At 57.3% G+C, this 57,671-nt stretch carries 47 protein-coding genes (1 of these 47 only partly in view); 24 read left to right on the top strand and 23 right to left on the bottom strand.

Going from position 1 to position 57,671, the window contains the following annotated elements; translation table 11 throughout:
- Nucleotides 1-127: 127 nt before the first annotated feature.
- The gene (locus PVT68_RS09065; RefSeq protein WP_280322419.1) at nt 128-2,236 is read left to right on the top strand and encodes a M3 family metallopeptidase; all 2,109 of its coding nucleotides are present in this window, start codon (nt 128-130) and stop codon (nt 2,234-2,236) included.
- Nucleotides 2,237-2,393: 157 nt separating this feature from the next.
- Here the strand turns inward: PVT68_RS09065 and PVT68_RS09060 are convergent, their stop codons facing one another.
- A complete protein-coding gene (locus PVT68_RS09060; protein ID WP_280322418.1) occupies nt 2,394-3,233 on the bottom strand; it encodes a universal stress protein in 840 nt (279 codons plus the stop codon).
- A gap of 278 nt (nt 3,234-3,511) precedes the next feature.
- On the opposite strand from PVT68_RS09060, the gene PVT68_RS09055 reads away from it, so the two are divergent.
- Nucleotides 3,512-5,260 (top strand): alpha-amylase family glycosyl hydrolase, encoded by a 1,749-nt coding sequence (locus PVT68_RS09055; RefSeq protein ID WP_280322417.1) that lies wholly within the window; start codon nt 3,512-3,514, stop codon nt 5,258-5,260.
- A 150-nt stretch (nt 5,261-5,410) separates the two neighbouring features.
- On the opposite strand, the gene PVT68_RS09050 is transcribed toward PVT68_RS09055, so the two are convergent.
- Nucleotides 5,411-8,515 carry a hypothetical protein gene (locus tag PVT68_RS09050; protein WP_280322416.1) on the bottom strand — a complete coding sequence of 1,035 codons (3,105 nt, stop codon included), beginning with the start codon at nt 8,513-8,515 and terminating at the stop codon, nt 5,411-5,413.
- 352 nt (nt 8,516-8,867) lie between these two features.
- On the opposite strand from PVT68_RS09050, the gene PVT68_RS09045 reads away from it, so the two are divergent.
- The 10 genes from PVT68_RS09045 to PVT68_RS09000 are packed head-to-tail and all read left to right on the top strand — an operon-like array spanning nt 8,868 to nt 17,364.
- Nucleotides 8,868-9,656, top strand: a complete 789-nt coding sequence (locus tag PVT68_RS09045) for a thermostable hemolysin (RefSeq protein WP_280322415.1) — start codon at nt 8,868-8,870, stop codon at nt 9,654-9,656.
- Nucleotides 9,653-11,248: an AMP-binding protein gene (locus PVT68_RS09040; protein WP_280322414.1), complete on the top strand. Its 1,596-nt coding sequence runs from the start codon at nt 9,653-9,655 to the stop codon at nt 11,246-11,248. The genes PVT68_RS09045 and PVT68_RS09040 overlap by 4 nt, the downstream gene beginning before the upstream one ends.
- The gene (locus tag PVT68_RS09035; protein ID WP_280322413.1) at nt 11,245-11,916 is read left to right on the top strand and encodes a TenA family transcriptional regulator; all 672 of its coding nucleotides are present in this window, start codon (nt 11,245-11,247) and stop codon (nt 11,914-11,916) included. Before PVT68_RS09040 ends, PVT68_RS09035 begins: the two co-directional genes overlap by 4 nt.
- Nucleotides 11,917-11,918: 2 nt before the next feature.
- Nucleotides 11,919-12,731 carry an SDR family oxidoreductase gene (locus PVT68_RS09030; RefSeq protein WP_280322412.1) on the top strand — a complete coding sequence of 271 codons (813 nt, stop codon included), beginning with the start codon at nt 11,919-11,921 and terminating at the stop codon, nt 12,729-12,731.
- Nucleotides 12,732-12,742: 11 nt separating this feature from the next.
- A complete protein-coding gene (locus tag PVT68_RS09025; protein ID WP_280322411.1) occupies nt 12,743-13,432 on the top strand; it encodes a tetratricopeptide repeat protein in 690 nt (229 codons plus the stop codon).
- 27 nt (nt 13,433-13,459) lie between these two features.
- Nucleotides 13,460-14,122, top strand: a complete 663-nt coding sequence (locus PVT68_RS09020; protein ID WP_280322410.1) for a response regulator transcription factor — start codon at nt 13,460-13,462, stop codon at nt 14,120-14,122.
- Nucleotides 14,119-15,507, top strand: coding sequence for an ATP-binding protein (locus PVT68_RS09015; RefSeq protein ID WP_280322408.1), 1,389 nt, complete (start codon nt 14,119-14,121; stop codon nt 15,505-15,507). The genes PVT68_RS09020 and PVT68_RS09015 overlap by 4 nt, the downstream gene beginning before the upstream one ends.
- Nucleotides 15,479-15,838, top strand: coding sequence for a cupredoxin domain-containing protein (locus PVT68_RS09010; protein ID WP_407666137.1), 360 nt, complete (start codon nt 15,479-15,481; stop codon nt 15,836-15,838). Before PVT68_RS09015 ends, PVT68_RS09010 begins: the two co-directional genes overlap by 29 nt.
- Nucleotides 15,839-15,857: 19 nt before the next feature.
- Complete coding sequence (locus tag PVT68_RS09005) at nt 15,858-16,667, top strand: FTR1 family protein (protein ID WP_280322407.1); 810 nt, start codon at nt 15,858-15,860, stop codon at nt 16,665-16,667.
- Entirely contained in the window at nt 16,654-17,364 is a 711-nt protein-coding gene (locus PVT68_RS09000; protein WP_280322406.1) for a hypothetical protein, read from the top strand. The genes PVT68_RS09005 and PVT68_RS09000 overlap by 14 nt, the downstream gene beginning before the upstream one ends.
- Nucleotides 17,365-17,423: 59 nt before the next feature.
- Here the strand turns inward: PVT68_RS09000 and PVT68_RS08995 are convergent, their stop codons facing one another.
- The 7 genes from PVT68_RS08995 to PVT68_RS08970 form a co-directional block, all read right to left on the bottom strand.
- Nucleotides 17,424-18,263 (bottom strand): DUF3014 domain-containing protein, encoded by an 840-nt coding sequence (locus tag PVT68_RS08995; protein ID WP_280322405.1) that lies wholly within the window; start codon nt 18,261-18,263, stop codon nt 17,424-17,426.
- Between the two features lie 131 nt (nt 18,264-18,394).
- Nucleotides 18,395-20,287: an alpha-amylase family glycosyl hydrolase gene (locus tag PVT68_RS08990; RefSeq protein ID WP_280322404.1), complete on the bottom strand. Its 1,893-nt coding sequence runs from the start codon at nt 20,285-20,287 to the stop codon at nt 18,395-18,397.
- A 113-nt stretch (nt 20,288-20,400) separates the two neighbouring features.
- On the bottom strand, nt 20,401-22,872 hold the full coding sequence (locus tag PVT68_RS08985) for a glycoside hydrolase family 31 protein (RefSeq protein WP_280322402.1): 2,472 nt from the start codon (nt 22,870-22,872) through the stop codon (nt 20,401-20,403).
- A gap of 203 nt (nt 22,873-23,075) precedes the next feature.
- On the bottom strand, nt 23,076-23,183 hold the full coding sequence (locus tag PVT68_RS18370; RefSeq protein WP_407666146.1) for a hypothetical protein: 108 nt from the start codon (nt 23,181-23,183) through the stop codon (nt 23,076-23,078).
- A 41-nt stretch (nt 23,184-23,224) separates the two neighbouring features.
- Entirely contained in the window at nt 23,225-23,611 is a 387-nt protein-coding gene (locus PVT68_RS08980; protein WP_280322400.1) for a DUF6632 domain-containing protein, read from the bottom strand.
- Between the two features lie 30 nt (nt 23,612-23,641).
- Nucleotides 23,642-23,890 (bottom strand): DUF2164 domain-containing protein, encoded by a 249-nt coding sequence (locus PVT68_RS08975; RefSeq protein WP_407666136.1) that lies wholly within the window; start codon nt 23,888-23,890, stop codon nt 23,642-23,644.
- An 89-nt stretch (nt 23,891-23,979) separates the two neighbouring features.
- Nucleotides 23,980-24,120 (bottom strand): DUF2986 domain-containing protein, encoded by a 141-nt coding sequence (locus PVT68_RS08970; RefSeq protein ID WP_280322399.1) that lies wholly within the window; start codon nt 24,118-24,120, stop codon nt 23,980-23,982.
- A gap of 148 nt (nt 24,121-24,268) precedes the next feature.
- Here PVT68_RS08970 and PVT68_RS08965 point away from each other — a divergent pair, with 148 nt between their 5' ends.
- Entirely contained in the window at nt 24,269-24,961 is a 693-nt protein-coding gene (locus PVT68_RS08965) for a spermine/spermidine synthase domain-containing protein (protein WP_280322397.1), read from the top strand.
- Here the strand turns inward: PVT68_RS08965 and PVT68_RS08960 are convergent.
- The 9 genes from PVT68_RS08960 to PVT68_RS08920 all read right to left on the bottom strand — a co-directional run bounded on the left by PVT68_RS08960 (nt 24,958) and on the right by PVT68_RS08920 (nt 30,664).
- Nucleotides 24,958-25,461 (bottom strand): hypothetical protein, encoded by a 504-nt coding sequence (locus PVT68_RS08960; protein ID WP_280322396.1) that lies wholly within the window; start codon nt 25,459-25,461, stop codon nt 24,958-24,960. The genes PVT68_RS08965 and PVT68_RS08960 overlap by 4 nt on opposite strands.
- An 89-nt stretch (nt 25,462-25,550) precedes the next feature.
- The gene (locus PVT68_RS08955) at nt 25,551-25,829 is read right to left on the bottom strand and encodes an energy transducer TonB family protein (protein WP_280322395.1); all 279 of its coding nucleotides are present in this window, start codon (nt 25,827-25,829) and stop codon (nt 25,551-25,553) included.
- 278 nt (nt 25,830-26,107) lie between these two features.
- Nucleotides 26,108-26,413, bottom strand: coding sequence for a hypothetical protein (locus PVT68_RS08950; RefSeq protein WP_280322394.1), 306 nt, complete (start codon nt 26,411-26,413; stop codon nt 26,108-26,110).
- A gap of 298 nt (nt 26,414-26,711) precedes the next feature.
- Nucleotides 26,712-27,275 (bottom strand): hypothetical protein, encoded by a 564-nt coding sequence (locus PVT68_RS08945; RefSeq protein ID WP_280322393.1) that lies wholly within the window; start codon nt 27,273-27,275, stop codon nt 26,712-26,714.
- A 46-nt stretch (nt 27,276-27,321) separates the two neighbouring features.
- A complete protein-coding gene (locus tag PVT68_RS08940) occupies nt 27,322-27,630 on the bottom strand; it encodes a hypothetical protein (RefSeq protein WP_280322392.1) in 309 nt (102 codons plus the stop codon).
- Between the two features lie 49 nt (nt 27,631-27,679).
- Entirely contained in the window at nt 27,680-28,336 is a 657-nt protein-coding gene (locus tag PVT68_RS08935) for a hypothetical protein (RefSeq protein ID WP_280322391.1), read from the bottom strand.
- A gap of 83 nt (nt 28,337-28,419) precedes the next feature.
- On the bottom strand, nt 28,420-28,851 hold the full coding sequence (locus PVT68_RS08930) for a GFA family protein (protein WP_280322390.1): 432 nt from the start codon (nt 28,849-28,851) through the stop codon (nt 28,420-28,422).
- A gap of 113 nt (nt 28,852-28,964) precedes the next feature.
- Complete coding sequence (locus PVT68_RS08925; RefSeq protein ID WP_280322389.1) at nt 28,965-30,311, bottom strand: type II toxin-antitoxin system HipA family toxin; 1,347 nt, start codon at nt 30,309-30,311, stop codon at nt 28,965-28,967.
- A complete protein-coding gene (locus tag PVT68_RS08920; protein WP_280322388.1) occupies nt 30,305-30,664 on the bottom strand; it encodes a helix-turn-helix transcriptional regulator in 360 nt (119 codons plus the stop codon). Before PVT68_RS08920 ends, PVT68_RS08925 begins: the two co-directional genes overlap by 7 nt.
- Nucleotides 30,665-31,006: 342 nt before the next feature.
- Here PVT68_RS08920 and PVT68_RS08915 point away from each other — a divergent pair, with 342 nt between their 5' ends.
- From PVT68_RS08915 to PVT68_RS08885, 7 genes are all read left to right on the top strand, one after another.
- On the top strand, nt 31,007-32,494 hold the full coding sequence (locus PVT68_RS08915; RefSeq protein ID WP_280322387.1) for an MFS transporter: 1,488 nt from the start codon (nt 31,007-31,009) through the stop codon (nt 32,492-32,494).
- A gap of 266 nt (nt 32,495-32,760) precedes the next feature.
- Entirely contained in the window at nt 32,761-34,230 is a 1,470-nt protein-coding gene (locus tag PVT68_RS08910) for a sugar porter family MFS transporter (RefSeq protein ID WP_280322386.1), read from the top strand.
- Nucleotides 34,231-34,480: 250 nt separating this feature from the next.
- On the top strand, nt 34,481-37,669 hold the full coding sequence (locus PVT68_RS08905; protein ID WP_280322385.1) for a glycoside hydrolase family 3 N-terminal domain-containing protein: 3,189 nt from the start codon (nt 34,481-34,483) through the stop codon (nt 37,667-37,669).
- A gap of 32 nt (nt 37,670-37,701) precedes the next feature.
- On the top strand, nt 37,702-39,369 hold the full coding sequence (locus PVT68_RS08900; RefSeq protein WP_280322384.1) for a family 43 glycosylhydrolase: 1,668 nt from the start codon (nt 37,702-37,704) through the stop codon (nt 39,367-39,369).
- 446 nt (nt 39,370-39,815) lie between these two features.
- A complete protein-coding gene (locus PVT68_RS08895) occupies nt 39,816-41,291 on the top strand; it encodes a cellulase family glycosylhydrolase (RefSeq protein ID WP_280322383.1) in 1,476 nt (491 codons plus the stop codon).
- A gap of 96 nt (nt 41,292-41,387) precedes the next feature.
- Entirely contained in the window at nt 41,388-44,603 is a 3,216-nt protein-coding gene (locus PVT68_RS08890; RefSeq protein WP_280322382.1) for a PKD domain-containing protein, read from the top strand.
- A 233-nt stretch (nt 44,604-44,836) separates the two neighbouring features.
- A complete protein-coding gene (locus PVT68_RS08885) occupies nt 44,837-46,828 on the top strand; it encodes an alpha/beta hydrolase family protein (RefSeq protein ID WP_280322381.1) in 1,992 nt (663 codons plus the stop codon).
- Nucleotides 46,829-46,978: 150 nt separating this feature from the next.
- Here the strand turns inward: PVT68_RS08885 and PVT68_RS08880 are convergent, their stop codons facing one another.
- The 3 genes from PVT68_RS08880 to PVT68_RS08870 form a co-directional block, all read right to left on the bottom strand.
- Complete coding sequence (locus tag PVT68_RS08880; protein WP_280322380.1) at nt 46,979-48,301, bottom strand: MFS transporter; 1,323 nt, start codon at nt 48,299-48,301, stop codon at nt 46,979-46,981.
- Between the two features lie 127 nt (nt 48,302-48,428).
- Nucleotides 48,429-49,526 (bottom strand): sugar phosphate isomerase/epimerase family protein, encoded by a 1,098-nt coding sequence (locus PVT68_RS08875; RefSeq protein WP_280322379.1) that lies wholly within the window; start codon nt 49,524-49,526, stop codon nt 48,429-48,431.
- On the bottom strand, nt 49,523-50,698 hold the full coding sequence (locus PVT68_RS08870) for a Gfo/Idh/MocA family protein (protein WP_280322378.1): 1,176 nt from the start codon (nt 50,696-50,698) through the stop codon (nt 49,523-49,525). The genes PVT68_RS08875 and PVT68_RS08870 overlap by 4 nt, the downstream gene beginning before the upstream one ends.
- 356 nt (nt 50,699-51,054) lie before the next feature.
- Here PVT68_RS08870 and PVT68_RS08865 point away from each other — a divergent pair, with 356 nt between their 5' ends.
- From PVT68_RS08865 to PVT68_RS08850, 4 genes are all read left to right on the top strand, one after another.
- Nucleotides 51,055-52,110: a LacI family DNA-binding transcriptional regulator gene (locus PVT68_RS08865; RefSeq protein WP_280322377.1), complete on the top strand. Its 1,056-nt coding sequence runs from the start codon at nt 51,055-51,057 to the stop codon at nt 52,108-52,110.
- A 515-nt stretch (nt 52,111-52,625) separates the two neighbouring features.
- Nucleotides 52,626-53,465: a sugar phosphate isomerase/epimerase family protein gene (locus tag PVT68_RS08860; RefSeq protein WP_280322376.1), complete on the top strand. Its 840-nt coding sequence runs from the start codon at nt 52,626-52,628 to the stop codon at nt 53,463-53,465.
- 66 nt (nt 53,466-53,531) lie between these two features.
- Nucleotides 53,532-54,128, top strand: coding sequence for a gluconate 2-dehydrogenase subunit 3 family protein (locus tag PVT68_RS08855; protein WP_280322375.1), 597 nt, complete (start codon nt 53,532-53,534; stop codon nt 54,126-54,128).
- Nucleotides 54,121-55,821 (top strand): GMC family oxidoreductase, encoded by a 1,701-nt coding sequence (locus PVT68_RS08850; RefSeq protein ID WP_280322374.1) that lies wholly within the window; start codon nt 54,121-54,123, stop codon nt 55,819-55,821. Before PVT68_RS08855 ends, PVT68_RS08850 begins: the two co-directional genes overlap by 8 nt.
- Before the next feature lie 222 nt (nt 55,822-56,043).
- On the opposite strand, the gene PVT68_RS08845 is transcribed toward PVT68_RS08850, so the two are convergent.
- Entirely contained in the window at nt 56,044-56,724 is a 681-nt protein-coding gene (locus PVT68_RS08845; RefSeq protein ID WP_280322373.1) for a putative glycoside hydrolase, read from the bottom strand.
- 14 nt (nt 56,725-56,738) lie between these two features.
- Nucleotides 56,739-57,671, bottom strand: the 3' portion of a protein-coding gene (locus PVT68_RS08840; RefSeq protein ID WP_280322372.1) for a sialate O-acetylesterase. The gene runs 975 nt beyond the window's last position; 933 of the gene's 1,908 nt are visible here — the last part of the coding sequence; the start codon falls outside the window, past its right edge; its stop codon occupies nt 56,739-56,741.

Below are 57,671 nucleotides of genomic sequence, written 5' to 3'. Positions count from 1 at the left end.
TTCAGCGATTGGTATTCCTCAACACAAATTTGCCACCGGGATGCTTCTGTCTGCGCCTTATCCTGGCTGGCGACCTCTGACCCGTTGTATTCAGGGAAAGAACCTATCTGACCACGGGAGAATGCTCATGTTGTCTATGTTTCGCGGAATCATGTCGATTTTCGGGGTTTCGCTCTGCCTGCTTGTGGTGTCCGGATGCGAGCGGCATAAGGCGGATACCGACGCGGCAACGGCTGCTGATACCTTAGCGCCGCAGCTGTCAGAAGATCAGCCTTCCACAAAGGGAATGACCTATTTCCTTGGCAGCCAGGCAACAGCGGACGACCTGGCCGAACACTGCGCAGCGAAGGAAAAGGAGCTGGATGCGGCGCTGGACGCCCTTGAAGCGGAGGAGGGGCCCTACACCGAAGATGGGTTCCTTAACCGCTTCAGCCGGCTCGAAATGCAGATTAGCGATGAGTACGGGCGCAGTTCGACACTTTCTTCACTGCATCCCGATGCGGATTTGCGCGCAACGGCGGAAGAGTGCGTCAGTGGCTTTAACCGCATCGCCACGGATGCACAGATGTCGCGCCCACTGTACGAACGACTGGAGGCCCTGGGGAAGAAAACGCTGGCCGCCGACAGCCGGCACTATGTGAATAAAACCTTGCAGGCGCTGCGTCTAAATGGCGTCGACAAAAATGAAGAAACGCGCGCGCGATTGAAGCAGCTGAGCGAAGAGATTGTGCAGACTGGTCAGGAATTCGGGCGCAATATCCGCGAGGATGTCCGCTCCGTGCAGGCGGAACCGGAGCAGCTGGCCGGGTTGCCTGAGGACTTTATCGATTCGCACCCCGCCGATGACAATGGCCTGGTCAATATCACCACCCGCTACCCGGATTTAATGCCGGTGCTGCAATACGCGGATAACGACCAGTTGCGGCTCGAGCTAATGCAGGCGTTCAGAAGTCGGGCATACCCGCAGAACAAGGCGGTGCTGGCAAAGCTATTGGGTTTGCGCCATGAACAGGCCCAGCTGCTGGGCTTCGACAAATTTGTTGACCTGAACACGGTCGACAAGATGGCGGGCAGCGGTGAAGTGGTGGAGCAGTTTATCCACCGGCTCGATGGGGAGATCCGAGCAGGAGTAAGCGCAGATTACCTGCGTCTGCTTAGCCAGCTGCAGCAGCAGAATCCGGATGCGCAGAGCGTGAAGAGCTGGCAAGTCAGTTACCTGAAGGAGAAGGTCCGCCAGCAGGATTATCAGGTCGATGCCCGCGAAATGAGGCAGTATTTCGCCTATGGCAGGGTGCGCGACGGCATTCTGGGGCTGGTGAGCGACCTGTTTGAGGTGGAGTTCAAGCCCTGGCAAACCGATGTCTGGCACCCGAGTGTCGAGGCCTACGAAATGTGGTCGGGAGAGCAACTGGTGGGGCGCTTTTTCCTGGATATGCATCCGCGGGAAGGCAAATTCCAGCACGCTGCGGCTTTCCCGATCCAGACCGGCATTCGCGACCAGCAGCCGCCGGTGCTCGCGCTGGGCTGCAACTTCCCGGGGGAGGGGGACCCCCAGGCCTTGATGGAGTTTTCCCAGGTCGAGACCTTCCTGCACGAGTTCGGGCACCTGATCCACGGGATGTTCGCCGGGCACCAGCGCTGGGCAGGTATCAGCGGTATCAAAACCGAGTGGGATTTTGTCGAGGCGCCCTCGCAGATGCTGGAAGAATGGGTGTGGGATCCGGAAACCCTGCGCACCTTTGCCATCAACAGCGAGGGTGAGCCCCTGCCCGATACGCTGTTCGAACGCATGTACGCGGCGCGGGATTTCGGACTCTCCACTGACACGGCGCGGCAACTTGGCTTTGCGGCACTTTCCTATGCCCTGTACCAGTCCGACCCGGCGGAATTTGACCTGGATACCCGCACCGCGGAAGTCGAGCGCAAGTACGCGGTCTTCGAGCCGGTGCCGGATGCGCACATGTATGCGAGTTTCGGACATCTCGACGGCTACGCTTCCAACTACTACACCTATCAATGGTCACTGGCCATCGCCTCCGACATGTTCAGCCGCTTCGAACAGGAAGGCCTGCGCAACAAAAAAGTGGCAGCGGAATACCGCGACCTGGTGCTGGCCGCCGGTGGCTCCAAGCCCGCCGCTGAACTGGTGCGGGATTTCCTCGGTAGGGACTACACCATCGACGCCTATGTACAGCGATTGCAACTGGCGAGTGCCTCAGACGTGGTGCGAAAGTGAGTGAAGTCGATTCCTGTTATATCTACAGGTGGCAAATTCAAACTACATGTGCAATAGCTTGAGTAGTAGTGAAATTTATTTCTTGGAGCCCGTTGATCGGGCACAAAAACGCGGCATTGAGCCGCGTTTTTTATTGGTCGGCAAAGCGGCGTCTTCGTTACTTGGTAACAGTAAACGCGTTACATACCATCACATCGGTTTCCACGGAGCCGATCACCCGCTCGGCGGTGTTGCCACGCAGCAGTGAGCCGGTTTCGCCGTGCTGGTTCAGGGTGCCCATCACTACGACATCCGCATCAACTTCTTTGGCGATTTCTGCCACCACTTCGTTGGTGTAGCCCTGCTTCACATGAATGCGGTCGGTGGGTACGCCGGTTTTATCCGCGAGCTTGGCCAGCGCGCCGCGATCGGGGTAGCGCATGGAGTCGAGGAAGGCATTGACCAGGTGCAGCTCGGCGCCGTACACGCTGGCAATATAGCTGGCGCGCTCGGTAATCTGGCGGTTGAGCTGGCGCTGCTGGGTGGTCTGGGCCTGGTAATTCACGGTGGCCAGTACCACTTTGCGGCGGGCCTTGGCGCCGGGACGGATCAGAACCACCGGACATTTGGCCTGCTTCAGCACCTGCCACTTGGATTCGGCGAAGGTGAAGCGGCTGCTGCTTCTGGCGTGCACCGGCAGGTAGATCATTTCCGCGTTATAGCGTTTGGATTCCTGAATGATGGCGCCTTGCCAGTCGCTGGACCAGCAGACGTTGATCTCGAACTCCACGCCGGCCTCTTCGATCGGCTGGCGAATCTGGTCGCGGAACCAGAATTCGTCGCGGAACAGGTGATCGTTCACCGCACGGGTGTCTACCGCTTCACCGTCGACAGCCACGAAAACCGCCAGCTTGGGTTGCGGATTGCGCTCTTTGGCAGTGGTGAGGGCGCGTTCGAGGGCTACGTGCTGATCATCATTGGGGTCGACAACGACGAATACGATGGGTTTTTCCTGCATGGTCACTCCTTAATGTGGAATCGAATCCCTGGGTTTTCTCTCTGAACGTTGGTCTGTCCCGGGTGCCACCCCTGTTGTTATTGCCCGGAGGCTATGGGGGAGGCCCCAAGACTGGGTGGTCAAGGTTATCACTGGACGCCGCTTTTTTCACTCGCGCAGCACCTCCCTCTACACCGATGCGGGCGGGTCTACGCCCCGCGTGGGGTTGAGGAAACTTTGCGTCAGGTGCGTAAATTAGCCAGCAGTGATGACCGTTGGATAACGAGCGAGAGACGATAATGAAAAAAATTGCCGGCCTGACTAGCGTGCTTTCCGCAGCGGCTCTGGCCCTGGCTGCCTGCTCCGACAACAACACCGCCGAGCAGGGCGTGCCGCATTCGGACGCATCTTCTACTAGCTTGGCCGAAGCGCCCTTGACCCAGGTCAAGGAGGCGACCGCAGATCCATTCTGGCGTAACGCCACGGTCTATTTCATGCTCCCGGACCGCTTCCACAACGGTAACCCGGGCAATGATCTCTCCTACGGACGCCAGGCCGATGCGGCTTATATGCGGGGATTTCATGGCGGCGACCTGCGCGGGGTTATCCAGAAGCTGGATGAGGGCTACTTCACCGATCTGGGTGTCGATGCCATCTGGATGTCGCCGGTGGTGGAAAATGTGCACGGCTTTGATGAGGGCGACAAACGCACCTATGCCTTCCACGGCTACTGGCCCAAAGACTGGACCGCGGTAGACGCCAACTTGGGTAGCGAGGCGGACCTGGCAGAATTGATTGATGTCGCCCACAAAAAGGGCGTGCGGGTTCTGATGGACGTGATCATCAACCATACCGGCCCGGTGACCAGTGAAGACCCCCTGTGGCCGTCAGACTGGGTACGTACCAACCCCCAGTGCGACTGGAGCAGCTTTGCCCAGAATGTGCAGTGCGCCCTGACCAACAACCTGCCGGATATCCTCACCGAGAGTGAGGAGCCTGTAGCACTGCCACCGCAGCTGACGGAAAAGTGGCAGCGCGAGGGCCGCCTGGAACAGGAAGTCGCCGAACTGGACGCCTTCTTCGCGCGCACCGGCTATCCGCGCGCGCCGAAATATTACATCGTCAAATGGCTCACCGACTGGGTGCGCGAGTACGGCGTGGATGGCTTCCGCGTGGATACGGTGAAACACACCGAGCCGGAAATCTGGGCAGTGTTGAAGAAAGAAGCCAGCCTCGCCCTCGCCGAGTGGAAGGCGGCTCATGCCAGTGAGAAGCTCGACGACCGCGAATTCTTTATGGTCGGCGAGGTGTATCACTATGGCATCAACAATTTCGCCAACAGCGAGGGCCGTTTCTACGATTACGGCGACCGCAAGGTGGATTTCTTCAATTATGGATTCGACAGCCTGATCAATATGGGCTTCGCTGCCCATGCGGCTCAGGACATGGAGACCATTTTCAGTCAGTACTCCGGCACCCTGCATGAGGGTGAACTGCAGGGCGTTTCCGTACTGAACTACCTGGGTTCCCACGACGATCACCACTCTTTTGACCGCGAGCGCAAGCAGGTCAAAAGTGCCGCACTGAAACTCATGCTCGCCCCCGGCGCCGCACAGATTTACTACGGCGACGAAGTGGCACGGCCGATGATCGATGAACAGGCCTATGGCGATGCGTCGATGCGCGTGCCGATGGACTGGGCAAGCCTGCAGCAGACACAGACCCAGGAAATTCTCAGCCACTGGCAGAAGCTGGGCCAGTTCCGCCGCGCGCACTTTGCCGTGGGTGCCGGTGTGCACCAGAAGCTGAGTGACACGCCGTACGTTTTCTCCCGCACACTTGAGGACGATCGTGTGATGGTGGCACTGGATCTGCCGGCGGGTCGCAAAACCCTTTCCGCGGAAGGTGTCTTTGCCGAAGGCGCTCTGGTGAAGGACTACTACTCCGGTGCTGAAGCCAGAGTTGAAAACGGGATGCTGGCGTTTGATACCCAGTTTGACATTCTGCTGCTGGGATCCCCCGCCAACCAGCAAATGAGCGCGCGCTAAGCGCTATGGATTCTATGAATTTGGATGTTGGTTTACATCTGAATACTGCGGTAATCATCGACCGCATGTGACCCTTCTCTTTCTTCGTCGAAAGATTCGCCGGTATCAGCTATGGCCTGATACCGGCTTTTTTTTGTTTCGAAATCGCAGTCAACGTGTCACGTTCATTGATTGGTATGTGCTGTAGCTCAGCTCGGGAATGCCATCATTATTTGTATCGACAAACTGCATACCATGATGCCTTATCGTAAGGGGAAGGTAAGGTGACTTGGATACCTCTGTGAATGAGTCCGGCGCGATTTCCAGAATCTGGCTATGTGTGTAGTTGAGGAGGTCGGTACTGCTGCTGATCAGTAAATTTCGGCGGCCAGTCCCATAATTCTGTACTTGCACATTTCCTATGTCCCCATAAAACCGGTATGCAGTGCGCGGCGACAAGTCGTGGTTGAGAACCACTAGCCAGGTGTATTCGGGGAAATAGGTGGCGGTAAAAACCAGTTCTTGCTTGCCGTCACCTTCCAGATCGCCCGTGGTGAGGGTATTGATATAGGACTCCTGCAGATCGCCGACATATTCTGGCTCCGCCAGTGCTGGTGCAATATTCTCCATGGTCTGTTGTTGCACCAGTGTAAGGCTGCCATCGACCAATAGGTATCGAGAGATAATCTGATTACTTGTGGTAATGATTTCGCCGGTCCGGTCGCCGTCCAAATCAGCTATCAGGATGTTTTTGCCGGCTTCGCCAGCAACCTCAGACAGGAGAGTCTGACCTCCTGAAGCATAGACACGTATGTCGCCGCGTTCTGAAAGAAACGCCAATACATCTTCATGATCGTCGTCGAGCCTTCCCTTGGCGACGCCTTGGCCATACTCGGATCTGCTCCACACAATGGAATTGGAAAAGAAGTCGTATAGAGAAAGGGTCTGATCACTCAGAACATAGAGTTCTGGATTTCCGTCCACTCCGAGGTCGACCAGCTCACTATCAGAATAGCTGGAAAGCCAGTTAGCCAGTGGAGTGGACCATTCAAGTCCCCCGCCCTGAGGATCCATCTGAATAGCTCTGACCCCTAGCATTGTTTCCGTTTCCGTGCTGGATCTCGCTTCGGCAAAGAAGACCAGCCGATTTCCTTTTCCGTTGAATTGCATCTGCTCTCCCCCGCGAAAGGAACGGGCGATTTTGTAGAGGTGCGCGTTTTGCCATTCAACCTCTATTTCTGGGTTTTCTCCCGCGACGGTCAGGAGAGAGTCATCGCTATCAATCATGACGTACTCATACTTCCCGTCGCCATCCAGTTCGGCGATCAGTCCCCTGTTTGCTCCGCGTGGGATACTCAGTTCCCAATTGATAGAAAAACCTGATGTGGTATTTGTATCGAACGAATAGAGCGTCGACTTGTATGCACTGTATGGAATGGCAAGTATTTCCGAGCGGTTATCGCCATCCACATCGGAAGCTGCGAAATCCGAATATTTTCCCGATATCTGTCCTTTTATCGATTTGTTGACGGCGTCGTAAACGATCAGGCCAGGACTGGAGCTACTATTGGAATTTCCCACAATTTCATCGATTTGATCACCATCTATATCTGTCGTTTTTACCTGGTAACCAAATCCATCCCCATACAACCATTCATTGGCAAACTGGCTGCCGTTGAAACCGAAAACATACCCTCCCGGTAACACCAGTTCGTTTATCTCATCGCCATCGATATCACCTACCGCAATGTCTTGCTGTTCCGCAAGCGCGGAAGACCGCCACAACACACCAAAGTCTGCTGAATTGCGAACCTCCACTCTGTGTTCATCGTCGCCATAAAGATCGATTCTGACCAGAGAAATAATTTCTTTTTGATCATCATTGTTGACGTCGGCAATACGAATGGCGGTGACCAGGGATGCCTGGATATCGATGGTGTCGCGCACACGGCGACTTTTACCGTCGAGAATCAGTATCCTGGTGCTGTCTTCATTGCCAAAGTTTTGTGAATTGTTGATGCCGACAAAAATTTCATCAATCTGGTCATTATCGATATCGCCGCTCGTAACGCAGCTGATTTTTCCACCCTGTTCGAGAATGAATGGATACATCCAGTTTTGCTGGTATCCGCTGCCATCGAACGCAATGGTATACAGACTTTGGGCGTTATCCGCGACGAGCAATTCCCGGCTCCCATTTCCGGAAAAGTCACCAGCCGCGAAGCTCTGCCAGCTCGTATTTTCAAAGACAAGACCACTACGTGAAATCGGGGGAAGGCGGTCCTCATCGACAACGGTGATGGTGCCGGTGAAGAACTCTGAAACACCATACTGCTCCAGGGACATTTTCCAGTACACATCCTGTCGCGTATCAAACATGGGCCCGGTGGGTGTCCAGGTGACGATGCCGTCCTCATCGACATTCATTCCGTTCGGGCCGGCAATAAATTCAAACGCTACTTCTTCACCGTCCGGGTCTTCCGCGCCGACGGTGAAAGTCACCGGAACCCCATATTCTGCTGTGTCCGGAGCGCCAGAAATATAAAAGGACGGCGGGGCATCGCTGATGGTCAGTGCAAGGGTTTCACTTGCCGATAGCTGCCCATCGCTGACTTCAACCTGAACACTGACGTTGTCTCCTTTAACGAAGTACTCGGCGGGCAGGGTTGCGCCGTCAAAGCCATCAACAGCCACATCGTTAACGGACCAGTGATAGGTTGTGGTCAGTTCCTGTTGATCGGGGTCGATGGCGGACAATACCAGACTCAATGGCGTGTTGGTGTAGGCGGGATTTGGTGAAAGGGAGGCGATGCTGATCGTGGGCGGGGAGTTCTTGATTACCGTGGTCGCTTCACGCTCGGCGGATAAACCGCCCGGGTCGGTAACCGTTGCCTTTACCCGGAGTTGATCGCTGTACGAGAAATACTGGCTATTCAAATGCCGGCTATGTTCGTCTTCCAGTAGTTCGCCGTTGAGATACCAGGCGTAGCTTTCTATTAACGTGTCCCCATCGGGATCGCTGGCGGAAAGCTGTGCGGTCAGGTGGGTGTTTGCATAGGCGTCGACCGGATCAAGGACGAGGCTGCTGATACTGGGGGCGCTATTACCTCCGGAACTGCTGCCTCCAGAGCTGCTGCCACCGGAACTGCTCCCTGTGCTGTTGCCACCTCCGGAGCTACCGCCTCCACAGGCAGTGAGGAGCGTCGAGACTAGTGCGGAAATGCAAAATGTATATCCGAGTTTAAATCTGAAGGTACCGCTTGGTAATTTCCCCATCAGTAGCTTTCCCTGGGCTGATGTAGAGTTATTTTGCGTGGCGCCTGTTTTTAGATTTCTTTTTTATATTGCTGATCGCCAGAACGGTCATGTCCCGGACGTAACCAGACGATGGTCTGCGATATTTGGTAGGTACGCAAGGAATTTTGCCCTGGCTGATATGGGGAATTGATGAAGTAAAAGCCTGAAAAGTATGGATTTTTCGTTTGCAGACAAATGACACCCGTTTGCGTGGTGCATTGCCGCGCCGTAATTCACCCGTGACATCTTGCGCCAGGTTGGAAGTCTTAAGTTTGCCTTAATTTAGCCCCCGTAGACTGCCTGTATCCGATTTCTATCAGGAGAAAGGGAAATGGCAGTGGATATCCGCACGCCGTATGCATTTGAGCTCCGGGGACTGGCCGGCGGTTACGCTGGCCGCACAGAGGTTTTGGGTGGTGAACCCGTGGCGCGCCAGCCTTATGCCGCTAGTGGCGACAGGGCAGAGGACAGCGAGACCAGCCCACCGCTAACATTTCAGTTCAGTGGTGATGAGGACGCTGCGCGCACAACGGTAGAAACCTATATTGCCCGGCAGTTCCAGCAGGTCTATGGCGCCAGGCTGCAGCACTTTATGCCCTGGCTGCTTTCTTACGGTCATGGCCAGCAGATAGATGGGGTACTGGGGCTGCGCCAGGCGGCCCGCGAGCCGCTGTTCCTGGAACAGTATTTCGACGAGCCGTTGGAATCCCTGCTGGAGGCCTGCGCGGGGGTTCCGGTAGACCGCGCCGATATCGTCGAAATCGGCAATCTGGTGGCGACCGCGCGCGGTGGCAGCCGCCTGCTGTTCCTGATGCTGGCGGAATTATTTGCGGCGGCAGACCTCACCTGGGCCATCTTCACCGCTACGCCGGAAGTGCAGCACCTGCTGCAGAAACTGACCGACAACCAGTTGTTTCTGTGTCGCGCGGACGGCTCCCGGCTTGGGGCCGAGCTGGCAGACTGGGGCAGTTACTACAATACGCGCCCGGCGGTGGTTGCGATCAACGTGAAAGCCGAGCGCGAGCGGCGCCTGGAGCGCCCGCTGATCAGCGAGCTGCTGGCGGTGTGCCGTCCCCAGGCAACGGCGTTCGCCCGCCAGTGGATGGAGGCCGGTGTATGACGGATAACCCGCATGCCCATTCCCCGCTGTTGCAGAGCCTGCGCGCTACGGCCGAAACCTATCCCGGGCGCGCGGCACTGCTTGGCGACCACGAGGGATTTACCTACGGCGAATTGATGCAGGAAGTGACGGCTATTGCCGAAGCGATAACTCGCCGTGACCTGCAAGTGGTCGGCCTGTTCGCCAACAACGGTCCCCGCTGGCTGTTGGTGGATCTCGCCTGCCAGTTGGCGGGAGTGACCCTGGTTCCGCTGCCCGGATTCTTCTCGCCACAACAGCTTCTGCACACTCTCGTTACCAGCGGCTTGCAGGCGCTGCTGACCGACATGCCCGATTATTTTGCCGACGCGCCGGGATTTGGCCCGGCCGAGGCGTTCGCCGGCATGACCCTGCTGCCGTGCAGTCAGGTCCAGCCGGCAAAACTGCCAGCGGAAACTGCCAAGATCACCTTCACCTCTGGCTCCACCGGGACCCCGAGGGGGGTGTGTCTCTCCAATGCGACCCAGTTCGCCACCGCCGAAGCACTGGCGGAGTGTCTCGCGCCCCTGCGCTGCGCCACCCATATGTGCCTGCTGCCGCTGGCGACCCTGCTGGAAAACGTTGCCGGCGCCTACACCTGCTGGCTGCTGGGCGGTACCGCGCTGGTGCCGGGTCTGGAGCGACTGGGTTTCTCCGGCAGCTCGCAACTGGATATGCCGCGCCTGTGCGCCTGTATCGACGAGCACCAGCCGGACAGCCTGATCCTGTTGCCACAGATCCTGAAGTCGCTGCTGGAGCAGGTGGATAACTCCGGTTGGCAACCACCTGTCTCGTTGCGCTTCGTGGCTGTGGGTGGTGGCAAGGTATCCGCCGAGCTGCTGCGGGAAGCGACCCTCATGGGGTTGCCGGTGTACGAGGGCTACGGTCTTTCCGAATGCGGTTCGGTGGTGGCGCTGAATCTGCCCGGTGCCGTGCGCGAGGGTACCGCGGGCAAACCGCTGCCGCACTGCGAGATCTCGTTGCGAAATGGCGAGGTGGTGGTGCGGGGCCCGCGTTACCTCGGATACCTGGGCACGCAGCCTGACAGCGCCGAAGGTGGTGGCAGTGACGACGGTGATGGCTGCGAAGATGGATGGCTGGCCACGGGCGACCTGGGATCCCGGGATAGCGATGGCTTCCTGCACATTACCGGGCGCAAGAAAAATATCCTGATCAGTACCTATGGCCGCAACATTTCGCCGGAGTGGATCGAGAGCGAATTACTGCGTTCACAGCAGATCCTGCAGTGTGTGGTGGTCGGGGATGCTCGTCCTTATTGCAGTGCGCTGCTGTTCGTTCGCCCCGATACCGATATACGGCAAATCGACGACTGGATCGCAACGGTCAACGGTGGGCTGCCGGATTACGCCCGTATCCAGCACTGGGCGTTGTTGCCTGAGCCGCTCACATTTTCCGGTGGCCTGCTTACCGCCAATGGTCGCCCACGTCGCGATCCTATTGCCAGGCGCTATGCGCAGATCATCGAAAACCTCTATCGAATCCCGCCGAAAACCAGTTCCCCTTCGTCACCCGCCCTCGCTGCTGGTGCGCCAAATCCAGGAGTTACCCAATGAATTTCTTCGACCAGTTACAGCGTGAGACCGAACCCGAGCGACAGCAGCTGCTCAGCCTGCCGGTGATCCAGCGGGGTGCCCGTGGCGAAATCACGCTCGAGGAATATGTCGGATTTCTGTCTCAGGCCTATCACCACGTCAAACATACCGTCCCGCTGATGATGGCTTGTGGCAGCCGCCTTACGGACCGGCAGGAGTGGTTGCGAGTGGCACTCGCGGAATATATCGAGGAAGAAACCGGCCATCAGGAGTGGGTTCTGAATGACATCGCTGCCTGTGGTGCGGATGCGGAAGCGGTGCGGCGCAGCAAACCAAATTTCAGTACCGAATTGATGGTGGCCTATGCCTACGACACCATCGCCCGCGGTAACCCCCTCGGTTTTTTCGGCATGGTGCATGTACTCGAGGGCACCAGCATAAAGCTCGCGGATCTGGCGGCGGGCGCGATTCAGAAATCACTGGATTTACCGAGTAGCGCGTTCAGCTACCTGCGCTCCCACGGCGCCCTGGATGTAGGGCACGTGGAATTTTTCCAGGGGCTGATGAACAAGATTGACGATGCAGAAGACCAGCGCGCGATTGTGCATGGTGCGCGGGCCATTTATCGCCTGTATGCAGGCATATTCCGCGAAGTCGCCGCGGTCAGTGCGATCGCCGAGGTCGCCTGATCATGGAGAACACCGATAAAACACGCACTATTTTACTGACCGGTGCCAGCGGCGGCATCGGCAATGCCCTGGCCCACAGTCTTGCCGTACGCGGACACAGTTTGCTGCTGCAGGGCCGTAGCGAGCGTGTACTTGAACAATTGCGCAGCGAACTACCCGAAGCTCACCGGCACCTGGTGTTACCGGCGGACCTGTGCGATGCGCAACAGCGCTGTGAATTGATTCGCACCTGTCATTCGCTTTCCAGTGGTGTGGACGTGCTGATCAATAACGCTGGTGTTGCCCGCTTTGCACTGCTCGCCGACACCGACGATACCGCCATGCGCGCGATACTGGAAACCAATTTACTGGCACCCATGGCACTGACCCGCGACCTGTTGCCACTGTTGCTGCGCAGTCCACGGGGTGCGGTGATCAATATTGGCTCGGCGTTTGGGCATATCGGTCACCCGGGTTTCAGCATCTACGGGGCCAGCAAGTCTGGCCTGCACGGGTTTACCGAAGCGCTGCGCCGTGAGCTCGGAGACAGCCGGGTCAAGGTCCACTATCTCGCGCCCCGCGCCGTGGACACATCCCTGAATACCGACGCGGTGGTAGAGCTCAACCGTGCGCTGGGCAACCGTTCGGACTCCCCAACACTGGTCGCCAAACAATGTCTGGCACTGCTCGAGGGCGGACGCAGCGCGCGCCGCTTTATGGGCTGGCCTGAGCGCCTGTTTATCAAGATCAATGCCGTATTACCGTCGCTGGTCGACAGTGCACTGGTAAAGAAAATGCCGGTGATTCGCCGCTTCGCCGAGCAAAACCATCCATAGGGAGAAACTTGATGAATACTCTGTCCACTGCAATCCAAGGAAAGGCCAGCACCCATCTGCGCAGCCTGCTGTTGTGTCTGTTCTTTTGGATCAGTGCGCTGGCGATGCCGTCCTTTGCGCAGACTGCCGAGCAGGACCTACACGATCTGCAGCGCGATTGGGCGCAGATCCAGTACCTGACACCGGAAAAACAGCGTGCGGAAAAGCTAGGGGTATTGTCGGAAAAAGCCCGCGCATTGACGGTGCGCTATCCCGACAATGCCGCGGTGTGGACCTGGAGTGGCATCGTTCACGCCTCCCATGCCGGTGCCAAAGGCGGGTTGGGGGCGCTGCCTATCGTGAAAGCGGCCAAGGCCGACCTGGAGCATGCCATTGCACTGGACGGCAGCGTACTGGACGGCGCGGCCTATACCAGCCTCGGTTCGCTGTATTACCAGGTGCCCGGCTGGCCGATTGGTTTCGGTGATGATAAAAAGGCACAGACCTTCCTGTTAAAGGGGCTGGAATACGGCGCCGATGACATGGATGCCAATTATTTTTATGCCGATTATCTGTTTCAGCAGAAGCAGTATACCGAGGCGCTTACCTTTGCCGATCGCGCCGAGCATGGTCCCGAAGACATGAACCGCCCGGTGGCCAGTGAAGGACGCCTTGGCCAGATCAAGCAACTGCAGGCGAAAATTCGGCAGAAACTCCACTGAGCCGGTGGAGTAAACCGGCGGGGAAGTATGCGGATACTGTTGATTGAAGACGACCAGTCCCTGGCAGAAGGGATTGCCACGGCATTGCGCCACGCCGGCTATGCCGTCGATCACACCCCGTCTGGCAGTAAGGGCGTTGCGCTTGCCGTGGCCGCGCAGCCGGACCTTCTGGTGCTCGACCTGGGCCTGCCGGACATGGACGGACTCGGGGTACTCAAGGCCCTGCGCGGGCGCCAGATAAAAACGCCGGTGCTTATCCTGACTGCTCGCGACGACCTGCCGTCAAAAGTGCAGGGGCTGGATGCCGGTGCCGATGATTACCTCACCAAGCCGTTTGCGGTGGACGAGCTGCTGGCGCGCTTGCGCGCGCTGGAACGCCGCGGCGCCAGTGGCGGTTCTGCCGAAGTCATCATCGGTGACGTGGTCATCAATCTGGCGACGCACACCGTTCATTACGCGGGAAATCCGGTGCGGCTTTCGCGCCGGGAATTCAGCCTGTTGCGCGCACTGGCGGAGCGCCCCGGACATATCCTCAGCCGCGAACAGCTTGAGGACAAGCTGTACAGCTGGGGCGAGTCGGTTGCGAGCAATACCGTGGATGTGCACATTCACAACCTGCGTAAAAAAATCAGTACCGATTTGATTCAGACTATCCGTGGCGTCGGCTACAAGCTGGGGCCGGCGCGTTGAAGTCAATCCGAATATTCCTGCTGATTGCGCTGCTATCCACCATCACCCTGGTGAACTTTGTCGCCGCACTGCACGGTTATCGCGCGAGTATGGCGGAGGCGGAGCGTCTGTTCGATCGCCAGATTCTCGGTACTGCCAGATTGCTGGCGGCGATGCCGGTCAATCGGGCTGCGTCACTGGTGGTGAATGAAAACGACCTGCAGGCGTTTCAGGTCTGGTCCCGTGACGGCAAGATACTGATGCGCTCGGACAATGCCCCCGTGACGCCCATCGGTGAAGGGAAGGCGGGATTCAGCGAGGAAAATTTTTCCGGGTTTCGCTGGCGGGTATATCGGCACACCGGTGACGACGGCCGCTCGATCCGTGTGGCGGAACGGGTCGACCTGCGCTTTCGCCTGGCGGATGAGGTGGTGCTGCAGTCGGTAGTGCCGATCCTGTTGGGACTGCCGGTTGCCGGCTTGTTGATCTGGCTGGTGGTGGGCCGCGGCCTGAACAGCCTGCGACAGCTGGCGGACGAGTTACGTCGCAAGCGCGCTGAGGATCTGACGCCGCTGGCCCTGTCATCGCCGCCGGAAGAACTGTTGCCACTGGTGCGCTCCACCAATGCGCTGCTCGAACGCCTGCAGGCCTCCTTTGACCGGGAGCGACGCTTCTCCGCTGACGCCGCCCACGAACTGCGCACGCCCATTGCTGCGATACAGGTACATGCGGACAATCTGGCCAACTTGTTAGCGAAAAATAGTGGGGAAACCCAGCAGTCCCTGCTGCAACTGCAGAACAGCATCGCGCGTATGTCGCATCTGGTAGAACAGATGCTCAACCTGTTCCGTATGACGCCGGAGCATTACCCGGCGCGCTTTGAACCCATCGATCTGCACCGCCTGGCACGGGATGTCATTGCAGACTCGTATCCGACATTTGCCCGCCGCGCGCAGGAAATTGAATTGGGTGGGGAGGCTGCTTATATCCTTGGCGACCAGTTCGCGCTGGTGTTGCTGCTGCAGAACCTGCTCAACAATGCCGGTAAATATACCCCCGAAAGTGGCCGGATCGCGGTCGATGTGCGTGTGCTGGAAAATGCTGTGGTGTTACAGGTGGCGGATTCCGGCCCGGGTATTTCCACCGCGGAGCGCGAGCGGGTTTTTGAGCGGTTTTACCGCGTGGGTGGCGACCGCCATGAAAGTCGGGTGTCCGGTTGTGGGCTGGGACTTTCCATCGTGCACCATATTGCCGAACTGCATCAGGCGCAGATCACTCTTGGACCTTCTCCCCTTGGCCGTGCGCAGGCACCGGGACTGTTGGTCGTGGTGCGCTTCCCTTCACTGGAAAGAACAACGCGTGAAATAACCAATGAGAATGTCGAAGATGAACGCGCGCTTTCGTAACCGTTTGATCGCCAGTATTACCGGGGTTGTTTCCGTGTGGATGCCGGCGCTGCCGGCCAGCGCTGCGCATCCGGAAATACAACTCGAGATCCGCGACCACCTGTTTTACCCGTCGGTGCTCAAGGTGCCCGCGAATACCAAGATAAAACTGATTGTAATTAACCGCGATGCCACACCCGAAGAATTCGAAAGTTATGAACTCAATCGCGAGAAAGTCATTATGGGGGGGCAGAAAGCCATTATTTTTATCGGGCCGCTGGCTCCTGGAGAGTACCCATTTTTTGGGGAGTTCAATCCGAAAACGGCACAGGGCAAGGTGATTGCGCAATGATGACCGGGAGAAAGCCATCATGCTACTGACCAGTGTCATCCTGGTGCTGCGCGAAGTGCTGGAAGCAGCACTCCTGCTCAGTATTCTGCTTGCCATGACGCACTACCTGGGATTGAAGTCACGCTGGATATTTATCGCGCTGACCGGGGGAATTCTCGGGTCCATTGCCTACGGCGCCGCTATTGGCGCGGTTTCTGAAACCTTTGACGGGATGGGGCAGGAGCTGCTGAACGCGGCGATGCAGTTTGCCATTTACGGGTTGCTGCTGTTGATCGGCATTCTGCTGATCAACAATCGCGGTGGCAGGCAGCAATATCGCGCATTGTTGCAGTGGTGCATGGTATTTGCGGTGGCACTGGCAACCTTGCGGGAGGGGTCGGAAGTCTTCGTGTATATGATCGCGTTCCGGCACCAGAGCGATTTGCTGCAAAGTGTGCTGTCGGGGGCGTTGATCGGTGCCGGTATCGGCTTCAGTATCGGCGCACTGTTTTATTACCTGCTGGTAGGTTTGCCTCAAAGACGCCGCCTGCTCGTTGCACTGGTACTTCTCACCCTGGTGGCCGCAGGGCTGTGCCTGCAGGCGACCCAGTTGCTGGAACAGGCAGACTGGCTGCCCGCGCAAACCCCGCTGTGGGATACCTCGGCACTGTTGTCAGAAAACTCCCTGATGGGGCAGCTGTGTTATGCGCTATTGGGCTATGAGGCAACGCCAACCCCGATCGCCGTCGCTGCCTATGTTTTGGGTCTGTTGCTGATGGCCTTTCTTTTATCCGCGACCTGGTTCAGGCGCGGCCTGCCGGAAAGGGAGTCCTCCAATGAATTCGCGTAAGGCGATTTGCATAGCGCTTGTATTACCGAGTCTTCCGGTACTTGCCGATGGCAATCTGGTCGACCGGGTTTATGACCCCTATGTTCAGCCGCTGGAAACGGAAATTGAATGGCGCACGGTGGGAACCCGGGATTCCGACGAGGACGATCTTGACGATCTCTGGCTGCATCGCCTGGGCATCGGCTACGGTTTTTCCGACCGCTGGTTTGGGGAAGTTTATGCGATCGGAAAAAAAAGTCAGGAGCGGGACCTGGACGTCGAGGCGCTGGAGCTCGAGGCTAAATGGCAGCTGAGCGAGCAGGGTGAATACGCCGCAGACTGGGGCATGCTGTTTGAACTGGAGCGGGAATTTTCTACTAATCAGTGGGAAGCGGTGGCTACGCTGATCAGTGCCCGCGAGTGGGGGCGCTGGACCGGCACCGCCAACCTTTCTCTCGCCTACGAATGGGGGAGTGTGAGTGACGAGTTTGAAACCGGGCTGCGGGCGCAAGCGCGCTATCGTTGGTCCCAGGTGTTTGAGCCGGCACTAGAGCTGTATGCAGCGGAAGATCTGCTAGGCATCGGACCGGTGGTCCTGGGAGCCAGGCGCTTTGACGGTGGTCGCCAGTTGCGCTGGGAAGTGGGAATTATTCAGGGGCTGACCAGTGAAAGCCCTGATCAGTCCGTGCGGCTGCTGCTGGAATACGAGTATTTCTGAACCCTGAACCTGTGCCGGTGACGAAATGCCACCGGCGTGTTTCCAATTATTTAACGGCGCTATCCGTCGCTAGGCAGATTCTGCAGGCTGGCCTTCAGTTCGCGCAGTTTTTCTTTTACCCGCGCGGCATTGTCCGGTCCGATGCGGATCATCAGCTTGTGTAGGCCGGGCATTTTTTCCAACTGCGGGTCTTCAAATTTGTAGTACACCGTAGGGCGCACCAGTTTGATCGGACCTTCGATGTCCGGCGCGGCAAGTACCTGATCGATGGCGGCGAGCACCGCCGCGTGGAAGTTCTTGTTCTTAAGGCCGAGCTCGCCATAGGCCTGTTTCAGGCGCGGGTACCAGAATTGGTAGAGGCCGACCGCCTTGTCGGTATCCACCATGGCCAGCAGGCGCACTGGTTTGTCGTAGCGCTGGTAGTTTTCCTGGGAAAGTACGTACACCTTGGCGCCGTCCGGGCGGATTTCCAATTCCTTGACGATGATGCCGCCCTTCAGATTGGGGAAGGGGCGGTTCTTGTGCATCAGGTCGCCCTTGGTGGCGGTATTTACCGCGGCCACCCATTTGCGCACCACTTCCTGCGGCTCTACCCATTCCGCCAGTTCCTGTCCGCTGGACAGACTGGCGATATCGGCGCGGGCCTCCTTGTCGCTGTCATCGAGGGCGGGGAGTTGTCGTGGGGGCTCTGCGGGAGGGGCGGGTTCCGGTGCGGGGGGAATTTCCGCCTCTGCCGGCTGTTCGATATCGACGGATGGGACGGTTTCCGGTGCGGGTTCGGTGACTGGGGCGGGAATTTCCGGCTTGGGTGCTTCGCGGAGCGCAAACCAGTAAATACCGAAAATGACCGCTGCCACCACCAGCAACGCCACCAGCCAATCGCGAATACTGTTGCCCATCTGCCTGCTCCTCCCGTTGATCCCTAAAAAGTCAGTGTAATGCACTGACTATGAGGTCTAGGACAGTATCAGGTGACGAAGGTTTCGGATACAGCGCCCTTGCCGGTAGGCAAAAGCGCTGTAGATGGGGATCAGTTGGCCAGTTGCAGGACCTGACCGGAGAGCGCAGGCAGGGTGAGCTCGACTGCTCCACCCAGATCATTGTCGATATTCAATTCAACGCTGCCCGATTGCAGCTGGTTAGTTAGGGTGTACTTACCCGGCCGCAATTGCCACGTCTGAACCAGTTCCGCGGGAAGCTGCAGGGTAAGGTTGCTGTCACTGTCCGCGAAGTTGGCGATTACCAGCAGTTTTTCGTCGCCTTGCCAGCGGACGAAGCTGAACAGCCGGTCGCCGTAGCCTTCACCATTTGCGCGATTGAAGGCGTGCAGGTCGCGGTATTCGCCCCGCAGCGCGGCGCTTGTGCGGGTGAAATTCAGCAGCCTGCGGTAAAAGTCCCGCAGAGCGATTTCTTCTGCGTTGAGCTTTTCGCTGTTAAAGGCGCCGTCGTTGTTCCAGCGCCGGATACTGGGCACGGACCAGTAATCGAAGATGGTGGTGCGGCTGCTTTTGCCGAAACCGGCGTCGCCGTAGCCGGGTTCCCCCAGTTCCTGGCCGAAGTAAACGAGGGTGGGGGCACCGCTGATGGTGGCGGATACGATCATCGCGGGAATACCGGCGCGGGGGCTGCTGGCAAATTCCGGGCTGGCGATGCGCTGCTCATCGTGGTTTTCCAGGAAGCGCAGCATATGGTCTTCGATGCCGTTCAGGCTTTGCTGGATGCCAACCAGTGGGTCGGTACCGGCCTTGTGTTCCATCACCGCGCGGATGGCGTCGTAGGTGCCCACCTTGTCATAGAGGTAATCCATCTTGCCCAGACGCACATAATCCCGGTACAGGTCCGGCTGGTAGATTTCCGCCAGCAGCAGTGCGTCGGGGTTCTGCATTTTGATGCCGGAGTTGAGGTAGCTCCAGAAGGCCACCGGCACCATACCGGCCATATCGTAGCGGAAGCCGTCCACGCCGAAGTCGAGCCAGTAGTCGGTAATCTGGCGGAATTTCTTCCAGCTGTCCGGTACTTCCTTGTCGGCCCAGAAGGCGGCGTGAGCGCGGTAGTCTTTGTGCGCGTAGTCCGCCGGCAATTCGGGGAAGTCGTGGCTGCCATCCGGGCGCACGCCGAAATTGATTTTGACGGTTTCATACCAGTCGTCGTGCTTGGGTTGTGCGGCGCGGCTGCCGTTGCCGGTCCATTTGGCGGGCACTTCGCTGAACAGGCCATCCACCAGTGGGTGGGGTTCGCCGTTTAGGGGCTGGTAGCCGCCCTCGGCTTCGGGAACCAGGAAGGGTTGTCCGGGCACGTAATAGAAATTGTTGTCGCGGGCGTAAGCCACGCTGGTGTCATCGTCGGCGCCGAAGTCACGCACCCCCTCCGGCTTGGCGAGGGACTGGTAATTGCGTGCGACGTGGTTGGGCACGATATCGATGATGACCTTGAGACCGGCGGCGTGGGAGCGCTCGATCAATGCCTTGAATTCCTCCAGGCGCCTGGCCGGGTCTTCTGCCAGGTCCGGGTTGACGGTGTAGTAGTCCTTCACCGCATAGGGGGAACCGGCGCGCCCCTTGATCACATCCGGGTCGTCATTGCTGATGCCGATGTCGGTGTAATCCCGCACGACGCCGTGGTGCAGAGAGCCGGTGTACCAGATGTAATTCGCACCCAGCGCGCGGATTCCGGCCAGGGCTTCGGGGGTAAAGTCGTTGAACTTGCCCACACCGTTTTCTTCCACGGTGCCCCAGGGCTTGTTGGTGCTGTTGGTGTTGCCGAACAGACGTGGCAGAACCTGGTAGATCACCGGTTTGCCGGCGGAAGCCTGGGCAACGGTTTCGGGCGGGTTTTCTTTGGCTGTTGACGTGTGGCTGTCGCAGGCGGTCAGGGCGCCGGCGGCGATGGCCGAGGCTAGAAGTAACTGGGCAAATTTTTTCATAAGTTCTGAGTGCAACATTTCTGTAGGAGCCTGCCTGCAGGCGAACTGGGGTTACTGCAGAGCCCGCAGCTGTTCGCCTGCAGGCAGGCTCCTACGGGTACTTCGTTTTTGGCTTAGTGGTTTACGGAGACGCTGAGTGGCTCGCCGTTCCAGTGGAATTTCACCTGCAGGGTATTTTTGCGTTTGTCGTAGTAAGCGGTGTTATCCGCGAACTGCTGTACGCGATCCACGATGCGGATTGTCTGCTCGCCTGCGGTGATGTTGGCGGGCAGCTGCTGCCAGTTGTGCAGCACCAGCTCGATCACACGGTTTTGCGGCGCGCCGGTGTAGCCTTCGCCCTGGCGCTTCAGATTGAACGTCATACCCGCTTCGCTGCGCTCGCCGGCAAACAGCAGTTTTTCGTACTGGCCCTTGGCAAATGCATTCGCGGTAACCCCGTCGTCCTCATAGATATAACCGGAGGACTGCTGCACCGAAGCGTGGGCGTAATAGTCCAGACGCAGGTAAGCGCTGGAGTAATCACGGGTGGCTTTCATATCCGCAACACTGGGGATAAAGGCACCGGCACGCACCAGTACCGGAATGGTTTTCAGGTCCACTTCCACCCGCGCCGCGTCACCGGAATACTGGTTGTCATTCCAGAAGTCGAACCAGACACCACCGGGCAGCTGTACATTGACCGCATCGATATCTTCCTCGGTAATGGGGGCCACCAGGAAATCATTGCCCCACAGGTAGGCATCCTTGTTGTCCATCAGCGCCAGCGTGTGTTCATTCTCGAAAAACAGCGGGCGCATCAGTGGCATGCCGGTCTGGCTGTTCTCAAACGCCAGGGTGTAGTTGTAGGGCAGCAGGCGGTAGCGGAGTTTTACGTACTCACGGAGAATGTCGCGGGTCTTGCGATCGTGGAATACCGGCTCGGGAGCGATATGTTCCTGGGCGTGGGGGCGGTACACCGGCTGGAATACGCCGTATTGGAGCCAGCGGATATACAGTTCGCGGTCGAATTTTTCACCGTCGGCAAAGCCGCCCAGATCGGAATGGGTGTAGCCGAATCCCAGCAGGCCCATTTGCAGGGCGAGTTCCACCTGAGGCTTCAGACCACCCCAGCTGCGCGCCACATCGCCGGTCCAGGGGATCATGCCGAAGCGTTGGGAGCCCGGAAAACCGGCGCGCATCATGATGAACGGACGTTCATCGGGGCTTGCCGCCTGTTCGTTGTCGAACAGCATCTGCGCCCAGCGGTGACCGTAGGCGTTGTGGATCTCGTCCGCCATACCGATGGCGTGGACCGTATCGGAAGGATGTACTTCCGGCTCGCCCAGATCGCCCCACCAGCCGGCGACACCCTGCTGTTTCAGGTCGCGGTAGATATTCCAGAACCAGTCGCGGCCGTCTTCCGAAAACACGTCGATCAGGCCGGTGTTGCCGAAATAGAAATCGAACTGCTTGGGTTGGCCCGCAAGGTTTTTCGCCAGCGCGTTGCTGGCCACCGCGCTGTCCCAGCGTTCAGAAGTGGAGAGTACAAACGGCTCGGTCACCAGAATGGTGTTGACCCCGTCCTCGCGGAAATCCGCCATCATCTCCACCGGGGTGGGGAAGGCATGGTTGTCCCACGCCAGGTTGCCCATATGGCCCTGGATATCCGGGCCGAACCAGTAGAGGTCCAGCACCACGGCGTCCAGCGGGAAATCTTCCTCGCGGAACTTCTCCACCACACCGCGCACTTCCTGCTCACTGTGGTAGCCGAAGCGGGAGGCGAAGTTGCCCAGCGCCCAGCGTGGCGGCATCGGCTGGCGACCGGTCACGTCCACGTAGTTCTCGATCAGCTGTGGATAACTGTTGCCGGCAACCACGATGTAGCTGCTGCGCCCGGCCACCGCCTCGAACTGCATCACGTCCTTTTCGCTGGCGCCCAGGTCCATGGTGCCGGTGGCACTGTTGTCGAACAGCAGGATGTACTTGTTGCTGCTCATCACCGCCGGCAGGCCGAAATACATCTGCTCGGATTCGGTGGTATAGCCGTAGTGGGCCTTGTTGTAGAGCGGCAGGCGATGGCCGCGACGATCCATACCCAGCACCCGCTGACCGCCACCGATCAGCTTTTCACTCTCCTGTAGTGCAAAGCGAAAGCCGCGCATGGTCTGGTTGGCGAAGAACCCGTGCTCTTCCGCCAGCAGACTTTCTCCATCGCGCTGGTATTCAATCGCGAAGGGGGACTTGTGGATAACGGCGGTGAGGCCGCCCAGGGCAAAGCGCAGGGCATCGTCAGAGACGCTTAGCTGAGCGTGGATATCTGACTTGAGTTGCGCGGAATCGTCATTCCGGTTGGGGGCGATGGCGAAGGAGGGCAGCTGTTTCAGCCCTTCGCGCTGGTAGTGGACTTCCAGCGCACCGCTGTTCAGTGGGGTCAGGGTGACCTGGCTGTCGCTGGTATCGATCACCAGGGCGCCGCTCTGCAGGTGGTGCTGCTGGTACTCACGGGTATCTGCGGCCACCGCCGGCTGTAGCGCGCCAGCCAGGAACAGGCCGAGGCCCAGGGCTTTCACCAGAACGGGAGACTTAGTGTGTGCTTTCTCTTTCATCGTCGAGCTGTTTTATTTTGGTAGATCGGCGTACTGGAAACCCGCACCGGTCACCGCCTGCGGCGACCTTGTGGTCCCTCAGGGATTCGGGCGGACCTCCAGCTATTTTCTCGATTGTGCCCAAGGCGATGGCGGCTGTTATCCCCCTCGGCCCGGGGGGAGATGACGACAGGTGGTGGACTGGGGAGTCAGGTGAGCGGCGTTCAGCCGTTGCTGCGCAGTGCCTGTAGTGCGCTCAGCGCCGCCTTGGCCTGGGCGGCGGGAACAAAGATGTGATCGTGATAATAGGCGGCAATGACATTGGCGCTGATACCGCTGGCGCCTTTGCACGTCGCTGAAATGGATGACCGGGCTAGCGGGTGTCCGATTTCTTCGGCATCAGATACCAGAGTACGGCCGCCACCAGGAACAGTGCGGGAACGTCTCCCAGCAGATTCGCGCGATCGGTGCTGTCAGCGATTGCCTGAGCCAGCATGATCCCACCGTGCACAATGCTCGACCAGACGGTAAACCAGATAAGGCTCGCATTGGCCATGGGATCCTTTGCCGCAAGAATCAGGAATACGCCCAGAGTTGCGTAAATTCCCATAATCATCTGTTCATACTCTGGCTGGGATGGCGTCCATCCCCAACCGGAAGGCCAGATGAACATCATCATCGCCGGCACCCCGGCGATAAATATGATGCCAAACGCAATAAGTGCAATACGCAGATACTTGAGTCGTTCTTCTCTATCCATGAGATCTCCCAAATTTAGTGGTAACAGGCCCTAGTAAGCTTCGGGTTTTTCGAGTTCGTGAATGATGTAACCAGCCTCGTCGATTTTCTCGTTGAAAACCTGTTGTGCGTCAAAGATTCCGCGATTGTAAAAGTATGGCCCCAATTCCCTGGCGAAGAATTCAATCAGGAACTCGGCCTCGAAGCCTCCAATTTCCTGATCCAACTCGTCGGCAAAGTACGATTTAATCTTGCCCACCATTCGTTCTTTTTGTTCTTTTGAAAATTCGATGTCTTTCATGAATCATTTTTTCGGGTTTGACGCGTGTCGCCACAGGTCATGTTCAATATAAAGCAGCATCGTGCGCAGCGATGCTTTGGGAGTGTGCATTATTGATCTTCAACTTGCTGCTCTTGCCGGGCGCGCTCAGCCTTGGAAACATAGCGGGGTTTGCGCTTGGGGTTAAGTTTGTCGTTGGCCTTTTTGGCCTTCTGTTTCAAAATCTGTTTGATTTTCTTTTTACGATTCATGCATTACTCGGGACATTGGGGGTATAAACGACAGTGGAAGCTGGCTGATATGGTTTGAAGACGAGGGGCATTCTAGCGTCAGGGGAAAAGGTAACCAACGTATGCTACATTGCCCGCCCGATCACGCCCCCCATTACGAGCCTACACCATGAAACCCTGGATCGAACTCGGAACCGCCCATATCCCCAATGACGGCGGCGTACTCACGTTGCGCCAGCGAGACCAGGAATTCTCCATCAGTTTGTCCGGCCCCCGCGGCGAACTGATGAACAGCCGCAGATTCCACAGCGAACAACAGCTGTCGGTGCTTGGTTGCGCCCACCTGACGAACCGCAAGAACGCACGGGTGCTTGTGGGTGGGATGGGCATGGGCTACACCCTGGCGGCCGCCCTCGACGCGCTGCCTTCCGATGCCGAGGTTATCGTTGCTGACCTGATTCCCGAGGTGGTGGAGTGGAACCGCGGGCCTCTGGGCACCTGCGCCGGTCGTCCGCTGGATGACAGTCGCGCAGTTGTTCATATCGGTGATGTCGGCGAACTGCTGGTAAAGGGCGACGGAAACTACGATGCCATTTTGCTGGATGTGGACAACGGCCCCGAGGGGCTTACCCACAGTGACAACAACTGGCTGTACTCGGTCGAGGGCACCAGCAGTATCTACAACAGCCTTGCGCCAACTGGAGTGTTGGCTGTGTGGTCAGCGGGGCCGGACACCATGTATGTGGGCCGGCTGAAAAAGGCAGGGTTTCAGGTGGAGGTCAAGACCGTCCGCGAGCGCCCCGGCAAAGGTGCACGACATACCATATTCCTGGCGAAGAAACATTCCACCCGAGCTCGCTAGTCTTTCACTCTATTCAGCACTGCGAAATCCTGGAAAAACCCACGGGCATCAACGGCATCAGGTTGCACCAGGAAATTGTTAACAGCCCGGCTCCACAGCACCTTTAACTGATCAATATCCTGAAGGGTGGCGACCATCGAGATGGACTCAACCCACGCGTCATCGGAGGCCTGGGCAAAAATTACCGCATTGGTAGCGTGGCGTTCGATCTTGTAGTCATAGGCGTACTCGCGCCATTCACCTTCAACATCGGTCAGGATATAGACATTCTGGTTGTCGATAATTAAGCGGAATTTCCGTTGATAGGCTTGATCGGGATAATCCCCCTCCAGCTCGCGGCTGTGTAACTCTCCCTCCCACACACCATCAAGCTGACTGTAGAAGTGTTTGATTTCTGCAATATGGGCGCTGACGACAGCTTCCAGATTCTTATCGGCTTTCTCGGAATGAGCAAAGCACGATATTGAAAGAAGGGCAAAAAAAGCCAGAATTTTTTTCATGCTACCTGCTTTAACTATAAATAATCCATGGCTCGGTTAGGGCGGTCCGAGCGGCCTCCTCTGGGATTGGCCTCTAGCCTGTATCGTTGCTAAATTGCCATCCTGAACTTAAATCGCATTTTTTTGGTATGTGGAAATTCAACATCCCCCAGCGCGGCAATATCCACCTCAAATGTCGAAATGGCCTCCAGTGCTGAATTATCCAATAGTTTAGACCCGCTACTTTCCGCAATACTTCCCTCAATAATTTCGCCATTTTCCGCGATGGTAAAAGATACCACCACAAAGCCCTCAATCCCTCTTTCACGGGCTTCCCACGGATACAGCACGTATCCGGTATTTTTCAGCCAGCTGGTGCGAACTTCCATCGTCTGGGGGTTCCTGAAATCTTCCCAAACCCCCTTTTCCTGCAGGTATATATCGCAACGATCCGAGTCGTACAGGCAGGGGTTAAGGTACAAATAGACACCCCATACTGACAATGAAAGTATGCCCCAGGCGATCCAAAATGCTTTCATGGTTACTAACTACCCAGAAAATCTGATGTTACAAAAAAAGAATACGCGGGGAACAACTACAGGTGAACTTGACGTCCATGCCTGCATAGGGCGCAGGCACGGAGTTACAACTTTGAGTTTTCGAAGTTCTAGATGCGGTTCCCGGTTTTGATGTCTTTGATTACCAGCTCCCAATTGGCGATACCCTGAACAACGGGAATATCAGCACTTAGATAGGAGCTGGAATGCGGCTGGATTACCCAGCTATAGGTTGATCCGGGCTCAGCGACAATGATTTCCCCACCGGTGCGACCAATAAGCTCGTAACTCATTTGGCCCCATTTATGATCAGTATCATTTTGAACTTTAAAGGTTATTTTGAAGTAGGGACCATTTCTCCCCTCCACCTCAACGACATTGATCTGTTGTGAAGAAAACTGTTTCTGGTAATCCATAAAGTTTTCAGAAGCGAACGGCCTTAGGTAATAAAGCCATAAAAGTAATAATGGTAAAAGCCCAGCCAGAGATAGCAGCTGAGGGCTTCGGTACCAATCCTGGTAGCTTTGGCAATAGGGGCACTTGATGGCCTTATTCTCGATTTCCTTCTTGCACATTTTACAGACTTTCATTTTAATCCTTACTACTTCTTTTTCCCCAGAATACCGTCTCGGATGGCTATCGTCATGATTTTTTCGCAATTCAACAAATTGCGGTTCTCATAAGCAGTGCGAAACGACCTTCATTGGTGCATGGTTAGGTGATATCAACTATCAGCGCGTCTAAACCAATGGCGTCAGATGGAAATTGGTATGAGTGAATGCGATGTTGAAAATATTTCTCCCCAAGCTCTGACTTAAAAGTACTCGCTAATTCTTCGGGGCTAAGCCGATTTCCGGTCGGATATTTACGCTTGATATATTCCGGATTGAGAGATGTGTCGGACGCGGGAAAAGAGTGGTTTAAAAAATGCACAATTTGTTTCTTGCTGTTTGCAAGTAACGCTATTTCGTTGGTTTTTATGATCTTTTTACAAGCATCCTTGGCTGCTTTAATGGTGGCGCCTGGATCTGAAGAAAAAGTGCATTTGAACTCAATGGCTAGCACGCTCTCGCCATTAATAAAGCCCAGCATATCGACTTCATGGTTGTCGATTTTCTTATCCATCGCGTAAGAAAATCCATCTACGGATCCTTCGAGTACCATGCCAACAAAAAACTTCAAATTTTTCTCAATGTTGCCATTCATTAACAGGTACTTTGATGGGAAATTATCGAATACCGTTTGAATATTTTCAACGCCAGCTGTTACTTCATTCATGACAAGATATTTACCATCTTACTTCGGCTGCTGTTTTTGGTTGGGGTTATACGCGGATAATCTTCTTTTCCATTCCCCAGCCTTGCTTTTCGGTTTTTACACCTTTGTGGGCCATTGTCATTTTAAATGTAATTACATAGCGGCCTTTATCTGGTCCTTCCTGAAGCTTCCTAACCTCAATGATTTCACCACCAAAATAGGAAGGTTTTGCTTGTTCTGTATGAAAGTAGATGTCGCCACCAACGGAAGCTTCTGCGACGTCATTTGATAAAACCCAGTTCCCACTTTTCCAGATGTTCAATTCTTTATCGGTTCTCTGGAAGGCTTTCGCTTTTTCGATGAAATGTAACTTCACTACAGTAATTTCCCGTCGAATCAGTATGGTTGATGAGATTGATGCCGGTTTATCTGGCGTCTTTAGCGCAATCTACATCTTTGAACTGCCAGAGGCCGTGTCTGGAGACGAGCTTGCATTCGCCTTTGGCATACCCTTCTACGCCCGCTTTAAAAAAATAAATTTCCAGTTTTACCTCTGTATCTGAAATAAACGCAGCATCAGATACACCAAAATTCATATTCTGGAACTGAACCATCAATTCTGGCCAGTCCCCCAGTTCGTATATGGCTACCGCATTGGGAGCAAAGCCTGCTTCAATATCGTCTCCGAATGCCACCAGAAAATGACCATCTTCCGAAAAGCGTATTTCATCAAATGCCTCTCTGTAAGCGCCGTACTCGTGATGGTAGATATATGCGGTGAAATATTCCCAGCCGGAGACGGAAATAAGCGAAATTTTCTGATCGGGATAGTGGGCTTTCAGCGTGTATTGAAGCTCGCCATCAACCAGTTCCATTTCCGGGTTTGCAGCTTTTAAAGGCTTGAGAATCAATTTGTTGTTATCTCTAACTACAAGACTGTCGGTGCCCGCTATGATCTTCTTTTCAGCTTCTTGACTGCATTCAGCGTATGTCTTGCCTTGCTGTTGGCACGAACTGATTTCAGTGTCCGCGTTAGAATCGATGGAAAACGACGCTAAAACAGCTAAGAGGTACTTCTTCACGTATCCGTTCTCACTTAGCCTTATGCAAGGCAGATTACTTTGTATATTTTTGGAAATAAAATAGGGGGTAGTGGTTGCACAGATTACTCTGTAGCTCTTACCGTGCTTCTCGCTCCAGGAAACTCCTCATATTGTGGTAAGTCATCGACGATTTCATGCCAAGGTGATTTTGAACCGACAAAGAAGTGTCCTTCAATCTTATTGTTTGGGGCTTGATCTAAACCGCCAAGAGGAAAGCCAATTTTATCCGGCTCCTCATCATAGAGGCTGATCAGGCTGGAGCCGCAAACGGAACAGAATGTTTTCGCGGTGGTTGGCGATGAGTAGAACTTCGAAAGCAGCTCCTCTCCTTTTACCCATTTGAATTGGCTTTTCTTGATGGTTGAGCGTGTTCTGTACGGCGCACCGTGCCATCGTCTGCATCGGGAGCAGTGGCAGTTGTATATGGGGCCGATCTCTCCCGAAATTTCATACTCGATGCCCTCGCAAAGACACCGCCCGGTCAATTTCTGCATTCTATCCTCCGTGATGTATGACGCCCGCATAGCCTCGAGCGCGATTTTTTACGTCGGGCACTCGGAACTCCACAAATATTATTGTTTGTCCTGAGGGCTCGAACGAAACTCACTTATATCCCCAGCCGCAAATTCGAATCGATTTCATCAACCAGCGTTTTCGGCACTTCGTATTCAAGCGCCAGTCGCCGCCACTGCGATACCTGCTCCACCACCGTGTCCACAATACCGTCGATCTTCTTTCTGCCAAACAGCGGGCTGAGCTTCTCCAGGCTGTAGATATCGTTGCGGGTGAACTGGTCGCGTTTGCCGTTGAGGCTCATCCAGTGGCTGTTGACCCATTTGCTCCCCGGTTTGTAGCTGTAGGCGAGGTCATAGGCGGGGGCCAATTGCCAGGTTTTCTCGTTGAGCAGGAAGGCGAAGTTTTTCGAGTGGTCGTCGTGGTTGCGGGCGACGATATTGAACACCATGCGCAATAGCAGTTGTTCGGCTTCTATCGCGGTGAGTTTCAGCTGGCGGGCGACGCCGAACAGTTCGGCGTAGGAATAGGAACCGGGAGCCTTGTAGTCCACATGGGCAATGCCGTTGAGGGTCTGGATGTGGACCTTGTGGTTGCCGACCCGGTCGAAGCGCTGGGTGATGAAGTGCCGGCGGTTACCTTCGTGTAACAGGTGGCAGGGCATCATATCGATGCCGCAGGCGGTGGCCATCAGGTAGTAGACGTATTCCATTGCACCGAAGCCCATGGGGTCGCCGAAGGTCTGCTGGTTGCGGCTGTGTTCGCTGACGCCGTCGAATTTCATCAGGTAGTGGGTGAAGCCGTCCGGCACGTCGGTCTGCCCGGAGCGCACCTGGGTGAAATCCCGGTTGAAGGCGAGTACTGCCTTGGGGCGGGCGCCGCCGGCGCTCATGCCGACGGAGAGCAGCGCAAGCATTTCCTGTGGATGGGCGTCGCGGTTGTTTCCCGCCTTATCGTTGTCGAGCTGCACACGGAAGCCCGCGCGGCTGTCGAGTACTTCCTGGGCGATGGCCACCAGTTCGTCGATGGCGATGTCCTGGGTGGCGTTGAGGTTCCTGATACGGGTGGCGGGGGCGTATTCGAGCGCGCCCATGCCGCGCTTGCCGGTGTACTGCAGTCGCTGCAGGGGGCTGATGTCGTCGGGGTGTTTGCCCTGGGCGGCCATCCAGGCGTTCAGTACTGCGTTGCCGAAGTCGTCGGGAAGGGAGTCGGCGATCAGCCCGGGGAGTCCGCGGAAGGTGTCAAAGCTGAGCCCCGGGAAGCTGTAGATCCGCCGCGCCAGCGGCATTTTAAGGGGGGAGAGTTCGATGCCGCGGTCGATAAAGGCGGGGTGGTATTCGAAGGCGCCGACCCCGGTCTCGGTATCGAAGCTGACTGCGCCTGCGGTCTGGCACCTTCCGCTCTGGTCGCAATAGTCGACGTTGATGGCTTCCATCACCATTCGGGCAGCTCTCCGTCTGTGTCCGTATCCTCATCTTTATCTCCATCCCGGTGCCGGCGCTGGCCGGAAGCCCGCTGGCGCTGTTTGCCCTGGAGCCTGGCGAGCTGGATGGGAGAGGGCGGCTGTGGTGGCAGGAAGTGGTCGAGCTGGGCGGTGAGGTCGAGGGTCTGCAGTATGGCGATCACGACTTCCAGCTGCGCCTTGCCCTTTTCCGCATTGAGTACGGCCTTGCGGCTGAGGCCGGCGCGCTCCGCTACCTCCTGCTGGGTGAGGTCCCGGTTCAGGCGTGCCTGCTTGAGGCGCAGGCCCAGGGTTTCCGCAATGGCGGCGGGGGATTTCAGTCCTTGATCCATAGAGTGCTATATCTGGGATATAAGCGAAAGTTCTACGGATTATGTCCCTATTTGAGGATATTGCAAGATAATCATTTAGAGTCCATTTTTCGGTACATAAATACAGTTTAAGTTCTTTGTGTATCGATTTTGGGATCTTATAAGACTATCGCGATGTTTTTCGAGAGGTTGTGACCACGGCGTCGCGGTGTTTGGGAGGGGCTGTTCGACGTGCCTCCGCCCCCGGCGGGGAGGATGGCCGCACTGGTCCGGGCTGACAGAATCCCGCCATAACCAGAGTGCCGCACGACCCGATACCGGTTGCCGACGCTCGACGCAAACAATAACCAGGCGGTTACAGCGATGAAAAAACAGCCCAAACTTCCTTTCTGGCAGGTGTGGAACGTCAGCCTCGGCTTTCTCGGGGTGCAGTTCGGTTTTGCCCTGCAGAATGCCAATGCCAGCCGGATTCTCTCCGACCTGGGGGCAGACCTGCATTCACTGTCCCTGTTCTGGATCGTGGCGCCTCTGATGGGGCTGATCGTGCAGCCGATTGTGGGCTCTGCGTCTGACCGCACCTGGAGCCGCTTCGGCCGCCGCAACCCCTATATCCTGTTTGGTGCCATCGCCGCGGCGCTGGGTATGGCGTTTATGCCCAATGCCGGAATTGCGGTGGCGTTTATTGCGCCGATCCTGTTCGGTGGCGTGATGCTGGCGCTGATGGATGCGGCGTTCAACGTCACCATGCAGCCGTTCCGCGCACTGGTGTCTGACATGGTGCCCTCGGAGCAGCGCACTGTGGGCTATTCGGTACAGTCGCTGCTGATCAATATTGGCGCGGTATGCGGCTCCATGCTGCCGTTTATCCTTACCAATGTGATCGGCCTGGAGAACACCTCGCGCGGGGGTGAAGTGGCGCCGTCGGTGATCTGGGCCTTCTATATCGGTGCCTCGGTGCTGCTGGGCTCGGTGCTGTGGACCGTATTCCGCACCAAGGAGTATCCGCCGGAGGAGTACAACGCCTATAAAGGGATCGACGCGGAAGTGGTGGCGCGGGAGCTGGCGGAGCGCAAGTCGCTGGCCCAGCGTCTGGTCGGCTTCTTCAGCCTGCTGGTAAACATGCCCACCACCATGCGCCAGCTGGCGGTGGTGCAGTTCTTCTCCTGGTTCTCCCTGTTCATCATGTGGGTCTACACCACGCCGGCGATCACCCAGCATGTATGGGGTGTGGAGGCCAAGTGGTTTGATTCCCACTACCTGGAGTCGGTCGGTGAAATCCCGGCTCATATCGCTGCGGCCAAAGGTGCTGCCGGCGACTGGGTAGGTATCATCTTTGCGGCCTATTCCCTGTTTGCGGCCATCTTCTCGGTGGTGCTGGCGCGGGTCGCCAACCGCATCGGACGCAAGTTGACCTATGCGCTGTCGCTGCTGTTGGGTGGTCTGGGTTATATGAGCTTTACCCTGTTTCAGGGTGGTGCGGCTACTGAGGTAAATCTGCTGATCACCCAGGTTACCGTGCCCAGCGGTGCCATTGGCCTGCTGCTGCCGATGGTGGGTGTGGGGATTGCGTGGGCGGCGATTCTGGCGATGCCTTACTCAATCCTGTCCGATTCGCTGCCGCCGAGTAAAACCGGGGTCTATATGGGCATTTTCAACTTCACCATTGCCGCGCCACAGATTATTTCCGCACTGGTGGCGGGACCGATTCTGGCGGCGGTGTTCGACAACCAGGCCATCTACATCATCATGCTGGCGGGTGTGTTTATGGTGTGCGGAGCCGTGTCGGTATGCTTTGTGCGCGAGGAGCCGCTGGTGGTCGCGGACGTGGAGGGTGAGCCGGCGGTTGGTTGATGTATGGTCTGCGTGAATCCCAATTTGCGCAGACTCCATGCGTAGCTCCAGTGAAGCCCCTTTGACAGGGGCTTTTTTTGTGCCCGTGTATTCCTGCGACAGTTTTTTATAAATCCGTGTAATCGTTTACATATTTGTGCGATTAATTGTATAAATATGCCATTGGCCACACGCCCTGATACCGATCAGATTAAAGGGTGCGAAGTAGGCTGATCTAAGAATAATTCGGAGTCGCTCAGCGGCCCACAGTGAGTGAGAGAATAACAATGAGTACCACCGTCAGCAGTGGTGCGGCCGTTGATGCCGTGCCCGGAGTCGCAGACTCCGCCTCTGGATCCAATCTTTCCGAAACCAATCACGGTCTCGTCATCGCCATTAGCGGCGTGGCCACGATCGGCGGCTTCCTGTTCGGGTTCGACAGCGGTGTGATCAATGGCACCGTGGAGGGCCTGCAGACCGCGTTCAATTCCGATACCGCAGGCACCGGCTTCAATGTAGCGTCGATGCTGCTGGGCTGTGCCATCGGTGCCTTCTTCGCCGGCACCCTCGCCGACAAGTACGGGCGCAAGGCACTGCTGGTGGCCTCTGCGATTATGTTTATTGTCTCCGCCTGGGGTTCCGGTATTGCCACCGGCTCGCTGGAGTTTGTGCTTTACCGCATTCTCGGTGGCCTGGCGGTGGGTGCCGCCAGTGTGATGACTCCGGCCTATATCAGTGAGGTGGCACCGGCGGCCTACCGGGGGCGCCTGGCCACGGTGCAACAGGTCGCGATCATCTGTGGCCTGACGGCGGCGTTCCTCAGTAACTACGCTATCGCCAAGTTTGCTGGCGCTTCCACCGACCAATTCTGGATGGGATATGAAGCCTGGCGCTGGATGTTCTGGATCGAACTGATCCCCGCGGCGATCTTCCTGATCGGCTTGTACTTTATTCCCGAGAGTCCGCGCTTCCTGGTGGCCAGTGGCCGCGGTGATGCGGCGCGCTCGGTACTGACCCGTCTGTTCGGCGCGCGCACAGCCGAGGAAAAAACCCAGGAAATCCGCTCCTCCCTGGCGGCGGACCACCGCCCCAGCCTGTCCGACCTGAAGGATGCCAAAACCGGCAAGTTGCGCAGTATTGTGTGGGTGGGGATTGGCCTCGCGGTGTTCCAGCAGCTGGTGGGCATCAATGTGGTGTTCTACTACGGCGCCGTCTTGTGGCAGTCCGTGGGCTTTACCGAGAGCGATGCACTGTTGATCAATGTGGTGTCCGGTGTGGTGAGTATTGCCGCGGTGATTACCGCGCTGGTACTGGTGGACAAGATCGGTCGCAAGCCGCTGCTGTGGTTCGGCTCCATCGGCATGGCGGTGACCCTGGCGATCATGGCAGTGTCCTTCTCCCAGGCCACGCTGAACGAGAGCGGCGCGCTGAGCCTGTCGGATTCCGTCGGCACCATTGCGCTGCTGGCGGCCAACGCCTATGTGATTTTCTTCAACGCCTCGTGGGGCCCGGTGATGTGGGTCATGCTGGGCGAAATGTTCCCCAACCAGATTCGCGGTTCCGGCCTTGCAGTGTCCGGATTGGCCCAGTGGCTGGCGAATTTTGGTATCACCCTGTCGTTCCCGGTTCTGCTGGTCAGTATCCAGCTTTCCGGCAGCTACGGCATTTACGCGCTGTGCGCCTTTATCTCCATCTTCTTCGTGAGCAAATACGTACACGAAACCAAGGGACGGGAGCTGGAGCAGATGCAGGGCTGATTTCCCAATGGCGGCTGCAACCGGTAAGCGGATGGCGGCCGCCGGCATCGACTCCCCTTGGGCAAATGCACCCTTGAACCCGCGCGGCCCCTGCCCTGAAGAGTTCACCAGCCCCTGCTGAAGTCTTGAGGGTAAGCCCCGGGAATTTTTTGCGCTCGATGCCATTTATATGATTTACCCGATGAAATTATCGGCCATGGATAAAAAACTGAAACCGATTGCCCGGAATAAAAACAAGGAATGGCACACCATGAAATCCGCTGACATACCGGTAAAACCGCTGCGCTCACTTTTGGTCGCGGGTATTTTTCTCGCTGCGTTGCCCGGGCTTTCTGCCGCTGACGACACTTCCCAGCGGCTGGATTTGTGGCCGAAAACCCAGAGTCCGGTGATGGCCCCGGAAGTGGAAACGCAGGTAGAAGCATTACTGAAAAAAATGACGCTGGAACAAAAAGTCGGTCAGATCATGCAGCCGGAAATCCAGTCGATCACACCGGAAGAGGTGAAGAAATACCATATCGGGTCAGTATTGAATGGCGGTGGTTCCATTCCCGGGCGCAAGGAAAACGCCGGCCCGGATGACTGGTTGGCACTGGCGGATGCCCTCTGGGAAGCATCGATGGATAGCAGCGATGGCGGGGTGGCGATTCCGATTATCTGGGGCACCGATGCGGTACATGGCAACGGCAATCTCACCGGCGCCACCCTGTTCCCGCACAACATTGGACTCGGTGCCACCGGTAACCCCGATCTGGTGCGGGCCATCGGCGCGGCCACCGCGGCGGAGGTGCGCACCACCGGTGTCGAGTGGGTCTTTGCCCCCACCCTCGCTGTCGCCCAGAACGATCTCTGGGGACGCACTTACGAGAGTTACAGCGAAGATCCACAGGTAGTCAAAACCTTTGCCTCCGCCATGGTGGAAGGGTTGCAGGGCACTGTTGGTGCTGATGATTTTTTGTCGGAAACCCGCGTGCTCGCCACTGCCAAGCATTTTCTTGCCGACGGTGGCACCTTTGAGGGCGACGACCAGGGTGATGCCCGTATCAGCGAACAGGAACTGGTGGATATTCACAACGCCGGTTACCCCGCGGTCATCGAGAGCGGGGTGCAGAGTGTGATGGCCAGCTTCTCTTCCTGGAACGGGGAAAAGCACCACGGCAACCAGTATCTGCTGACCGATGTATTGAAAAAGCGCATGGGTTTCGACGGTCTTGTGGTCGGCGACTGGAATGGCCACGGTCAGGTTGTGGGCTGCACCAACGACAACTGCCCCCAGGCCATCAACGCCGGCATCGATCTGCTGATGGTGACATACGACTGGAAAAACATGATCGCCAACACCCTGACGCAGGTGAACAGTGGTGAGATTTCCATGGCGCGCCTGGATGACGCGGTGCGGCGTATCCTGCGGGTAAAACTGCGCGCAGGCCTATTCGATAAAAAGCCATCTGAGCGCACGTTTGCCGGTGACGAAGCCATCGTCGGCAGTGCGGAGCACCGCGCACTGGCGCGCCGCGCAGTGCGTGAAAGTATGGTATTGCTGAAAAATCGCGATGGCCTTCTGCCGTTGAATCCGCAACAGAATATCCTCGTCGCCGGCCCCGGTGCCGACAGCATTGCCATGCAGTCCGGTGGCTGGAGTGTAAGCTGGCAGGGCGCCGGAATTCCCAATGATAAATTCCCCGGAGCCACCTCCATCTACCGCGGCATCAAGCAGGCAGTAGAGGCTGCCGGCGGTAACGCCCTGCTTGCGGTCGACGGTGAATTCAGTAAAAAGCCGGATGTGGCCATCGTGGTGTTCGGCGAGTCTCCCTATGCAGAAGGGCAAGGTGATCGCAACACACTGGAATTTGAGCCGGGCAACAAAGAAAGCCTGGCGCTGCTGAAAAAATTTAACGCGGAAGGAATTCCGGTGGTCTCGGTATTTCTCTCTGGCCGCCCTATGTGGGTGAACCCTGAAATCAACGGATCCAACGCATTTGTCGCCGCCTGGCTGCCGGGGACCGAAGGTGACGGCGTGGCGGATATGCTCATTGCGGATGAGCAGGGCAAGGCCCGCTACGATTTCACCGGCCGACTGTCCTTTTCCTGGCCGGGACTGCCGCTGCAGGCAAAACTGAACCCCCACCACGATGACTATGCACCTCAGTTTGCACTGGGTTACGGCCTGAGTCTGTATGCGGAATATGAAGGGCCGGCACGGCTTACGGAAAATGTCCCCGGTTTGCTGAAGGGTGAACCGAAAAGTTACGCGCTGTATCAGGGCCGCCCGCTGCAACCCTGGGGAGTGCAGATCGACGACTTCGAACAGAACCAGATGTTGAGCGGCGCCTTCGCGAAATTACCCAGCGGCCGCGTTACTGTAGTGACCAGCGACAAGGACGTGCAGGAAGATGCGCTGACGTTCAAATGGCAGGACACTTGGCTGGCGCGCCTGAGTCTGCAGCACGGTGGGCCGCTGGACCTTTCCAATTATGTGGAGCAGGGCGTGCTGACATTCGACCTGAAAGTGGATGACCTGGAAGGCGCGGACCTCGCGCTGGAGTTGCAGTGCGGCCACGAGTGCGAGCGCCGTGTGGATCTGACCCTGCAGGCGCGGGAAAACATCGGTAAGGGCTGGCAGCGCGAAAGCTACAAGCTCAGCTGTTTTGTGCGCGAGGGCGATGACTTCTCCCAAATCCGTGTGCCTTTCTCCCTGCGCGCTGGCGGCAAGGGACAGGTGGCGGTGGCGAATGTGCGCCTGGAAAAAAGCGCCCGCGCCAGTGACAGCTGCCCGGATTACCGTACCCTCGCCACCACGCCCGATACTCGCCATGAATACTGGTCCAAAGGCTGGTGGGATGAGCGCTTCCAACGCAACCAGCAACGCCTCGCCGAAGGCAATGTGGATTTACTGATGCTCGGAGATTCCATTACCGAAGGCTGGGAGAAAGAAGGCAAATCCGTTTGGGAAAATTTCTATGCCGATCGCAACGCAGTAAATCTGGGATACGGCGGCGACCGCACGGAAAACCTGCTGTGGCGTCTGCAGAATGGTGAACTCGATGGTATCCAGCCGAAAGCCGGTGTGGTGCTGATCGGTACCAATAACACCGGACACCGCCTGGAAGATCCGGCACTCACTGCCGCCGGTATCCGCGCGGTGCTGGAGGAGCTGCGCGCTCGCCAGCCGCAAATGAAAATTTTGCTGCTCAGTATTTTCCCCCGCGATCCCAAACCCGGCACGCCCATGCGCCGGGTCAACCAGGGTATCAACGACATCATTGAAGAGTTCGCCGATGGCGAACATATTTTCTATCAGGAAATTTATCGCGAGTTTCTGCAGGACGATGGCGAGTTGAGCACCGAGATCATGCCCGACTATCTGCATCTGAGTGAAAGCGGTTACCAGATCTGGGCCGAGGCCATGGAGCCGACGCTCTCCAGACTGCTGGATTAATCGAAAACCTGCTGCAAATACGGAGCGAATCCATGGTTGATAATTCCCGCCGCAACCTGTGCAAACGTCTGATCGCCGGGGCCGCAGCAGCGCCTTTTGCCGGCGCGGTTGCCAGCACCGTTACCGCGAACACAAAAACAGACAGCGAAAAGTGCGCGGCAAGCGCTGATGGTAAAGCGCCTGTGAATTGGGCCCGGGGAATCGAGGGGCAGAGAAAGGCGGATCTGGGTAACGGCACTTTTATCAATCCCGTCGTTCCCGGTGACCATCCGGACCCGACCATCCTCAAGGACGGCGACGACTATTACATGACCTTTTCGTCGTTCTATTCCTATCCCGGGCTGATTATCTGGCACTCCCGGGATCTGGTGAACTGGTCGCCGGTTGGACCTTCGCTGTTCAAGCCGCTGGGTGCCATCTGGGCGGTGGACCTGTGCAAGCACGAAGACCGCTACTACATCTATATTCCGGCCAACCCGGATGATAAGGGCTGGTCCATTTTTGTGATCTGGGCGGACGATATTCGCGGGCCCTGGAGCGATCCCATCGATATGCGTATTCAGGGGTGTATCGATCCCGGGCATATTGTGGGTGAAGACGGGCACCGGTACCTGTTCGTCAACGGCATCCGCAAAATCAGGCTGAGTGCCGACGGTCTATCTGCCGCCGGCGAATTGGAATCCGCCTACGATCCCTGGCGCTATCCGGAAGACTGGGTGGTGGAAAACTTCGCACCGGAAGGCCCGAAGCTGCTGCGCCGCGGCGACTGGTTTTATCTGGTCACTGCAGTGGGCGGCACTGCAGGTCCGGCCACCGGGCATATGGTGATTGCCGCGCGTTCCAAATCCATTCACGGCCCCTGGGAGCACTGCCCGCACAATCCGCTGGTGCGCACGGTGAATGAAAAGGAACCCTGGTGGTCCCGCGGCCACGCAACCCTGGTGGAGGGACCGAATAGCGGGAAGGGTGGGGACGGCGACTGGTGGATGGTGTATCACGGCTATGAAAACGGCTTTCGTACCCTGGGTCGCCAGACCTTGCTGGAACCCATTGAGTGGACCGACGATGGCTGGTTTCGCGCGATCGGCGGCGATCTTTCGCGTCCTCTGCCCATTCCCGGCGGCAAATCGCGGGGAACAGCGGGCAGTGCACTTTCCGACGATTTTCGGGATGACCGTTTCGGTATCCAGTGGGCCTTCCACAATCCTTCCGCGGATGAAATGCGGCGGGTTCATTATGAAAAGGACGGTCTGCGTATTGCGGCACGTGGCGCCTCGCCGGCGGATAGTGCGCCGCTCACCTGTATTGTCGGCGACCGCGCCTATGAAGTGGAAGTGGCGATGGAGCTGGACGGAGATGCCGAAGGTGGACTGCTGCTGTTTTACAACCACAGGGCCTTTGTCGGACTCGGTTTTACCCGGGAATTCATCAAGACCTATCAATACGCCGAGGAACAGAGCTGGTTCCGCCAGCCCGCGCAGACTTCCAGCCTGCGAATAAAACTGCTTAATCACAATAATGTGGTGACCTACCACTATTCCCGGGACGGTGGTGAAACCTGGCATTTGCACGGGCATCGCATGGAAGTCTCTGGCCTGCATCACAATGTGTTTGGCGGATTTCTCAGTCTCAGGGTCGGGTTGTACAGCGCTGGCGACGGTGATGTGCGTTTCCGACGTTTCCGTTATCGGGCGGTTTAGCGAACCCTACGGCGATTTTTTCTTGCACTTCATCAATGTGTGAAGTTTGCATCAAATACTGTCGCCTGATTTTTGTTTGCGTGGATAAGTTCTGGTTTTTAAAACGTCCTATGAGTGACGTAAATGTCTCCGAGGTAATCGTCGATTTGGTGTGAGCTTGGGCGGGCGAGAGATCCCCGCCTATTTTTTTCACCGAAGCGTGCGTCTGTATTACCCGGATAGGTTTCGATAAGAATAATAAATGTATTTCTTTTTTTCACACCGCCGGAAGCATTGACGAAGCGGTAGTGTCATTTGTCAGCTGTGATAGATGACGAGTCATTTTTGCCAATGTGTTCCCGTTTTATTGAAGTGCTTATCCATTGTGGGTACGGCGATGTACGTCTGTGCTCGCGACATTTAATGCGTGTTATTCAATACGTGTTGTTCAATAAAAGGTGGGAAGAATGGAGAATAAAAATTATCAAGTTGGCGGAAGGCTGTGGCAAAGATTTGCCGCGGCAGGCCTGTTGTTTTTTGCGGGACATTCCTGGGCGGGTTTTTCCATTGACAACGGTGAGCTGCTGGATGGCAACGGTAACCCGTTTGTTATGCGCGGCGTCAATCACGCGCACACATGGTACACGGGCCGCACCGAGCAGGCTCTCGCAGATATTGCCGCTGCTGGCGCAAATGCGGTGAGGGTGGTGCTGGCATCGGGCGGGCGCTGGAATCGCAATGACGGTGCCGACGTGGCTCGGGTGATCGATCAATGCAAGGCGAATGCACTGATCTGTGTTTTGGAAGTGCATGACGCTACCGGTTGGGGTGAAGACAGTGCAGCCATTCATATTTCTGAAGCGGCCGAGTACTGGGTAAGTGCGGACATTGTCGCGGCCATTCGCGGACAGGAAGACTATGTCCTGATCAATATTGCCAATGAACCTTTCGGAAATTTCGTCTCCGAAACCAATTATGTGGAGGGCACTACCGCCGCTATCCAGCGCCTGCGCAATGCGGGCCTGACCCATACCATTGTGGTGGATGCTTCCAGCTGGGGGCAGGACTGGGAAAATCACATGCGCGGGAATGCACCGCAGATCTTTGCTTCAGACCCTCTCGCCAATGTGCTTTTTTCCGTGCACATGTATCAGATCTACGGCGATTACAACAGCGTTGCCACGTATATGCAGGATTTTCAGGATATGGGGTTGCCGCTGCTGGTCGGTGAATTCGGCCACGAGCACCAGGGGCAACCGGTGGATGAGGATTCCATTCTCGCGGAAGCCGAAGCGCGCGGGCTCGGTTATCTCGGTTGGTCCTGGTCCGGTAATACCGAGCCTTATCTGGATATGGCGCTCAACTGGGATCCCAACAATCTCTCTGCCTGGGGGGAACGGCTGTTTAACGGCAGCAACGGTATTGCCGAGACTGCGGAGTGCGCGACGGTATTTGCAGGCTGTGGGGGATCTTCCTCCGGTGGCTCTTCCAGCAGTTCGTCGAGTAGTTCGTCGAGTAGTTCATCCAGCAGTTCTTCTTCGGGAGGAAGCTCGTCCAGCTCTTCCTCCAGTTCGTCCTCCTCGGGCGGTTCTTCTTCCGGGTCTGCTTCCGGGTCTTCTTCTGGTTCGTCCTCTGGTGGAGGCAGTAGTCTCAGCTGCAGCGCGGGAGGCCTGAGTGACTGGGGTTCGGGTTTTGTGCTGGGTACGGTGACGGTCACCAACACTGGCAGTGAAGCGGTGAGTGATTGGTCGGTTGCGCTGGCGTTCGCGCAGTCGGTGTCCATCAGCAATGCCTGGAGCGTGCAGCTTACTACTGCAAGTGGCAGTGTCATCGAAGGTGATTCGGTGAGTTACAACCGCAGTCTTCAACCGGGGCAGAGTGCCACCTTTGGCATGCAGGGTGCGCCGGGAAATATCACGCTGCCCGAGTGTTCGGTGCAGTGATGTTCACGGCAGCTTTTTTCGGGGCTGCCGTTTTTTTTCGTATCTCTTTTGTTGTACCTCTCTAACAAGAAATACCATTAAACAAAGGCAACAGCGATGATGAATTCAAATAAAACCTTTTTAATGCGCAAGCTTTCGCTAACCATTCAGCGCGCGGCTGTTAGTACCGGTGTCGCGCTGGCACTGTCGGTCGCGCCGGTGGTGGAGGCCGCGCCTCAGGAAGAGTACAGCTGGCAGAATGTGCGCATCGACGGTGGTGGTTTTGTGCCGGCGATCATTTTTAACCGCAGTGAGCCTAACCTGATTTATGCACGCACGGATATTGGCGGCGCCTATCGCTGGAATGACGCGAATCAGGAATGGAAACCTCTGCTGGACTGGGTCGGCTGGGACAAGTGGGGCTGGAACGGCGTCATGAGTATGGCTACAGACCCGGTGGATACCAACCGGGTTTACGCGGCGCTTGGCATGTACACCAACGATTGGGATCCGAACAATGGTGCCATCGCCCGCTCCACGGATCGCGGTGAAACCTGGCAGGTCACAGAACTGCCGTTCAAGGTGGGCGGCAATATGCCCGGGCGCGGTATGGGTGAGCGCCTGCGTATCGACCCCAATGACAACAGCATAATTTATTACGGGGCGGAACTGGGCGAGGGCCTGTGGCGCAGTACCGACTACGGGGTGACCTGGTATGAAGTACAGAGCTTTCCCAATCCCGGCACCTACGCTGCCGATCCCGATGACGAATGGGGATACGGGGATAAACTGCAGGGTGTGGTGTGGGTAACCTTCGACCCCACTTCCGGCACCAGTGGTGAAGGTTCCGATGTGATTTATGTGGGGGTCGCGGATACCACTTATTCCCTTTACCGCTCTACCGATGGTGGCGCCAGCTGGGAAGTGATCCCTGGTGCGCCCTCGGGGTTCATTCCCCACAAGGGCGTGTTCGACGAGGTCAACGGTGCGCTGTATGTGGCCATGAGCGATACCGGCGGCCCCTACGATGGCAGTACCGGCGCGGTATGGAGGTTCGACGTCGCCACGGAAACCTGGAGTGAAATCAGCCCCATGACCGCGGCCAGCGGCGAACTGTATTTTGGTTATTCCGGGCTGACCATCGACCGCCAGAACCCCGAGACGCTGATGGTGGCGTCACTCAATTCCTGGTGGCCGGACATGATCCTGTTCCGCACCACCGACGCCGGCGCCAGCTGGACGCGCATCTGGGATTGGGCGGGTTACCCGTCGCGTAGCAAGCGCTATGAGATGGATATCAGCTCGGTGCCCTGGCTGCACCTCGGCGCCAACCCACAGCCGCCGGAAGAAGCTCTCAAGCTGGGCTGGATGAACGAATCGGTGGAAATCGATCCGCACAATTCCGACCGCTTTATGTACGGCACAGGCGCCACCATTTACGGCGCCAACAATCTCACCAACTGGGACAGCGACGGTATTGTCACTATCGAGCCGATGATCAAGGGGCTGGAGGAAACCGCGGTGCTGGATCTCGCCAGCCCGCCCAGCGGTAACGCGAATATCTTCTCTGCGCTCGGGGATATCGGTGGTTTCAAACACACCGATGTGGATACGGTGCCGGATCTGATGTACCAGACGCCGTATCTGACCAGTACCACCGGAATCGATTTTGCGGCGCTGGATCCCAGCATCATGGTGCGGGTCGGCAATGCGGATACGGTGCATATCGGTGTCTCCACATCTGCCGGAGATAGCTGGTGGCAGGGGCAGGAGCCATCCGGGGTAACCGGTGGCGGCCATGTAGCAATGAGTGCAAATGGCGGTGCCATTGTGTGGAGTCCACAGGGGGCAGGCGTGCACGTATCCACAACCTATGGCAGCTCCTGGACCGCTTCCAGCGGTGTGCCAGCCGGTGCGCGGGTGGAGAGCGACCGGGTGAATCCGCAGACGTTCTACGCCTTTAGTGGGGGCACTTTCTACGTATCCCAGGATGGCGGTGTCAGCTTCACCACGACGGCCGCCAGCGGTTTGCCGGAATCGGGCAAGTTCCTGGCGGCGCCGGGTAATGAAGGTCATATCTGGCTTGCCGGCAGCGCCGTCAATGCCAGTGCGGAAACCGTTACCGGCCTGTGGCGCTCAACCGATGGCGGTGCCAGTTTTAGCAAAATCGCCAGCGTGGAAGAGGGGGTGAATATCGGCCTCGGCGCGGCGGCGCCCGCTGGTGATTATCACACCCTGTATCTGGTGGGTACGGTGGATGGCGTGACCGGTGTATTCCGCTCCACCAATGAGGGCGCAGCCTGGGTGCGGATCAACGATGACGCGCACCAGTACGGCAATATGGGAGAAGCGATTACCGGCGACCCGCGTATTTTTGGCCGTGTATATCTCGGTACCAATGGTCGCGGCTTGTTGTACGCGGATCCTACCGGTGGCGTGATTGAAAATACCGACCCGGTGGCAGCGGTCAGCGCGACCCCGGTGAGCGGTGATGCCCCGCTGCTGGTCAATTTCGACGGCAGTAATTCCAGCGATGCCGATGGCGATGCGCTGAGCTACAGCTGGAGCTTCGGCGACGGCAGTTCCGCTACCGGTGTCACCGCCAGCCATACCTACCAGATGGCCGGTACCTACACCGCGACACTGACCGTTAACGATGGCCAGGGCGGTGGTGACAGCACCAGCGTGTCGATTACCGCAAATGGGGTGGAACCGGAAAACACCCCGCCGGTTGCAATGGTTTCCGCAAGCTCTACCTCTGGTGAAGCACCGGTGTCGGTGACCTTCGATGCCTCGGGTTCCAGTGATGCCGATGGCGATACGCTCAGTTTCAGCTGGGATTTTGGCGATGGCAGCACCGCTAGTGGTGCCAGTGTCAGTCATACCTACGCCAGCGCCGGTAATTACACCGCGACCCTGACCGCCAGCGATGGCAGTGCCAGTGACAGCGATACCATCGCCATCGAAGTGACCGAGCCGGACGATGGTGGTGGTAACGAGGGCGGTGGCAATGAAGGCGGGGCCGGCACTGCCAGCTGTGACTATATCGAGGGCAGCCACTGGGGGGCCGGCTTTGTCGGCAGTATCCGTATCACCAATAACGGCGATACACCCATCGATGGCTGGCAGCTCACCTTCTCCTACAGTGGCAGCAGCCGCATCACCAACCTGTGGAATGCCAATCTGTCCGGCAGTAACCCCTACACCGCCTCCGGCCTTGGCTGGAACAGCGTGATTCAGCCTGGCGCCTATGCAGAATTCGGTTATCAGGGTGAGAAGCTCAATAGTGAACCGCTGGAAATTCCCGCAATCAGTGGCGATGTGTGTGAGTAAAAAAATTGCTGTAACGGAAAGCTCCCCCCTGGAGGATATTCCTCCGCAAAACTGATCACGAAGGTGATCATTCTTGGCCCGGCAGAACTCTGCCGGGCTTTTTTCTTTCTCCGGCTCTTTGTCGGGAATTCTGTTGCCGGACATGACGTGGTCATTCCGGTATTCTTGTGCATCGGCGATTTCATCGGACGATCGTTGATTTCAAGCAAGAATAAACAGGAAATTGAATTCCCATGATGACGAGAACCCGCAACACCTTCTCGGCGTGGCTTTTTATCGCTGCGCTATTTATTCCTTTTTCTTCGGTTCATGCCGCCACCTCTTCGGCCGTCAGCGTCCGTGATTACGGTGTGCTGCCCAAGGTCAGCATGATGGCGCTGTCTCCGGACGGCGACAAAATTGCCTACCGCATTGCCGAGGGCGAGCGCGATATGATCGTGGTGTACGACCTGGCCAGGGGGAAGCACAAGGCGGGGCTCAATCTCGCGGATTCGGACATCAATATGCACGGTCTGTATTTCGCGACCGATGACGAACTCATCATTATTGGCGGCGAAGTGCGGCGCGTGTTGGGGTACCGGGGGGATCTTGATCTCAGCACCGCTTACGCCTACAACGTCGAGGACAACAACATCCGCCAGTTGTTGACTCCCGGAGATGTCATTTACAAGGGACAGGAGGGGCTTGGCCGGATAGCCGGACTGTCTCCGGACCGCAAATACGTGTACATGCCGGCCTATGTGGCCGATGACAGAATGGACCATTCACCGCGCATGTCGCTGATGCGGGTGGATCTGGATTCTCCGCGCCGTCCCCGGGTGCATTTCAAGGGCAAGGAAGACTCGCTCGATTTTTTTGTCGATGCCGAGGGTGAAGTCCTGGTGCATGAAATTTTCGACAACCGCTATAACCGTCACAAATTGCTGGTTCGCGACGGCGATGACTGGCGCGAACTGTACCGTGAAGATACCGATATCCGCAGTATCAATGTGGTAGGGATGACTCCCGCTCGAGATGCTCTGGTAGTGGTGGGTACCAACAGTGATATCGGTCGCGACGATTACTACACCCTGTCCCTGGAAACCGGTGAATTCACCAATATGGGGTTTGGCCGTGACGATGCGGATATCGAATATACCTACAAAGGCCTCGACCGGATTGTCTGGGGGGTGCGCTACTCTGGATTCACCCCGGAATATCGTTTCTTCGACGAAGAACTCGACAAGCGGGTTCAGGATATTCGCGCGATGTTTCCTGAGCACTTTGTGCAACTGCGGGACTGGAGCAGCGACTGGCGCGACCTGCTTGTGTATGTAGAGGGGGCCGGTGATTCGGGAACCTTTTACAAGTTCAGTGCGGACGAGCCACCCACGGCGCTGGCCGCCGCGCGCCCGAAAATCAAGTCGGAAAATATTCATCCCATCGGCCGTATGAACTTTCGTGCCCGCGATGGCCTGATTATTCCCAACCTGCTTACCATCCCGCGGGAACGTGTGGCGAATATGAAAAACCTGCCGGCGGTGATACTGCCTCATGGCGGCCCCGCATCCTATGACCAGATGCGTTTTGACTGGCTGGCCCAATCCCTGGCCAGTCGCGGCTATCTGGTGGTGCAACCCCAGTTCCGCGGCTCAAGCGGCTTTGGTATCGAGCATGAAAAGGCTGGTCGCGGTGAGTGGGGTGGAAAGATGCAGGATGATCTCACCGATGCCGTGGGCGTGCTGGTGAAAAAAGGCATTGTCGATCCGCAACGGATCTGTATCGTCGGCGCGAGTTACGGCGGCTATGCAGCGCTCGCTGGTGGCGCATTTACTCCGGAACTTTATCGCTGCGTGGTTTCCATCAATGGCGTTGCCGACCTGGAAGACATGATCGAATATGAAGAGCGAGAGCATGGCGACGACCACTGGATCGTAGCCTACTGGCAGAAGAATATCGGCAATGGAGAAGCATCGGATAAAGATCTTAAGGCCATATCACCGGCGAACTTTGCCAAAAATTTCGTGGCTCCCGTATTGTTGATTCACGGTGAAGATGATCTCAATGTGCCCTTCAAGCAGTCGAATACTATGTACAAGCAGCTGCGACGGGCAGAAAAGGACGTGAAACTGATCGAGCTGAAAGGGGAGACACATAACCTGATGCAGAGCGAGACCCGCCTGGAAGCCGTGGAGGCGATGGTGGCGTTTGTGGATAAATATCTACAGCCTGCCGATACCCAGTAACCGGAAAAATCACACCCGCGACAACGGATCAGTAACCGGGGGGGGTAAAAGTACGGTGTTTAAAAAAAGGCCCGTGCAAACGGGCCAGAGACACAGTGACGACGTCAACGCCCTGTGGAGAAGAGACGTTTACCCGTCGCAGTGACCATTTCAGGCGGTGGCCACCCGCTGTGTGGATTTGGCGCGGCGGTCGTAGAGCCACACCGCGCCGAAGATCAGCAGCAGCGCCAGCGGCAACAGCGCCACCAGAGCGAAAGACTCCGCCGCCGCCAGCCCCTCAATGTCCGCCAGTGCTGTTGTCGACAGTTGCGCAAGCCCGTCGCTGCCGCCGGCCAGTTCCTGCTTTACCTGATCGTAGAAGGCGCCCAGCATGGGCAGTACAAAGTAGATGGACGCCGCACCGGCGGAGCCTACCAGACCGATCATCAGTGAGCCGCCGCGGGGATAGCGTTCGGATACGCTGGCGAGCATGGTCGGCCACATAAAGCACACGCCGATACCCCATACGGTTGCCGCAACCAGCGCGGTTACCGCACCGTCTGCGCGGGACAGCAGGAACAGGCCGATGGCCGCCAGCAGGCTGGATATCCACAGCAGCCCGGCATTGGACAGGCGGTGCGCGAGTGGTCCGGCAAAGTGGCGCATCACAAACATCAGGCCGCTCACATATACCAGTAACAGAATACCGCGGAAGCCCACTTTCTGGGTCAGTGCCAGGTCCACCCACTGGCCGGGAGCCAGCTCGGAGGCGGCGGTGAGAAACATTGCCGCGAACCACAGTAGAAAACTCGGGCGGCGCAGAATTTCCAGAAACATTTCCTTCATGCTGATGCCGCTGGCGGCGCGCTCGGTGGGCGGGAATTCGATGCCGATGGACAGGACCACCACCGCCAGTGCCGGCAGCAACACCAGCGCGAGGGCGAACTGCCAGGGCACATCAAACGCGCCCATGGCGACTCCGGCTACGCCACCGAAAATCATGCCTGCCGGCCACCAGGCGTGGACCACGTTCAGGCGGTGGGTTTTATCTTCCGGATACAGCGCGGTGGTCATGGGATTCACAGAGCCTTCGGCGCAGCCCCAGCCGATGCCGCACAGCAGCATGCCGCTCCACACCAGCCAGTAGGCATCCATGCCGTCCACAAGTGGTGCGCAGATGGTGAGCAGGGTGCCGCCGCCCAGACACAGCCCCGAGGCCATCACTACCCGGCGCATGCCGAGCAGGTCCAGTAGCGGGCTGACGATAAACAGGGTGAAGGCGAAGCCGAGAAATGCCACCCCGAGAGATTCCGCAATCAGTGTGGCAGAGTGTGCGAGGTCGATGGTGTCGAACAGCTCGCCCTTGATATCCCCGGCCACAGTGGCGCGCAGGGAAGCGCTCATGGCGGCGGCAACCAGGGCGAGTACCCCGATCAGAAAGAGGCGGCTGTTGCGGTATTGTGTGGGGTACTGCTTTGGGTCGGACTTATTCATTTTATTTTCTCCCATCGCGATCATTTTTGTTGTTCGAGACCGGTAGGTTGGGTAAAGCGCAGCGTGCCCAACGTTATTCGGTACCAAGGTCTTTGATGGGCACACTGTGCTTTGCCCATCCTACGAGTTAGTCGCCAATACCAAGAATCCGCGCATTGCGCGCACTATCACTGGCGCCGCCGGCAAAATCGTCGAAGGCTTTGTCCGCGCGGCGGATCAGGTGCTCGCGTACAAACTGCGCGCCCTCCCGCGCGCCATCTTCCGGGTGCTTGAGGCAGCACTCCCACTCCACCACCGCCCAGCCGTCAAATCCGTACTGGGTGAGCTTGCTGAAAATACCTCTGAAATCTACCTGGCCGTCACCCAGGGAGCGGAAACGCCCGGGGCGCTCGGTCCAGCCCTGATAGCCGCCGTAGACACCGGCACGGCCATCGGGACGGAACTCCGCATCCTTCACATGAAACATGCCGATGCGCGCATGGTAGCGATCGATGAAGTCCAGATAGTCCAGTTGCTGCAGCACAAAGTGGCTTGGATCGTAGAGAATTTTTGCCCTTGGGTGCTGATCCACTGCGCGCAGGAACTGTTCGAAGGAGGCGCCGTCGTGGAGGTCTTCACCGGGGTGGATTTCATAGCAGACGTCCACGCCGGCCTCGTCGAAGGCGTCGAGAATCGGCCGCCAGCGCCGCGCCAGTTCCGCAAAACCCTGCTCTACCAGTCCTGCGGGTCTCTGCGGCCAGGGGTACACCAGGTGCCACAGCAAGGCGCCGGAAAATGTCGCGTGGGCGCTGAGGCCGAGGCGCTGACTGGCCCTGGCCGCGAGCAGCAGTTGTTCCACCGCCCAGTCGGTGCGCGCGCGGGGATTGCCGCGTAGTTCCGCCGGGGCGAAGTTGTCGAACAGCTCGTCATAGGCCGGGTGCACGGCCACCAGTTGTCCCTGCAGGTGGGTGGACAGTTCCGTGATTTCTACTCCCGCCTGGGCACAGGTCCCGCGCAGTTCATCGCAATAGTCCTGGCTTTCCGCGGCCAGTCTCAGGTTCATACAGCGGGCGTCGTTGCTCGGAATCTGCACACCACGGTAGCCGAGAGAGGCGGCCCAGCGGCAGATATCGGCAAGATTGTCGAAGGGCGGTTGTTCACCCATGAACTGCGCAAGAAACAGCGCGGGTCCTTTTATCTGAGCTATCTGGGCTTTCTGCGCAGTTGGTTTTCCGGTTTCGTTCATGCCTTTACCCCTGTGGTGTGCGGTTCAGTGGAGGGTATTTCCAGTTCGGTCCAGTGGCCGCCACTGCGGAGCATGGCGTCGATAAATGCCATGCCGCGCAGACCGTTGTCGATACCGGGTATCGCGCAGGGGGTTCCGTCAAGAATGGCGCTGGCGAAATCCCGGTAAAGGTTGGCCATGGCTTCGAGATAGCCTTCCGGGTGCCCGGCGGGCAGGCGCAGGCTGTGGCGGGTGGTCGGCAGCAGGTATTCACGATCGGTGCCGGCGCGCAGCAGGTGGATATCGCCATTGGCTCTGCGGTGAACCAGGGTGTCTGGCTGCATCTGGTGCCACTCGAGGCCGCCGTGTTCGCCGTAGATGCGCAGGGTCAGGTCGTTTTCCTCGCCGGCACACACCTGGCTGGCGGTCAGTACGCCGCTGGCGCCGCCATCGGTGCGAAACAGCGCGGAGCCATCGTCGTCCAGCTGGCGGCCATCGATATGGGAGTGCAGTTCTGCGCACAGTCGGGTGATTTTGTGGCCGCTGACAAATTCGGCGAGCCCGAAGGTGTGGGTGCCGATATCCGCCATGCAGCCACTGGCCCCGGCCTGGGAAGGATCAGTGCGCCAGCCCGCCTGTTTGTTGCCGCTGTATTCCAGTCCGCCGGCGAGCCAGCCCTGGCGGTAGTCCGCATAAATTTTGCGTATCTGACCCAGTTTGCCATTGCGCACCATGTGCCGCGCCTGATGGACCAGTGGGTAGCCAAGGTAGGTATGGGCCAGACCGTAGTGGCGGTCACTGGCGGCGAGCCGGCGCTGCAGTCTGGTGACTTCCGCGAGGGTGATGCCGGCGGGTTTTTCACAGAATACGTGGAAGCCAGCATCCAGTGCGGCTTCGGTAATGGGGACATGCAATTGATTGGGGGTGACGATACTGAGCGCCTGCATACGCTCGCTTTCAGGCAGGGCGGCTTCGGCGCGGATCATGCTCGGCCAATCCGGATACACGCGGTTGGCGGTGAGGCCCAGGCTGGCGCCGGTGCGCTGGTTGTTGTCGGGCTCGCGGCTGAAGTTGCCACACACCAGCCGGATGCGTCCGTCGAGATTGGCCGCGGCCCGGTGTACCGCGCCGATAAACGCGCCCTCACCGCCGCCAACCATTCCCAGGCGCAGCTTGTTGTCGGGCTGCCTCACTTTATTCTCCTTATCGTCGCGTGCAGAGCTGTTTTTTATGCGTCGCTTATCGCGTTATTTATTTTTTTCGTATTGTCCCGCGATTACTCATCGCGGACTGTGCCAGCGTGTTGCCCACCTCGGGGTTGCCGATCGCGCGGTAAATGACGATGGCGCTGGTAATTGTGCGCTCTTGTAAAGTGCAATGTAACGGGTTACATTTTTTCCTGTCAAGATGCCCACGGATACTTCCGGCGTGGGATTTGCCATAGATTGATGAATCCATCGAAGAAAGCGACCAGCGCAGCGGTAAAACCCTGTCTGGCTAGCGGGCGGAAGTGCCCCTTGGGAATAGTTGAAAAGAGAGCTGAGCGTCTATGTCGAATATCCGTACCGTGGCCAGGTTGGCGGGAGTTTCTGTGGCCACGGTTTCCCGTACCCTGGCGAAACCGGATCTGGTATCTCCGCGCACCCGCAAGAAGGTCCTCGCCGCCGTGGACGAGGCGGGCTACAAACCCAACCTGATGGCGGTGCAGTTCCGCTCCCGCCGCACTCACAATCTGGTGGTACTGGTGCCCACCATTGCCAACCCGTTCTTTTCGCGGGTGATTACCGGAATTCAGGAGCGCGCGCGGGAGGCTGGCTATCAGGTGCTGCTGTGCAACACCCTGGGGCGTGAGGAAATCGAGCGCGATTACGCGCGTATGGTGCAGAATTTCCAGGCGGATGGAGTGATTCAGTTGCGCGCATTCGATCCCTTTTCCGGGCTGGATGAGGCCGAAAAAGGAGAGGGGAAAGTAAAAGGGAAGGGCAAGGTGAGGGGTAAAGCCGGGGACCAGTTGCCGCCCATGGTTAATGCCTGTGAAGTGATGCGTGATTGCGGTTATCCGTCGGTACAACTGAATAACCGCGCGGCCGCCCGCGCCATCACCGATCATCTGGTGCGCCTCGGTCACCGGCGTATCGGACTGATCAAGGGCCCCCAGCGCAGCCCGCTGACCCTCGAGCGGGTTGCCGGTTACCGCGAGGCGCTGGAGGCGGCCGGTATCGCTTTTGATGACTCCCTGCTGTGTCCGGGTGACTTCACCCTGCAGTCCGGCCACCGCGCCGCCGGTACCCTGATCACCCGCGACAACCCGCCCACCGCCATTTTTTGCGAGAACGACGAAATGGCGCTGGGCGCAATGCAGCGGATCAAACAGGCGGGGCTGCGGGTGCCGCAAGACATCTCTGTGGCCGGGTTCGACGATATTGCCTATGCGTCTTATAGCGACCCGGCCCTGACCACAATCGCCCAGCCGGCGGAGGAGTTCGGAGCGACCGCGGCGCAGCTGTTGATTGATCAACTGGAAACTGCCAGCAGTGGTGAGCCCGCCCAGGTGGTGCTGCCTTACGATCTCAAGGTACGCGACAGCACCGGGCCGGCGCCCTGAGCCTTGGGGGCAGTTTTCCCTGTGACAGTTTTCCGGGGACAGTCTGCCGGGGACAGTCTGCCGGGGATTAGCGGCCCTGAGTTTCCCCGGCTTTTCGCGCAGGCGTCACACTGGCGCTGTATGCCTCAAGGCAGGGCTTGCGGGGATCCCTGAAACCGGTTACATTTTTTTCGAGTTGCCCGCCGTGGATATTTCCCCGGCACAATAATAATTTCCCGGGCGCAATCGGGGCCTACACCGGATTCGACGTAAGACCGTCGCCAATAACCGGTGTTAATAAATCGCCTCAGTCCGGGTCGAAAATAAAAATAAATAGCGATGACCGCCATGAGCACAAAGAGCACAAACCGTGCCTGCGGTGCCCGTCTGTGCCGCGCCGATTTTTCCGATCTTCACTTTTGCCTGGGCAATTCTGTGCTGCCCGCAAATTCCAACCTATTTCCGGCTGGCGGTAACACGTGTGCCGGATTGTGTGCGGGCGTTTGCCTGCACCCGATCTTCCCAGGAGCAAAACCATGAACAGATCCATCAATCGCCGGGAGTTTCTCGCCATGACCTGTGCCGCCCTCGCCGCCACCGCAGCTGGCCTTACCCAAGCAGGCTCGCCGATGCAGGCCCAGGTGCGAGGAGTGCAGCTGTACACCGTACGCGCCCTGATGGAGAAAAGTGTTTCGGCCACATTAAAGGCGCTGGCGGGAATCGGTTATCAGCAGGTGGAGTTTGCCGGTTACTTTGAAGAAAAGCCCGCGGAACTGCGCAAAATTCTCCTGGGAGAAGGGCTGATTTCTCCGGCTGCACACCTGCAACTGTCGCAGTTACGGGAAGGGCTCCAGCAGCATTTGGATGCGGCGGCAGAAGTGGGGCATCAGTTCCTGGTATTACCGTGGATCGGAGAAAGTGAGCGTAGCGAAGATGGTTACAAGCGCCTGGCGGACGATCTCAACCGCTGGGGCGAACTGTGCCGCAGCGCGGGTCTGCGTATGGCTTATCACAATCACGATTTCGAATTTGTCACCAGCAATGATTTCGAGCCGTATCAGTGGCTGCTGGATAACACCGACCCGGCGCTGGTGAGTTTTGAGATGGATCTGTTCTGGCTGCGCAAGGCGCAGCGGGATCCACTGGATTATTTCCGTAAACATCCGGGCCGTTTCCCGCTCTGGCACGTCAAAGATATGGACGTTGCCGGAAATATGGTGGATGTCGGTGCGGGAATCATTGATTTCAAGCAGTTCCTTGCCGCAGCAGATCAATCCGGCTATCGGTTTGGTTTTGTGGAACATGATCAACCCAAGGATCCACTGGCCTCCGTCACCGCAAGTTTCACTACAGCGCGGAGTTGGAACAGGGGGTGATGCCCCGAATACCCGCAACCTAAGGGGCATCATTTAGCCAAATAAATAATAAAAACGGGCAATGCGATGAACAGAAGAACCCTACTCAAACAACTGGCACTGGCCACCGGCGGTCTCGCTCTGTTACCGGTTGGCGAATTCGCCCAGGCGCGTGTGCTCGCGGCCTACGACGAATTACAGGTGACTGCCAGCCAGCAGATGTTGCTAAAAAAACTCGTGGATACCCTGATTCCATCCACAGAGCTGAACGGCGAATGGCTCAAGGGCGCAGCCGAGCTGGATGTGCAGGATTTCGTGCTGGTGATGGCTAACGACTGCCTGAGCCGTGTCGATCAGATTAAGTTTATCGCCGGAATGCGATTGTTCGATGACTTTCCCTCTGGCGTTGGCCGCACTGGAGCAGGGCGGCCGCGCTTCAGCGAGCTGGACCGCGCCAACAGCGAGCGTGCACTGGCAGATATCTGGGGTCACAGCGACCCAGAAAATCAGGCAGTGCAGGTGGTGCAGTATTTTCTCAACACCAGCAAGTGGTACACGATACAGGGATACCTCAACTCCGAATACGTCATGACTGAACTGATGCCCTACCAGCTGGTCCCGGGGCCGGTGTTCGATGGCGATAAAAAAATTGATCCGGACGCGAAGGTGAATATCCATGGCTGACCTGAATATCAAAAGCGTACATAGCAACAGCTACGGCGCCATCGTGATTGGCTCGGGAATGAGTGGCGGTTATGCGGCAAAAGACCTGTGTGAAAAAGGGGTAAAAACGCTGGTACTGGAGCGGGGGCGCAGCGTTGTCCACAACCGGGATTACCCCACTACGACCATGATGCCGTGGGAGTTCAAGCATCGCGGCGAAATACCCGAAGATATTCAACGGGAAAATCCCATTGCCAGTCGCTGTTACGCGTTCAAGGAAGACGCTGCGCACTTTTTCGTGAAGGATAATGAGCACCCGTATATTCAGGAAAAACCCTTCGACTGGATTCGTGGCTACCAGACCGGAGGCAAATCCCTGATGTGGGCGCGGCAGGTACAGCGCTGGAGCGATCTCGATTTCGAGGGCCCGGCGCGGGACGGCTTTGCGGTGGACTGGCCCATCCGCTACAAGGATCTGGCCCCCTGGTACAGCAAGGTGGAACAGTTTGTCGGTGTGGCCGGTTTTCGCGATGGTATTCCCCACCTGCCGGACGGTGAATTCCTGCCGGGCATCGAGCTGACCGCAGCGGAAAAGCATTTCAAATCCGTGGTAGAAGGCAAATACGAAAACCGTTATGTGATCAGCGGGCGCTGCGCGCACATCACCGGCAATAGGGAATATTACGCAAAGCAGGGCCGTACCATCTGCCAGCAGCGGGTTATGTGCCAGCGGGGTTGCCCGTTCGGAGGCTATTTCAGCGCGAACTCGGCAACGCTGCCCTGGGCCGCGCGCACCGGCAATCTCACCCTCCGAAATGATTCCGTGGTCCACTCGATTATTTACGATGAGAAAAAACAGAAAGCCACCGGTGTGCGCGTCATCGACGCCCGCAGTAAGGAGATGAGCGAATACTACGCGCCGCTGATCTTCGTCAACGCCAGCGCGCTGAATACCAACCTGATCCTTCTCAACTCCACTTCATCCCGTTTTCCCGATGGCCTCGGCAACGACAACGGCCTGCTCGGGAAATATGTAAGCTTCCACAACTACCGCGGCCGGATGACCGCAGAATACGATGGCCTCAAGGCATTCAAAACCCACGGTCGCCGCCCCACCAGTGGCTATATCCCACGCTTTCGCAACCTGCACAAACAGGAAACCGATTTCCTGCGCGGCTACGCTGCCGGTGTCGACAGCACCCGGCCGGTAGATGTCAATTACGATGGCGTGGGCGAACAGCTCGTTGCCAATATGATGAACCCGTCCTACGGGCCGTGGCACATCAACTCCCATATGATGGGCGAATGCATTCCCCGCGAGCACAACCAGGTCACCCTAGATTCTCAACAGAAGGACGAATGGGGCATGCCAATTCTTCGGGTAAATGTGGGCTACGACGATAACGATGAAAAAATGATTCGTGACTATCAACAGCAGGTCGCGGAAATGTTCGACGCTGCCGGCTTTACCAATATCCAGGTAGACGATGACCACCGCGCACCCGGCCTCGATATTCACGAAATGGGCGGCGTACGCATGGGGCACGACCCGAAAACCTCCCTGCTCAATAAACACAACCAGCTCCACGCCTGTAAAAACGTCTACGTCACTGACGGCGCCTGCATGACCTCCACGGGTACCCAGAATCCGTCATTGACCTATATGGTGTTCGCGGCACGGGCAGTGGACCATGCATTGTCACAGTTGAGCTGACGTTTTCTGTTTCAAAGGAATACAAAATTTTTAGTGAGGGACTTTCTATGAATGTGAATATGTGGACTTTTTTGACGATATGCGTGGTGGTGTCAACGGTGTTTGCTATGTTTGTGATCTATCTGGGCCACAAAAGAGCCATGAAACAGCTGGAAATAGAGGCGCTGAAGCAGGGTAAGTGTGAGCCTACCTGAGTGATTCTGTTGCGCTAAAGCCAGTGGGTCAGGGAGCGCTGGGTTGGCCATCTTGAGCGCAACCCTTGTCCCCATCCGCCAGCGGCATGACCTGGATTTCGGCGATTTCCAGCTCCAGACTGCCTGTAGTGCCGATGGAGAACGGCGAGATTATTTTTGAAAGATCTGCGCCGCTCTGGCTCAGGCAGTTCAGCGGCACCGGCAACAGGAACCACTGGTCGAGTGGGGCCTTGTTGAGGATGTGGCCTATCTGAACCTCGCCGCCGCAATTCTCGCCACAGTTCATGGCGAGCTTGACTTCACTTTTGCTGCGCTTTTTGACTTTCAGTGCCACGGACAGCTCCGCGGCATTTTCATATCCGGACAGGTCTATCTCGCGTCCGCTGATGGCTGCGCTGCCCCAGGAAGAATTTTTACTCCACTGGATATTTACCGCGTCGTTTTCGCTCTGGAAGCTGGTGGGTACTATGCGGATCTTTTTCTGTGCAGACTGGCCGTCATTGCCGGCCAGGGGCTGCCACCAGTTGTCCGGGTCGCTCAATACCCAGGCCCATTTTTCCGGTGTGTCGCCCGCGCTGAAATAGACGTAGTTGGGGTTGGGCGTTTCCGCGGCTAGCGTGAGAGCGGGAGTAAGCAGTAGGGCTGCGATCAGCATAAGCTGCTTGCTGCGTGGGTGACGTTCAGAGGTGTTGTAGAGTTGGCTCGTCATGGTTTTTATCCGTTTTATAATTTTTCCAGAGAAAAGGGTAATGCCGGCAGGTTGGCCGAGTTGTACAGGTTGACTTCCGGATAATCCGCCCAGGCATATTTGATTGCGCTGGGCTTTGCTATATCGTCGTGCCATACCACGACGGTGCTGCCCTCAATTTTCGCGTTTGCGAGCCGGTAGTTGCCCTGGCTGTCCGCAAGAATAAATCCTTTTACCGATTCACCATCTTTGAGTCGCAGTCCCTCACCGGTATGTGCAAACCGGATAATTACACGGTTGTTTTTCAACTGGTGTGACTGGTAGGTAGGGCCACGGCTGAGAATGTCTTCACCGTAGCTCACGCGTTTTGCCTCGCCCCACAGACGCGCCGCCACATCCTGCTTGTTGCGCGGGTGAATGTCGTAGATATCGCCGATATCGATGGCGGTGGCCATGCCGGTTTTGGGCAACGTCAGGGTACGGCTCTGCATCTCCCGTAGCAGTGCCCAGTTGCTGTCCGGTTGCGGGTTTTTCGGTTGCAGAAACGCGGCCAGTTGTACGAACAGGAAGGGCAACTCCTGTTGCCACTGGTTGCGCCAGTCCTGAATCAGGGCACTGAACAGGTCGTGGTACTGCGCGGCTTCGCCCACATTGCTTTCACCCTGGTACCAGATGGCTCCGCGAATACCGTAGCCCTGGATCGGGTGGATCATGCTGTTGTACAGGAAGGTGGGTTTGTGTTCGTAGCGGATATGTTCCGGTATTGGCGCTTCCACCTGGTTGCTGTACTGCCAGCCGCTGCTCAGGTCCAGTCTGGTGTCGCCGAGTTGTAGCCAGAGTTGATCCGGACGGCCCACATAGGGTTTGTTGTGCCAGCTGTTGCCGACGCGCAGCGCGATCAGGTTGCGGCCTTTTTTCAGCAGGTCAGCCGGAATTTCATAGCGGGCGCCCTGGGCCTGGGAATCTTC

The organism is Microbulbifer bruguierae, from assembly GCF_029869925.1.
Lineage (GTDB): Bacteria > Pseudomonadota > Gammaproteobacteria > Pseudomonadales > Cellvibrionaceae > Microbulbifer > Microbulbifer bruguierae.
The sequence above is the reverse complement of the archived record's forward strand: the minus strand, read 5'-3'. Positions and strand labels throughout refer to the sequence as shown.

Bases quoted from the DNA above. Each gene is read 5' to 3' on its own strand.
- PVT68_RS09065 (WP_280322419.1), top strand. From the start codon at position 128: ATGTTGTCTATGTTTCGCGGAATCATGTCGATTTTCGGGGTTTCGCTC.
- PVT68_RS09060 (WP_280322418.1), bottom strand. From the start codon at position 3,233: ATGCAGGAAAAACCCATCGTATTCGTCGTTGTCGACCCCAATGATGAT.
- PVT68_RS09055 (WP_280322417.1), top strand. From the start codon at position 3,512: ATGAAAAAAATTGCCGGCCTGACTAGCGTGCTTTCCGCAGCGGCTCTG.
- PVT68_RS09050 (WP_280322416.1), bottom strand. From the start codon at position 8,515: ATGGGGAAATTACCAAGCGGTACCTTCAGATTTAAACTCGGATATACA.
- PVT68_RS09045 (WP_280322415.1), top strand. From the start codon at position 8,868: ATGGCAGTGGATATCCGCACGCCGTATGCATTTGAGCTCCGGGGACTG.
- PVT68_RS09040 (WP_280322414.1), top strand. From the start codon at position 9,653: ATGACGGATAACCCGCATGCCCATTCCCCGCTGTTGCAGAGCCTGCGC.
- PVT68_RS09035 (WP_280322413.1), top strand. From the start codon at position 11,245: ATGAATTTCTTCGACCAGTTACAGCGTGAGACCGAACCCGAGCGACAG.
- PVT68_RS09030 (WP_280322412.1), top strand. From the start codon at position 11,919: ATGGAGAACACCGATAAAACACGCACTATTTTACTGACCGGTGCCAGC.
- PVT68_RS09025 (WP_280322411.1), top strand. From the start codon at position 12,743: ATGAATACTCTGTCCACTGCAATCCAAGGAAAGGCCAGCACCCATCTG.
- PVT68_RS09020 (WP_280322410.1), top strand. From the start codon at position 13,460: ATGCGGATACTGTTGATTGAAGACGACCAGTCCCTGGCAGAAGGGATT.
- PVT68_RS09010 (WP_407666137.1), top strand. From the start codon at position 15,479: ATGTCGAAGATGAACGCGCGCTTTCGTAACCGTTTGATCGCCAGTATT.
- PVT68_RS09005 (WP_280322407.1), top strand. From the start codon at position 15,858: ATGCTACTGACCAGTGTCATCCTGGTGCTGCGCGAAGTGCTGGAAGCA.
- PVT68_RS09000 (WP_280322406.1), top strand. From the start codon at position 16,654: ATGAATTCGCGTAAGGCGATTTGCATAGCGCTTGTATTACCGAGTCTT.
- PVT68_RS08995 (WP_280322405.1), bottom strand. From the start codon at position 18,263: ATGGGCAACAGTATTCGCGATTGGCTGGTGGCGTTGCTGGTGGTGGCA.
- PVT68_RS08990 (WP_280322404.1), bottom strand. From the start codon at position 20,287: ATGAAAAAATTTGCCCAGTTACTTCTAGCCTCGGCCATCGCCGCCGGC.
- PVT68_RS08985 (WP_280322402.1), bottom strand. From the start codon at position 22,872: ATGAAAGAGAAAGCACACACTAAGTCTCCCGTTCTGGTGAAAGCCCTG.
- PVT68_RS08980 (WP_280322400.1), bottom strand. From the start codon at position 23,611: ATGGATAGAGAAGAACGACTCAAGTATCTGCGTATTGCACTTATTGCG.
- PVT68_RS08975 (WP_407666136.1), bottom strand. From the start codon at position 23,890: ATGAAAGACATCGAATTTTCAAAAGAACAAAAAGAACGAATGGTGGGC.
- PVT68_RS08970 (WP_280322399.1), bottom strand. From the start codon at position 24,120: ATGAATCGTAAAAAGAAAATCAAACAGATTTTGAAACAGAAGGCCAAA.
- PVT68_RS08965 (WP_280322397.1), top strand. From the start codon at position 24,269: ATGAAACCCTGGATCGAACTCGGAACCGCCCATATCCCCAATGACGGC.
- PVT68_RS08960 (WP_280322396.1), bottom strand. From the start codon at position 25,461: ATGAAAAAAATTCTGGCTTTTTTTGCCCTTCTTTCAATATCGTGCTTT.
- PVT68_RS08955 (WP_280322395.1), bottom strand. From the start codon at position 25,829: ATGGAAGTTCGCACCAGCTGGCTGAAAAATACCGGATACGTGCTGTAT.
- PVT68_RS08950 (WP_280322394.1), bottom strand. From the start codon at position 26,413: ATGGATTACCAGAAACAGTTTTCTTCACAACAGATCAATGTCGTTGAG.
- PVT68_RS08945 (WP_280322393.1), bottom strand. From the start codon at position 27,275: ATGAATGAAGTAACAGCTGGCGTTGAAAATATTCAAACGGTATTCGAT.
- PVT68_RS08930 (WP_280322390.1), bottom strand. From the start codon at position 28,851: ATGCAGAAATTGACCGGGCGGTGTCTTTGCGAGGGCATCGAGTATGAA.
- PVT68_RS08925 (WP_280322389.1), bottom strand. From the start codon at position 30,311: ATGGTGATGGAAGCCATCAACGTCGACTATTGCGACCAGAGCGGAAGG.
- PVT68_RS08920 (WP_280322388.1), bottom strand. From the start codon at position 30,664: ATGGATCAAGGACTGAAATCCCCCGCCGCCATTGCGGAAACCCTGGGC.
- PVT68_RS08915 (WP_280322387.1), top strand. From the start codon at position 31,007: ATGAAAAAACAGCCCAAACTTCCTTTCTGGCAGGTGTGGAACGTCAGC.
- PVT68_RS08910 (WP_280322386.1), top strand. From the start codon at position 32,761: ATGAGTACCACCGTCAGCAGTGGTGCGGCCGTTGATGCCGTGCCCGGA.
- PVT68_RS08905 (WP_280322385.1), top strand. From the start codon at position 34,481: ATGAAATCCGCTGACATACCGGTAAAACCGCTGCGCTCACTTTTGGTC.
- PVT68_RS08900 (WP_280322384.1), top strand. From the start codon at position 37,702: ATGGTTGATAATTCCCGCCGCAACCTGTGCAAACGTCTGATCGCCGGG.
- PVT68_RS08895 (WP_280322383.1), top strand. From the start codon at position 39,816: ATGGAGAATAAAAATTATCAAGTTGGCGGAAGGCTGTGGCAAAGATTT.
- PVT68_RS08890 (WP_280322382.1), top strand. From the start codon at position 41,388: ATGATGAATTCAAATAAAACCTTTTTAATGCGCAAGCTTTCGCTAACC.
- PVT68_RS08885 (WP_280322381.1), top strand. From the start codon at position 44,837: ATGATGACGAGAACCCGCAACACCTTCTCGGCGTGGCTTTTTATCGCT.
- PVT68_RS08880 (WP_280322380.1), bottom strand. From the start codon at position 48,301: ATGAATAAGTCCGACCCAAAGCAGTACCCCACACAATACCGCAACAGC.
- PVT68_RS08875 (WP_280322379.1), bottom strand. From the start codon at position 49,526: ATGAACGAAACCGGAAAACCAACTGCGCAGAAAGCCCAGATAGCTCAG.
- PVT68_RS08865 (WP_280322377.1), top strand. From the start codon at position 51,055: ATGTCGAATATCCGTACCGTGGCCAGGTTGGCGGGAGTTTCTGTGGCC.
- PVT68_RS08860 (WP_280322376.1), top strand. From the start codon at position 52,626: ATGAACAGATCCATCAATCGCCGGGAGTTTCTCGCCATGACCTGTGCC.
- PVT68_RS08855 (WP_280322375.1), top strand. From the start codon at position 53,532: ATGAACAGAAGAACCCTACTCAAACAACTGGCACTGGCCACCGGCGGT.
- PVT68_RS08850 (WP_280322374.1), top strand. From the start codon at position 54,121: ATGGCTGACCTGAATATCAAAAGCGTACATAGCAACAGCTACGGCGCC.
- PVT68_RS08845 (WP_280322373.1), bottom strand. From the start codon at position 56,724: ATGACGAGCCAACTCTACAACACCTCTGAACGTCACCCACGCAGCAAG.